Below are 57,503 nucleotides of genomic sequence, written 5' to 3'. Positions count from 1 at the left end.
ATTTTGATTTGCTGATGGACGAGGGTACGAAACGCTCCGACCGGTATCACGAACTGAAGGCCGAAGGCAAAACCGATGATGAGATAAAGGCTGACTTTGCTACGCCTGTAAAAATGAACATATTCACCTGGCATGGCAGTATAGATACTTTAATGAAACCGATCGACTCGGTTTTGTATTGCAAAATGCTGTTGCAAAACTCGCTGATGAGCATGGACCCCACAACGGGATACATTAAAGCATGGGTAGGCGGGATAGATTTTGAACATTTTAAATACGACCATGTTAAAATTGGAGCGAGGCAGGTGGGTTCAACAGCCAAGCCGTTTACCTATACCGTGGCTATTGATAATGGTTACTCGCCTTGTATGGAGGTTGACAATGTGCCCGTAACCATTTCAGGTTATGGTGAGGACTGGACACCCAAATCATCGCCGGAAGATGCTAAACCCGGCTTGGTAACCTTACGGGAAGCACTGGCGCACTCGTTAAACTATGTAATGGCCTATGTGATGCGCGAAGTAAAGCCCGAGCCGGTAGTGGCTCAAATAAAAAAAATGGGTATTACAACAAAAGTTGACCCCTATCCTTCGATATGTCTTGGTGTATTCAGCGCATCGGTTTTTGACATGACAGGTGCGTACAGTGTGTTTGCCAACCACGGTTTTTGGAACGAACCCTCGTATTTGTTGCGCATTGAAGATAAGAACGGCAACGTGCTTTATGAGCATAAACCCAAAGGTGTACAAGCCATGAACGAGCAGACGGCTTATGTAATGACATATATGTTAAAGGGTGTTATTGAAGATGGTACAGGTAGCCGGGTGCGATATAAATATGGTTTGACAAACCCGATAGCCGGCAAAACCGGTACAACACAAAACAACAGCGATGGTTGGTTTATTGGCGTTACCCCGCAATTAGTTACCGGTATTTGGACAGGTTGCGAAGACCCGGATATACATTTCAGGTCGACATATTTAGGTGAGGGCGCCAATACCGCAGCGCCTATATTTGCGCTGTATATGAAAAAGGTATACGCCAATGCCGACCTGGGCATAAAAAAGGATGTGGATTTTGATGCGCCTAAAGCGCCCTTGACCATCACTTTAGATTGCAATGCTTATAAGCAACAACAGCCGGGCAATACCCAAACAGAAAAGAAATTGAATTTTTAAGGATGTAATTTCTTCCGTGCGTCATCCCGAACTTGTTTCGGGATCTCACATGCAGAGTTTCGAACTGCGCGTGAGCCGACCTATCCTGTGAGATGCTGAAATAAATTCAGCATGACTTGGGCTTTTTTTATATTGTAATTCCCAACTGTTGTGTGAGATATAAAAATAAATTCAATATGAACTTTTCTATTTTAATCTGAAGTAATCTCAGTTTTAAGGTCAATCATATCCGGGTTTTTTGTTTTGATAAGGTTGACCTTCCAGTCCCGATGCCAGTTTTTTAATTGTTTTTCACGGTCTATCGCATCCGCCACGCTCATAAAATGTTCGTAATAAACCAAGTCGAAACATTGATATTTTTTAACAAAAGATGAACCACCTTCGTTAAGATGCTGCCAGACCCTAACGCGCAAGTCGTTAGTAATGCCTATATAAAATGTGGTGCGGAATTTATTAGACATAATATAAACATGGCCTTGTTTATCCATTGCTGTGTTAATTGCACATATCCTGCGGTATAGCCTTCGTTATCTTATCTACCTTTTTTACCACCAGTATGCTGTCGTATTGCGGGTCGAGACCATCGGCCTTGGTGGCTTTTACTTTGTTGCCCTCTAACTCAACATAAACGGGTTCGTAGGGTTTCTCAAAATTCATCTGTGAATACTGGAGCTCCAATGTCGCCGAGCTATCGGCGGCCCAAAACTCGCGGCCCGTTTCGCAATCTTTAAACGATTTTACCTCGGGGCCAAAACTATACAAGCCTTTGTAAATTACCGGGGGTACCTTTTTTGCCTCGTGTTTACAGCTGTAAACACAAAAGATCAATATTGCGGGTATCAGATACTTTAATCTCATAGGAACACAAATTTACAGATCCTGTTTGATATCGGCTAATCCTTTTAAACTTAACCTCGCGCTTATGCCCGACGCGATACATCCAATCACTGTCACCGTTAAAAATACCAATAAAAAATCATTGATTTTAATTTCTACAGGATAAGCATTAAGCATTCCACCCATCTTGATCATTTGGAAATATTGTTGGGCCAATGAAAATATAAGGCCGACAAACATCCCTGTAATACAGCCAATCATGGTGATGAGCATCCCTTCGAAAAAGAAAATCCCTTGTATGGTGCGTGCAGTGGCGCCCAAACCGGTTAATATGGCGATATCTTTCTGCTTGTCCATCACCAGCATAGTGAGCGAGCCCACAATATTGAATATAGCGATCATCAAAATAAACGTTAATATCAAATAGGTAGATGCTTTTTCGAGGTGTAGTATTTTGTACAACTCCGTATTTTGCTCATAGCGGTTTTTAACGGTAAACCGGGTATCCAGCTTGCTTTTGATATCGTTTTGCACGGCATCAACATTGGTGCCCGGCTTAAAATTCAGCTCTATCGACGATACATTGACTGGTTGATCGAGCAAATCCCGCGCGAAGCTGAGCGGCGTTATCACCATATCGTCAAAATCCTGCTGAATGGAAAATACGCCCGAAGGATAGATATATCTTGTTTTAAATTCATCCAATGGAATAAGGTCGTTTGATGAGCCGCGCGTTGGCGAGTAGATTTGCAGGGCGGTCAGGCCATCCTGCACATTAACCCCCAAGTTGCCCTCAACTATCGCACCTACAACCGCGTAAGGTTGGTTGTTCTTTCTAAGTGTAAATGAGCCTTTTTGTATGGTACTATCGAGCGTGGCGTTATTTAAAAACTCATCACTAACGCCTTTTATGGTGCTGATCATCTGTTTGCCGCCGTATTTTACTAAAGCGTGTTCTTCCAATACTTCGGTGTACGAGGATAGCGCCTTGTTTTTATGCAGGCTATTAAAATATGCAGTATTGGGGTTAAATGTTTTACCCTGCTTGGGTTCAATTTTAAGCTGTGGGGTAAAGTTGTTGTACATGGTTACGATAACGCTTTCGAAACCATTAAATACCGAAAGGATAATAACCAATGCCGCGCTGCCCACAAAAACCCCAAGCATGGATATACCCGAAATAATATTGATGGCATGCGTGCTTTTGCGCGAAAACAGGTACCGCTTGGCTATATAAAAGGAGGTATTCAATTGTTTTAGGTTAAAAAAGGGTTATGCAGCTTTTCATATCCTATGGTAGTTTCAGGGCCGTGGCCGGGATAAACAACGCAATTATCGGGCAGGGCGAACAGTTTTTGTTCGATGTTATCGATTAATAGTTGATAGTTGGCGCCGGGTAAATCGGTACGGCCAATGCTGTTGCGGAAGAGTACATCGCCGCCAACTAAAAAATTCTCCTCAGGAGCATAAAAACACAAATGCGCAGGCGAGTGCCCCGGCGCGAATATCAGCTCCAATGTGCCACTCCCAACTTTTATGCTCCCGGTTTCCGGTAAAAAAGTATCCGGCAAGGGCGAAACCTCGTAACGCATGCCCATTTGCGGCGCATAGGAAGGTATCATGGTGAGCACATCAAGTTCGCCTTTGTGGAACTGTGGTTTCAATCCATATTGCTCAAAAACAAAAAGGTTGCCCAGCACATGGTCTATATGGCAATGGGTGTTAAGCAGCAATACAGGTTTTAGTTTGTTTGCTTTTATAAAACCCGTTACAGCGTTTTGCTCACTGGCGGTGTACATGCCCGGGTCTATGATGGCACAGTCGCCGGTACTATCGTAAACGATATAGGTGTTTTCCTGATAGGGGTTGTTGGTAAATGCCTGTAATTGTAACATGCTTCAAAAATAAGATAATAAGTCTGAAGTATTGAGTCCAAAGTCTATAGTCAAAGAACAAAGAAAGACTCAGGACTAACGACTTGAGACTCCGGACTCAATTTTTCCACTTAAATGTTTTGATCATTACATCCATGTCTTTTTTTATAAAGTTGAGCACGGGTTGGATGGAATCGATTTGTGGTTTGTTTTTGAAATACAGCGATGCCCGGATAAAATGTTTGGTGCTATCCGTTAAAAAGAATTGTGCCGATGAGGCCGTATTGCCATCGATGATATAGTAGATGCCGTAAACCTTCTTTTCGGGGTATTGCAGTTTTTGCTCCTCGATAGAGGTGGCCTTTACGGTATGTTTAAAAGCGAACTCGTGCGAATGTTCTATCAATGAGTCGAAAATGGCTTTTGATGGGATATCCTCATAGCTCAGGTGCAAAGTGCCCTTAAATTGCGGAAACTCCATATTTACCCAACATGGCTTGCTGATACGGTAGTCATCGGGAACAATTTCGGCGTATGTTGGGTATTTAAAAGTAAACGGGCAACCACCGGTATAGTCCTGATAAGCCTTTTCAGGGAAATCGATACGGAAGTACCCCCGCGGTTTGGGTGAGTAATCGTGGTTGCCGCAACCTGCCAATATACAGGCTATTACTAAACAGTATACTAATCGATTCATATAGTAGGTGCGTTCCATATTTCCCATGATCGTTCGGCCTGTAAAACAAGCATTTCATAACCGTTTTTTATGGCCGCGCCTTTTGCAAGGCCTTTACTCAAAAATATGGTTTGTTCGGGGTTATAAATCAAATCGTACAATAAATGTTTATTGTTGATTGCATCATAAGGAATTGGCGGGCATTCATCGGTTTTTGGTGCGGTGCCAACGGGCGTAGTATTGATAATGAGCGGATGCTCGGCTATCATTGTATCGGTCAAATCGCTAAAAAGGATGCTATCAGCTTCCTGCCTGCGGGTTATAATTCGATAGCTGATGCCGAGCTTATTGAGCACAAACTTTACCGCGTTTGCCGCCCCCCCATTGCCCAATACCAAAGCTTTTTGATGGTTTGTTTTAAGCAGCGGCTTTAACGACTCTTCAAAACCATAAATATCAGTGTTATAGCCTTCCAGTTTTGTTGTATTTTCTGTAGATGTGATTTTGATGCAGTTTACCGCACCGATCTTCCCGGCTTCACCATCGATTCGGTCTAAAAACTGCATCACTTCTTTTTTGTAAGGAACGGTAACGTTCAATCCGCAAAGACCCGGGTGTTGGGCCAGCAATGCAGGAAGTTCTGTTATTTGCGGTATCGGGAACAATTCATAAACATGACCAGGTACGTTTTCGACCTCGAATTTGTTGGTGAAATACTTTTTAGAAAACGAATGCGAAAGCGGGTAGCCTATCAGTCCGTATATTTTTGTTTGTCGTGATTCCACTGATTTTTAAGGATTACACCGATTTTCGGTTGATTACACAGATTTATTTTGTGATGGCACCGATTGTTTATAAACGGTGCCTTGCAAGCTTTGTTGCGCAAAGATAATCTAAACCGATAACCCTCACAATCTGCCAAGCCCCTACCCAATCGGTGAAATCATTCCCCTAATCGGTGCAATCAAAGTAATCAAAGAAAATAATCGAAAGTATCGCTCCTTAAGCCCAACCTTAAAGTTTCCAATGGTATTACTTCGGCAGGGGCAATATTACCTAAGTTCACATTGCTGCCCAGCAGTTTGATGAACCAGGTTTGCTGTGCTTTTTGGGGTGCCTCGAATATGATGGTCTCTTGCGGTATTTGGGTCAGTATTTCATCAATCAAACCTTGGCGCACTTCGCCCGAGTCGCGGTAGATGCCTACATTGCCGCTTTCGCGTGCCTCGGCAATAACCTTCCAGGCGCCGGCTTCAATTTCGGCATTCATCAGTTTTATCCATTTGTATGGCGCGAATATTTTTTGAACGTCTTTTGAGCCTACTTCTGATATTACGGTGATTTGTTTGCTTAATTTGCGGATATACTCGCATTTTTCATCGTGCTCGATGGTGATGGAGCCATCGGATACCTCGGCATATTCCATTTTGTATTTATCAAGCAAGCGGCAATAATCGTCAAACTGGTTGCGCACAATAAAGGCTTCGAACAAAGTGCCGCCAAAATACACCGGCAGCTTCGCCGACTTATAAATATCCAGTTTCTCCTGCAATTTTGGCGTAACAAAGGATGTTGCCCAACCTAATTTTATAATATCCGAATGTGGACCTGCCACGTCAATAAAGTCTTCAACCTGACGGCAGCTCAGGCCTTTGTCCATTACCATGGTCAGTCCGTTTGTGCGGGGTTTCACAGTACGATCGGGAATGTTACTTAACTCGTAATTCATGTGTGTTTGATATATCGTATTGTTATAGTCTATAACCATAAGTTTTAATGTATTCAAATTTCATAAAAAATCCAAAACTTTAAAAGTTTTGGATCAATCATTTTGCTATTTAGAACAATTATTTTGTGTAACGGTTTATAATATCGATAATAACTTTGTTTTCCTGTAGCTGTGGCAGATAGTCAAACAAGATAAAGTGTTTCTCAGGGTCGGTACCCAGGGCTTGCTCTAAGCAAGCTAAAGATTCGTTGTATTCACCCTTTGCAAACAAGTACGCCACCATACGATAATATAACTCCGCAGCATCGGGATTGTTTTTTATCGCAACAGCCATAATTTCGATGGCCTCAACCAGTTTTTTCTGTTCGTATAAAATGGACGAATAGTCTAACCATGCATCGGTATCGAGCGGGTTAAGTTCAACCACTTTTTCGTAAGCCAATTCAGCTTCGGGCAAGTGGCCCAGCTTGTATTCGGCATCGGCTATGGCAAACCAGTAATCGGCATTGGCAATATCCAGATCGAGCGCTTTTTTGTAAAAGTGCAAGGCTTCAAAATAACGTTCTTCAAAATCGAGGGTTACACCAACACCAAACCAGGCATCGGCCAGCTTAGGGTCCATTTTAACCGATTTTTTGTAGAACGCGCGTGCATCGTCCATTTGCTCCAGCTTTTCGTAACATTCGCCTATGGCGCAATAGGTATCGGCATTAGGCTGCTCGTACTCAAAAGTCTGGCGGTACACTTCAATAGCCTCGGCAAATTTTTCGAGGTTAACCAGCGCGTTGCCTTTGTTAAAGTAAGCCGATGCAAAGCTGTCTTTTATCAAAATGGCGTAATCGTAAGCGTCAATCGCTTTTTCAAACAGGCTCATTTTGGTAAATGCGTTGCCCAGGTTGTACCATGCGGCATAGCTATACGGCTCATTATCGATATATTGCTGATAAAACTGAATGCTTTCCTGCTGATTATCCATTACATCGTAACAAAACGCCAGTTCGTACAATGCGTCCTGGTTTTCCATATTTTGCTCCAGGCAAAGCTTGAGGTAATGGATGGCGGTTTCGTAATCGCCCATGTTTTGATTCACGTAGGCAATGTGCAGCAAAATATCATCGGTCTCTTCGGCCATACCGAGCGCCCGGTTGTAATTTTCCAGAGCTTCGGGGTAACGCTCAATGCTCTCATACAAATTACCACGGATGATGTAGATGTCGGCATCGCTGGCTTCCAATGTTTCTGCACGCTCAAGCGCGGAAAAGGCATCGCCAATACGGTTGGTAACCACGTATAGCTGTGCTTGCTTGATAAGGAAAACAGATGCGAAAGGGTGTTGGGCGCGAGCGTATTCTACAACCTGGAGGGCCTTTACCGGGTCGTTCTTTTCGATGTAGTAATCGATGATGTTTTCAAAAGCCTGCGCATCAAAAAAGTACTGATCGTGGTTGCGGATCATCTCTTCGTATCGTTCTACTGAAAACTGCTGGTCTTCTGTAGAATCAAATTCAAATTCTTCTTCCATTCAAATGTTTTTGCAGAACTTCTGCTTAGCCTGTTATCAAATATAATATAAACGCGAAGACTTTTACTGATGTTAAATTAGCCATAAATACTTTTGGGGGGTAAACTAAGTTTTCAACATATCCCCACTGTCTAACAAAAACCTGCCTAACTACCTGATTGTAAATTGATAAAGAAAATTGTTTTTTTTAAATGGCATCAGGCTGTTTTAAACGGTCACTCCTTTGAAATTATCTTAATTGTTACATCAATTTAAAAGCCGGCGGTTTAGCACAGGCGACAAATTCTTTAATTAAACGATATAGGTTACGCGTTTGGTATACCACCAAACCGTAACGGTACAAAGGTACACATTATTGATAAGATGGTTTTTTCTCGGCAAATAGTCGTTAAAAGGTAAAATAGGACAATTTGTAATTTGTTTGGCTACCAAAAATTTTATGTGAGGCTGAATTGTAATATATTGTGCCAAATTTTTGTTGATGATCAATTTATTTAAGAAAATAGGCGGCCTCGCGTTGTGCGGAGCTTTGCTATTCAGCCTGACCGCATCGGCACAGGCACCCCAAACAGTTGAGCCCGTATTGCCCAAAAACTGGCACCAGCTCGACCTGAAAACCGACGGTTATTACGGCATCAGCCTAAAACAGGCATACCAACTATTAAAGGGTAAAAAAAGCAAAACCGTTGTGGTAGCAACCATCGATAGCGGTATTGATACCGCCCAGGTTGACCTGCAAGGCATCCTATGGACCAACCCGAAAGAGATTCCCGGAAACGGTATTGACGATGACCACGACGGTTATGTTGACGATGTGCACGGCTGGAATTTTTTGGGCGGCCCGAATGGCAAATGCGATTTTAACGAAACCACCGAGGAGATACGCGAATATTTTAAATTAAAAGACAAATACCTGAATACCACCGAAGCCACTGCAACCAATAAAAAGGAGTATGCTTATTGGCTCACCGTAAAAGCGGTGCACGATTCGACCATTGCCAAATCGAGCGATGAACTGAAACAACTTTCGCCAATAATGAATGCTTTGGAAGTTACCAGCGGTGTAATAAAGAAAACCCTGCAATTGACGGCAGATGCGGCATTTACACAGAAAGACCTGGATAAAATAACATCGACAAACGATACCACTACACAAAGCAAAAATATCTGGAGCATGATATTTCAGCAAGAGGGTGACGGCAGCAACAGTACTAAGGTATTGGCCGACCTAAGCGAGGAATTGACCAAGGACAATAACGATATAAATCCCGACCTTGATTCGCGTAAGCACATTGTGGGCGATAACCCCGATGATAACAGCAACCCGCATTACGGCAATAATATATTAAAGTATGAAGATTGTTCGCATGGTACCGGTGTTGCCGGGTTGATAGGAGCCAAGCGCGGCAACGGCTATGGAATTGACGGAGTGGCCGATAACGTGCGCATTATGGCCATCAAAGCGGTGCCCAACGGCGATGAATATGATAAGGATATAAGCAATGTCATCCGTTTTGCGGTTGACCATGGCGCGCAGGTAATCAATATGAGTTTCGGCAAAAAGCTGTCGCCACATAAAGATTGGGTAGATGCCGCCTTTAAATATGCCGCCGCCAAAAATGTACTGTTGGTAATGGCAGCGGGCAACGATAATCAGGACGTTGACAAAACGCCTACCTATCCTAATGATACCTTTGCTGATGGTTCCGGTACCGATGCAGGCAATGTGATTTGTGTTGGTGCTTCATCCGCAAAATTGGACGAGAAGCTGCCGGCAAGCTTTAGCAACTATGGTAAAAAGAATGTGGACGTATTTGCACCCGGTGTAAAAGTAACATCGATTGACAAGGATGCCGAGTTTAACACAGCCGACGGCACCAGCTTTGCTTCGCCTATAACCGCAGGAATTGCGGCTTTGGTTTTAGAGTACTACCCGCACCTAAGTGCGCGCCAATTAAAACAGGTGATATTAGCCTCGGCAAAGCCCCTAATTGGGCGCAAAGTGATATTGCCCGGTACTGCCGATAAAATGGTGGATTTTACTTCGCTGTCAAAAACAGGCGGTATTGTAAATGCTTATAAAGCGTTGATGATCGCTTCGACGATGAAGGGGGAGTTAAAATAAATCAGCCCCACCCAAACCCTCCCCAGTTAGGGAGAGCTTTAAAAAGCAGAAAGCGCAATCAAAACTGTTGCGCTTTCTGCTTTTTTCTATTCTAAGTCTCCCCTTCAGGGGGAGATTTAGAGGGGCTGGCGGATTAAAAAACCACCTTCCCCATACTCGTTACCAACGACGCGATGCGCACAGCATCAAAAATGCGTTCTTCGGTGGTACCCATTTGGATGAGGGAGTTTTCGTGCGCGTTTACACACATTTCGCAACCGTTAATGGCCGATACCGCTAAACTCATCAGCTCAAAAAATTCTTTGCCGGTAACAGGCTTCATCATGATTTGCATGCGGATGCGGGCCGGTATCTGTGTGTATTTTTCCTTCTGTGTAAAGTGGCGGAAACGGTAAAATATATTGTTTGATGCCAGCAGCGAGGCGCAGCCTACAGCATCGGCAATTTCTTCGGCCGTAGCTTCCTGTGCTTCGGCGTGTTTGGTAAAAAACGCGGTTAAGGGTTTGTTGTTATTGTTTATAGCTGTGGCTAAACCTAACAACGCGCATTCTTTAGCATTTAAATGCTCACTTGTTAACGTACTGGTAAAGTTCAGCTTCAAATCGCGCACATAGCGCGATTCGCCTTTTTCTAATAGTGTTAAACTCTCGGTTCGGTAATCGCCTTCTAAGCCAACACCTTGTAATAATTCCGTTATGATATCTGTTGTTTCGCTCATTATTTTAAGTTAGCGGGATATTTTCTATAAAAAAGCCCGATACAACTAAGCATCGGGACTTTTTAAGTAATTTATTCCAAAGATTAAACGTTCAGTGTTTCTTGTCCTTTTTCCCAGTTGCAAGGGCAAAGTTCGTCGGTTTGTAAGCCATCAAGTACACGTAAAACTTCTTTCACATTACGGCCAACGCTCAGGTCGTTAACACATACCCAGCGGATGATGCCTTGTGGGTCGACAATAAAAGTAGCTCGGTAAGCGATTTTTTCGGTTGGCTCCAAAATACCCAAATCTTCAGCTAATGATTTTGAAGTATCGGCCAGCATCGGGAATTTCAGGTCGCGCAGATCGGCGTGGTCCCTTCTCCAGGCGGCGTGTACAAATTCAGAGTCTGTTGACGCGCCAATCAAACGGGCATCGCGGTCGCGGAACTCGCCAAAGGCTTTGTTGAACTCAGCAATTTCGGTTGGGCATACAAAGGTAAAATCCTTTGGCCACCAGAACATTACGGTCCAAACGTTATCGTCATTGGTCAGATAATCTGAAGTCAATGTTTCAAACTCTTTACCTTTTTCGATGCTGACAACAGCTGTTTTGCTAAATGCAGGAAATTTTTGTCCTATGGTTAACATATTTGTAAGTTTTTTTATGATTTGTTACAAATATAGACAATCCCGGTAGCTTTTGTTATTGAAAGTATTGATACGATATAGAGGAACTTGATAGCATTTTTTGGCCCAAAATTGTGTTCCCGTCTAATCCGCGTAATAGCAGATATAGGCTACATCTTCCTCGCACGAAACAAAAAAAGTTTCGCCCGATGGTACAATGAAACTTTCCTGAGCATGATATAGTTTCCAGTCAGTTTCATGCAGTTTTACGTTCAATACACCCGAAACAACTACCATGGTTTCCTGGGTGTTAGTGCCAAACTTGTAATTGCCCAGCAATATTACGCCTACGGTAGCGCGGCCGAGAGAGGTATTTAAAGCCAGACTTTGTACATGGCCATCAAAATAGCTGCTGTGTTTTATGGTTTGTTCGGTATTGCTCATGTTATGTTAATTGGTTTGATGCTATTGCTCCAGTTTTGCGACGCGCGTTGGGGTATCTGTGCCATTTACAATACTGCGCGAACTTAAAGCGATGGCGCGAATGGTGGAGGTGATATTGCCCACGTCCAATGTGCTTAACTCATCGCCAACGGTATGGTATAGTTTGTCGATGTCTATCTGGTCGGTTGATATGGTATGCGCCGGTACGCCTACTTTGGCTAAGGATGCGTTATCGCTTCGGTAAAAAAGATTTTGAGAAGGATATGGGTCCGGGTAAAACTTGAATTTTGTACCTGCCAGGTTACGCTGCAATATCTTCCCGAAGTCAGAACGCTCATAACCTGTGATAAAGGCCGAGTTTTCCCCAAATTTGGATGGTTTGCCTATCATCTCGATATTGAACATGGCCACGGTTTTATCGGCATCCATGTGTTTGGCGAAATAGGTTGAGCCATACTCGCCTATTTCTTCCGCCGTAAATGCGACAAAAATAAGGGTACGTGCCGGTTTTGGGCCGTGCATGTAGTATTTGGCCAGCGATATCATAGCAGTAGTACCCGAGGCATCATCATCCGCGCCGTTGGCTATACTGTCGCCCTTCACAGGTTTAATAATACCCAGATGGTCATAATGACCAGAAAATACCACGAATTCATCTTTTTTCGAAGTGCCCGGTATCATCCCGGCGATATTGAACAGAGGAAGTTCTTTAGAAATACCTTCATACTTCACAGCAAAGGAGCTTACTTCGCCAAAATGTCCCAAAGCAAATACCGTAGCCTGCGTGCTGCTGGTAACAAAGCTGGTAGTTCCCCTGCCGGCACGCGCGATGATGCGTCGAAGGCTGGCGCTGAATTTAGAGTCGACCAACACCAGCATTTTTTTGCCGCTGGTGGTATAATTGACGTACAGTTTTGTAAAATCCATATCGGGAGTGATCGTTACCACCTGTACATCGCTGTTATTTGCCCAATCTAACGATTGCATAGGCGTTACCGCAAGCAAACTATCGGGCGATACGGTTTGACCATTGATACTGGCCGAGATTTTGACAGACCTTGAACGTACCATGGTAAAATTCTGGCGGAAGCCGTCATTTCCGGGTAATGGCTTCAAACCGATATCGGTAAACTCGCTTTCAATAAACTTTGCAGCTTTTTCAATACCCGGCGTAAATGTGGCGCGGCCTTGCATATCATCAGCGCTCAAGGTTTTTATAATACGTTCCACATCATTTTGTTTGATGCTTTTATCTACATTTTGGGTAGCGCAACCTATGGCAAAAACCGCGGGAAATAATATCAGGAGGTACTTTTTCATGCGTTCGTTATTTTACTTTTGATGATAACCAGTTGTTACGGAAGGTTGTTTGCTCCGGCGTTAAAGTTTTACCATCGCTTTCGGCCAATACAATTTCAAGTGTGGGGTTTTCTTCGAGTGTAACCGTGGTTTGATGTTCGCCGCTGCGGTTTTTGTAGGTAACAGCTATTTTATCGCCAATGTTTTTGCTGGTAACCAAATCGGCAAAGGCCTGTGCATCCGCTACGTCTTTGCCATCGGCTTTTAGCACAACATCGCCCACATCTAAACCTGCTTTGTACATAGGGGTACCTATGATGGTGTTTGCCGATATGACAAAACCTGCGGTAGCATTTGCCCGCGCCTGCCCGTTGCGGCCACGGCCTTGCTGACTAAATTGCGAACCTGCCCATGCTTTGCCCGGTTGTGCTTTGCGCAGAATAAGTCCGGCTTTGGCCAACAGGTCTTTGTAGTTGTTTTTCTCAAAACCATAGATATAGCGTTTAAAGAAATCGGCGGCAAACACTTTGTTTTTGGTAACCTTTGCCAGCGATTTTTCCAGGTCGGGGATGGTGTAAGGGATATATGGTTTGCCATAATCGAGCCATACCTGTCGCATATAGTCATCAAGCGTGAGGTTAAACTCGCTGCGCAAACGCAGGTCGAGCGCCAAAGCTGTTGCCCCGCCATAAAAGTAATACGAGGTAAATATATTGGCCTGGTTGGTTGGGTCGATAGATACACCGGCATCGGCAAAAACAGCATAGTTACTGGCCTGTACAGGTGAGTAATGCGCCGCACCCGGACTATTAAGTACGCTGTTAACGAGGCCACCCAAAGTGCGGGTATACTCGCCAACGGTATGAAAGCCTGCCCTTACCAGCAGCATTTCGCCGTAGTATTGGGTAAAGCCTTCGGCAAACCAAAGTTCGCTGCTCATATCGGCATGCTCAAAGTTGAAGGGCTCCAATGATTTCGGACGGATTCGTTTCACATTCCAGCTATGGAAATATTCGTGCGCGAAGGTGCTTAACAACCTTACTTCATTACCGCCCACTTTATCACCGGTGGTAACAATACAGGTAGAGTTGCGGTGCTCCATACCATCACCCGAGTTGGTGGGATAAACATCTTGCAAAAAGGTGTATTCGTCATAATCATATGCGGGTAGCTCACCATAAACAGCTTTTTCTTCCAGCACCATCTTTTGTACCATTTTGGCATAACCGTCAATAACCGACTGGTCATCATCCGAGTGGGTGGTCAGGCGTATCTTTTCGGTCTTGCCATCAGTATTCAGCACTGTCCAGTCGCTTTCTTTAAAAGCCGAAAGTTCGGTAGGGCTGTCCATCATATATTGCAGATCGCGGGCACTGTAAACAGTGGCGCCATCGTGTACCAGTTGAGTGGCCACTTTCCAGCCGTATTTATCCAAGTCGTTAAATTCAAATTTTACCGCACGTTTTTCCAGGCCGGGTACCCATATAAATGCAGCAGGCATATTGAGGTGGGCATGGCTCAGGTCGATACCGGCATAAGTGCCGTCGGTCCAGTTGGCGTATAGCGTATAGCTTACCTTTATTACCGGTCCGTGGTCCCTTATTTCCCAAACATCGCCTTCAACCTGTTTCATTTCGATGGCCGAACTGTCAACATTGAATGCCTTTACATTGTACACGTTTTTGCCAAACTCGTGGGTAGCGTACCTTCCGGCGGATGAACGGCTCATACGAACTTTGATGGGCCCGGCCGGCGCATCAGGTATGGTCATCACAATCTGCGCTTCGTGGTGCGCGGCGTTCGGGAAAGAAACTTCGTAAAAAATGGGTTTTTGTGCGAAAGCCCCTGCCGAAACAAGCAGGAAAAGCACAAGCGAGGTCAATTTGTTCATGTCGGTAATGTTATAAGGGCTGAATTTAGTAAAATAGGGCCAAATGTCAAAAAAGCAAGGCATTGTTTACACAATGGTTTCGCTGATAAATATAAATGGCTGATCGAATTGCGGCGTAAAGAAACCATCATGCGTGGTCATATATTGTTCCGCCGCTATGTTTTGCAGGCCGCTGATATGCAGGGATACAGGGTGGTTAATCAAACTGATACGTTCGCCTGCAGGCTTCCATTTGCTGAAACCGCTGGCTATAGGGTATATTTTCTGGTCGCCATTGTAAATCACGATATTAATTTTATCAACAAAAAGCAAATAGTCTTTGAGTAGGAATTCATCGGTGATGATATTAACGGCGGGATAATTGTGTGCAACCAGATATTTTAAAGCGGTTTCGGTAGGGTTGTCATCGCCGGTAGGTATGGTTTTGATGTCCGATTGCAGGTCTTCGGTATTCGCGTTTGGGTCGATAACGATATCGAGTTTAATGCCCATGGCATCTACCTTTTCGGCAGTTGCTGCGGTAACCAATACAGTAGGGCTCCACTCCAATAATTGGCCCAACAATTCATCGGTAAAGGTATCGAGGCCCAATACCAACAGTGCAGGTTCCTGCTTTTCGCGAACGATGTGGTGGGAGGACATTATTTAGTCATTAGGTCATTAGTCATTAAGTCATTGTCTATTTCGAAGACCCTTTCAACTGCAATATGTTTGAAGCTATTAACTCCGTAATTAATGCGACAATATCAGTTTCTTCTGGTTCCGGTTCCGTTGGCGGGGATAATTCCTCGTTGATCCTAACCACCGTCTCTCCAAATCTGAAAGTATCGGGGTCAAGGCCAAGCTCTTCTATCCTGTCATCATCAATATCAATAATAACGGCCTTTTCGTATTTGTCTTTACCACTAAATTCAATGTCGATACCTACTTCGGCAAAGCACATGCGGGTGATATCGCGATGGGTATGGCCGCCACATTCGGCAGATAAGTTACGTAGGTACACACAACTTTCCTTACCCAAAGCTACTTGTGCAACAGCGGCGGTTATGTATCGCAGCATGGCCACTTTTATTTTTTACCTTTTTTAAGCAGTTTCAACAAATACTGCCCATAACCGCTTTTAACCAACGGCGCGGCAACGGCCTCCAATTGCGCTGCGTCGATAAAGCCCATGCGGTAAGCTATCTCTTCGATACAGCCGATTTTAAGGCCCTGGCGTTCTTCAATCACCTGCACAAACTGGCCGGCCTGCATTAAGGATGTGAAAGTGCCTGTATCCAACCACGCCGTTCCACGGCTTAGTATACCTACTTTCAGTTTGCCACGGCGCAGGTATTCTTTGTTTACGTCGGTTATTTCGTATTCGCCTCGTGGCGATGGTTTGATGTTCTTGGCAATCTCGACCACCGAGTTATCGTAAAAATAAAGTCCGGGTACGGCATAATCAGACTTTGGCTCAGTTGGTTTTTCTTCGATGGATATGGCATGGTTATCACTATCAAACTCAACTACGCCATAACGTTCCGGATCGGATACCTGATAGGCGAATACCATACCGCCATCAGGGTCGTTGCTGTGTTGCAGCAGGTGCGAGAGCCCATCGCCATGAAAAATATTATCACCTAAAATCAGTGCCACCTTGTCTGTGCCGATAAAATCGGCACCGATAACAAAGGCCTGAGCCAAGCCATTTGGCAATGGTTGTTCAGCATATTGAAAATTACAGCCCAAATCAGCGCCATCGCCCAACAGTTTTTTAAAGTTGGGCAAATCGTGCGGGGTAGAGATGATCAAAACCTCCTTTATGCCCGCCAGCATCAACACCGAAAGCGGGTAATAGATCATGGGTTTATCGTAAACGGGCATCAACTGTTTACTTACAGCTAAGGTGAGCGGATGCAACCTGGTGCCCGAACCGCCGGCGAGTATAATTCCTTTCAAAACGTATTTGGTTTAGTGCAATACAATATTATCAATAAATAATTTGTAGTTGTACGATGGGTGGAAAAAATAGTTGGGTTTGCGCAAACGGATATAGGATTGATTTTTTCAATCGATAGCTTAGAACCAAGTACGCAAAGGGATTACTCTGCAGGCGGACTAGCAACCTGATCTTCCAACTCCGCATACCAATCAGCACCGTATTTGCGGATAAGCGGCGTTTTTAAAAACTCGTGTACGCGCACTTTTAGTTCATCGCCGAAGCTGCAGGCGGGGCTGCAAATGCTCCAGCGGTCATAGTTCAGTACATCGAACTCAGGGTATTTGGTTATCCTGATGGGGTATAAGTGGCACGATATGGGTTTTTGCCATGATATGGCACCTTGTTCATAAGCTTTTTCGATCGCGCATTTGGTGATACCGTTTTCCCATATCACATAGGCACATTCTTTGTTCACATCTACACAGGGCGTAGTGTAGTCGCCTTCAAAATCTTTTACGTAGGTGCCAACCTGTTCGATGGTTTCTATACCTTTGGCCGTCATAAACGGCTTTACTTTGGGGTATATTTCGTTCAAAATATCCAGTTCTGCGGCCTCGAGTGGCGCGCCCGAATCGCCTTCGAGGCAGCAGGCGCCTTTACATTTGTTTAAGTTGCAAACAAAATTCTCTTTTACCACATCTTCGTGCACCAGCGTTTGCTGAACTTCAATCATCGGTTGTTTATTGCTTATTGTTTAATGGGTATTTTAATCCCTTGGCTTCCGTAAGGTCCATAGTGAGGCTGCCTACAATTACTTCCACTTGGGCCTTTACGGGGATGCGGTTTTTATCGTCGGTTATCCAAAGATAAAACTTACTGTCTTTCCTGAAAATATTGCCCGGTATAATTGATGGGCTGAATTTAAGGCATTCGAATGTGCCCAGACTGCACTCGGCCGATTCACGGCCTTCAAAGGTGATGGTGAGCGATTCGATCTTGTCTTCCAAAAAATAATGGAATACCAGTTTATCGCCAACCTTTATTTTTGTCATATCCAAACAGCGCGCAAAATAATAGGCTGAAGGGAAATCGAACACCATCCCCGTAAAAGGAAATACACCCTTTGTTGCTGTTATTTTATTGGTTTCACGATCGAACGTAATGTCGTCGGTATGCCTGTATTTACCTTCGCGGCGGTTCTCTTTGTATTCGTATGGCAGCAGTGTGGTACAGTCCATAAAACTTTCGTAGCGGTTGCGTACTTTAAAAAAGAAATCGAAGGTGCCATTGGTTTTGCCATCGGCTATGATGTGGTATGCGGGTTTGCCATCGTACTTTACAGGGCTTTCTTCCAGGCGCAAATCAGCCTCGGCGGCGGTAAACAGGCCATAGTTTAATTTATAATGCAGGTGTTCGCCTGGTTGAAAGGGGGCTTGCAGTTCTTTTGCAAGTTCCTGCGCAGATACGCTAAGACTTGTAAGTGCCAGTAAGAAGGATAGATATATAATTTTCATACAGCACTTTTACAGCAAGCAAACCAATAATTTAATCTTTCTTTTTATAAATGGGTACAGTTGAACAAGGCTCACCAAACATCAGGCTTTTTACCACCGGTGTCAGTTTTTTTGTCAGTTCAACATACGCAGAAGCGGGGACTTCCACATCGCCACATCCTTTTATAACGATACGCTGATTGCGGTATTGTTCAATATCCATCCCGGCAAGCGCTTTTTCGAACAATACGGTTTCCAATACTTCTTTATCCCCGAACACTACGTCGCGCGCATAGGGAGCCAGCCGGTTAGCCAGCAGCATATATGCCCAGGTTGGTACAATGGCATCGGCAGTGCAGGTTAAGGCTACGTTTTTGCCTTGGTATTGGGTCCAATCGTGTTCTTTAACAAATTCTCTGAAATCTTTTTCGCGCAAAATCAAGCCTTGAAAAAGGTTGTCTTTTATATCATAAAGCACGCGGTCGCCGGGCGGATAAAAGCTTGCCGGATCGAGGCTTACCAAACCGCTGAGCGCAACTTTATTAACTATTTCTTCCTGGATATCCATTACTCTTTAAACAAAAAAATCCGGAAAAGGTTTATTGGCCCTTCCCGGATGTAAATTTACTTAATAAATTCCTTAAAGCACCTTGGCCCTGTAATCTTTTACATTAGCCTTATCTTTCAGCGCTTCGAGCACGCCGCTTTCACTGCGTTGCAGCAATGCCTGGCCTATTTGCTCGCGCTGACGCAATGCATTGTTTAATGGAGCGGGGTTGATAAAGCTATCTACCACAAATACATAAACACCTTTTTCGCCTGCTATTGGTTTCGACAATTTATTGGGCTGTGAGCCGAATATAGCACCAATCACTTTATTCTCTTGCGATGAACCCGGGATGATTGGGTTTGCAAACACAATGTTTTGAGCCGACATTACTTTGGCCCCCAATTTTTGTGCAACCGCGTCGATAGAACCTGCTCCGTTAAGAGCACCGTTCATTTTATCGGTGAGTTGTTTTGCCTTAACAATATTTAAAACGGCCGGTTGTATCTGCTTTTTAACAACTTCCAAAGGCAATATGCCAACCGGCTTGATTTCGGTTAAAACCGCTACAATGCCCGAGTAGCCCGACTCGTAAACCTCGTCGGTAAAATCGCCCACGCTGGCTTTGTTAAATGCCCAGCGGGTAAGGTCGCGGGTATTATCTAATCCCGGTAAGGTAGCGTCAACGCCTTTAACGTCAGTCGCTGTTTTTTTAATCAATCCTTCTTTTTTTACTTCGGCGTCAAAATTGCCCGGCGTTAACGAAGCGAGGAACGCCTGTGCTTTTGAATGCGCCGCTGTTTCTGTTTTGTTGCTTGGTAATAATGGTTTGTCTACAATGGCTACCTTAACAACTTTCGACGATCCTTTTTGGTCTTCGATTTCGATCAAGTGCACGCCGTATTGCGACTGTACGATTTTGATATCGCCTTTTTTGCCGTTAAACACTGCGTCTTCAAACACAGGTATCATGGCGCCGCGGCCAAATGTGCCCAAATCGCCACCTTTTACAGCCGAGCTTTTATCCATGGAGAATTGAGTCGCCATATCGGCAAAGCTTTTTGCGCCACTTTGGATAACTTTCTTTATCGAGTCGGCTTTAGCCATGGCTCCGGGGCCACCCACCAATAAAATGTGGCGAGCTTTAACCGAATCGGGGCTAACACGCGAATCTACCAGTTTGGCAATTTTGTAAGAGCCGTTCGAAAAGTAAGGCCCGTAAATAAAGCCTGGTGCCGCATTGAACATTACTGTATCGAGTTTTGGCTCAAGCTGGCCTTTTTTGGCAAATGCTACAGGCATTTTTGTATCGGCGTTAACGGCCACAAAAAGCGAATCGTTTGTTGATGCCTTAAAATCCGGAAGCAGTTTTGTCAGCTGGTCTTTAACCGCAGCAGAGTCTTCTTTGCTTGGCGAGGCATCGAACACTACATAATCAAAGCTTCGTAACTCTTCTTTGTTTTTGTATTCGTTTTTATGCTCGTCATAATAGTTTTTGTAATCATCATCGCTAATTGTAACCTTATTATCGGGTATCGAGGCGTAATCAAGGCTTACATATTTAAAGCTCGCCAATTTGTTTTTTGCGTTATAATCGTCCTTGGCATCAAGGCTGTTAACATACAAGCCGTTGTTGATGAGCGAAAGGTATTTTTCGCTTTTTTTACCTTCTTCCATTTGGTCGAGAAAGGCTTTCCATTTCAACCTTATAGGATCGTCGGCTTTTGAGCTATTGAAATTTGTTAAAAAGGTATTCAGCTGGTTGCGGTCGAACTGGCCCGTTTGCTGATTGGTAAAGGCCTGCACAATTTGCTGACTTGGATTTGGCCCGCTTACCATTGATTTGGCTTCGTCGACACCTACAGCAAGACCCAGTTTGTCGATTTCCTTATCAAGGATGATCTGGTTTACAGCCTGGTTCCAGGTTGTTGATTGTATAATGCTTGCAACCTGCGGGCTTATGGTACTTTGCCTGTACTGTTGTTTGTAATTTTGATTGTTTGCTTCTATTTTGCTGTTAAAATCGGCGGTTGATATTTTATCGCCATCAACCTCGCCTACATACTGACCATTGTCCCTGAAAAAAGAACTTCCTGAATGAAGCGCTTCGCCAAGGATGAACGCGAAAAGGGAAACTCCAATCGTGATCGCTACTATCCTGCCACCTTTTCCACGCAAAAAACCTATTGCTGCCATACTATATCTATATTTTATTTATCTCAAAAAGAGGCGCAAGATACAACTTTTGATAAAAATTTATAACAAAATTTTAATGCGCCGAAAATGGGGTTTAAACGCCCCTAAAATCAATTGCCAATACCTTGTTTTGTTACGATCACACCGTTGCCATTGTCGCCATGGTAATGGCTAAAACTTTCATCGCTGGTAAAGTGTATGCCGTTCAGCACGGTGCCATCGGTTTTGGTCATGGTCCAGGGTTGGTTTGAGTATAATTGTTTTTTCAACTGGTCCCATATCAACTCGTCGGACTTAAAAACATCGCCCGTATTGCTGCTTACTACTACATTGCGGTGCAGTTCAATTATTTTGTCATTGTTTTTGGTGATAGCCGAATCAGCCACCACGGTACTGGTATTCACCAGATTTTTATCATAAAAATATATTTTGACGCCTTTGGGCATCAGGTAAAAAGGCACCGTAATGTTGTACTTGAGCAGCAGCGGTGTTAATACCCTGGCCTTCACTCTGGCCGAATCGCTAAAGATAATCTCGACAACCTTTGAGCTATCGACTTTGTTGTTGGCTTCCTGTGCCGATAGCCTTTGTACTTTATTTAAATCGTTTTCGCAGCCCTGCAATAGCAACGCCAGGAGCATTGCCGGCAAAAAGAAAGCGGTAAACCATTTTGCCTGCAGCTGCATATGAAAGACTTAATCGAACTTATATTTCTGGAACCATTTTTCGTTGATGGTAAACCCTAAGTGCAGGTTGATATAATTTTCTTGTACCAAACTGTTGTTAAGAGAGCCCCGGCGACCAAGCTCGGCCGAAAAATTGACCTTGTAATAGTTGGTGCGCGAGGTGTTGGGTATAGGCAAGCCCAAGCCAAATGTTAAGGCATATTGCTTAATGTTGGTGTTGTTTACGTTGATATAGGTATTGTCGTAATTAAAACCAAGGCGATAATCAACCACCGCCCAGTAGCTTGAAAGGGAGTTGATGTTAGGGGTTATCTGCCCGCCAATGGCAAAACTTTGATTGTTTTGCAAACCGGCGTTAACACCATTGATGTTTAAGTTTGACCATTGACCTATTTTAAAATCGGCCCCAATCAGGTATTTCAAATCCTTTTCGTAAGTAATACCAAAACGATGTATTTGCGGTAAAGTTAACGTACCTTGTGTATTGGTATAGGTGGTGCTATCGGTTACCAGGTTTTGGGTACCATCGGCATTCAGGGTATAGTGGCTAACGATAAAGCTGTTGGCCGAGTTGATTTTTGAACCGGCTGAGCCCGAGTAACCAAAGGTAAACCTGCTGGTTTCGCTTAATTTAAGGTTGTATTGTACACCATAATCGTAATTTACGCCGCCAACGCTTATGCTGTTTTGCACATTGGTGTTTAATGCGCTCGGGAGGTCGGGGTATTGCACTTGCCTGTTTTGGTTTTCTTTACCAAAAATGTAAGCAACGTTACCGCCAAAACTAAAATTACCAACGCTAAAGCCATATCCGGCATAAGCTTTCGACAAGCCGCCATCACCCGAGTACACGCTTTCTTGAGTGGCACTGGTATCAACACCAATAGGCGAATGGTTTAAAGCCACTGTGTTGGTTTGTTTATAGTTATAGCCCAGATCGGCGTAAGGCAATATGCCAAAAGTAACGGCAGAATGCCTGGAAACCGGTATACCAAAAGCTACATGGCTTAATCTGAAGTTGCTGCTGGTTTGCGAGGTAAACCCTGTGCGGCTCAAGCTCACGATATTGGCGAAGGCACCGATATCGATCGTGGTTAATGTTATACTGCTGTAAGATGCAGGGTTAATGATATTGATAAAACTTAAACCATCGGGTGTTTTGCTCAAGCCTGTGCCGATACCGCCCATACCGCGTGCCAAAGGCAAAAGGGGCTCATCGTACAGCCCCAAACCGTATTGAGAATAGGGCGAACTGGTAGTAGCCGAGTTTTGCGCAAAAGCACTAAAAGCTGTAGCGGACAATAAAAATATAATAAATACCCTGATGTAATTAATCATTATGGTGAAGTGTAACTGCGTTTAATCCTTTAAGAACCAAATGAGGTTCGTTTTTTATATGAGGGGCAAAGATGCTATTTTTCAATAGAGTATCAAAAAAAATCGAGTCTCCCCCGGTTAGTATAATGTTTGTATCGGTATTTATTGAAAAGCTATCCTGTATAAAACCCAAAACCTCGAATCTGATACCGTTTTGTACGCCCGAACGGATGGCAGTTGTAGTATCGTATCCTTTGTCTTCGTTAAAACCGGCATTTGGGTTTACCAATGGCAAACTCGCTGTATAATAGTTCAACGCCTGGTAGCGCATGTTTAAACCCGGCGAAATGCTGCCGCCATAATAATTTGCGCCCTGGTCAACAGCGTCGTAAGTGATACAGGTACCTGCATCGATAACTAAATTTGCCTGATCAGGGTACATGGCATGCGCACCAATCACAGCCGCCAGCCTGTCGAGCCCTAAAGTTTGTGGTGTGCGGTAATGATTTTTGATGGATGTTGCCATGCTGCTATCGAACTTTACGAGCGGGATGTGTTTACTGATGCTTGTTTCCCAGCTTTCGTTATTTGTTTTTACTGTCGAAAAAATCGCTTTCTCCGGTTTATATTGCTTTGCAATTTGTTCTATCAGTTTTTCATCAATAGTAACCGAACTTTGCACCCAAACCAATTCATCAACGTTAAAAACTGCTGTTTTGATGTATGAGTTGCCAATATCAATTACCAGAGTAGCCATCAGGCCTTTACAAACGATAAGATAGATTCAAAGATGGCCAATCCATCCTCATTAGCTAAAATGGCATCGGCGGCGCGTTCCGGGTGTGGCATCATACCAAAAACATTACGGTTTTTGTTACATACACCGGCTATGTTATCCAACGACCCATTTGGGTTTGCTGTTGGAGAAATATTGCCCTCGATATCGCAATAGCGGAACAGCACCTGATCGTTTGCGTTCATGTCATACAGCGTGTCCGGATCGGTAAAAAAATTGCCTTCGCCATGCGCAATTGGTATTTTTAACGGCCGTTCGAGCTCGATTTGACAGGTGAGCAGCGAATTTGACGTTTGCGATTTTAAATAGATATTGTTGCAAATAAACTTACGGCTCTTGTTGTGCAGCAAAGCACCGGGTACCAAGCCTGCTTCGGCAAGTATCTGGAAGCCATTGCAAATGCCCCAAACATAACCGCCTTTGGCCGCAAACTGTATCACCTCCTGCATAATGGGCGAAAAGCGAGCTATAGCGCCCGAGCGAAGGTAATCGCCAAAGGAGAAGCCTCCCGGCAATATCACAAAATCAACATTTTGCAAATCATGGTCTTTGTGCCACAGGCGCACCACCTGTTGGCCCATAATGTGCTCCAATACATAAATGATGTCTTCATCGCAATTGGAACCCGGAAAAATAACTACGCCAAATTTCATCCTACAAAACTAATACAAGATGCCACATTTAGACGAAACTAAAAGTTAAAAAGTGTTAAACTGGAAGTAAATGATGCCGGAAACCAGTAAAAGGTATAACAATTCATAAAACCACCGCTTGGTAGCGTATAAAAAGTAATAAGCAAAAACGATGGCGGAAGGTACGGCGCAAAGCAAAAAATGGCTCACCCTGAAGTTTTCTTTTACATAAAACGACAGCGCAGCGATAAAAAAAACAATGGTGAGCATTTGAAACGATTTGCGCACTTGTATATAGCTTTTAAAATAATTTTTGCGGACCCGCAAAAATCCCAATATAAAAATGGCGATAACGGGTATCAATATCAGGTAATTATAGTAATTAAACTGGATTTGGTTTGGGAAACTGCGACCCAGCGGTGTCCATATGTGGTAAAACTGTTCGAGGCGGTTGTTCCAATAGTAAAAGACGGCCAAAAAGAAAAAGATGGTAACAAAGCCTATTAGTACACCCACCCACTCGCGCCAGTTAAATGCCCTAAATATCACCATACCTATCCATACGGCCAAAAACATGTAGATATATGGAAAATAGATCAGGGTGCCTATGCCAACGATCATGCCTAAATCGAACGCTGTTGTTTTAGCGTTTTCATTTTTGTAAAAGCTCAGTATTTTGTCAATCATCCATAATATCAAAAAGTTGCAGATGAGCGGCGGGCTTAGTATGAGGAAAGGGACCAGCAAGGCCGACACGGTTACATACATTAATGCAGGCAAGAAAGTAGGCCTGCCTAACAGATTGTATTTGTTGACCAATTGGTTGAGCCACACCGCCTGCACGAAAATCATAACGGCTGCAATCAAAAGATTACTGATAGGGGTTAAAGCGTTTTCGAACGAGATAGGTATGATAGACCGCGTGAACGACTCGACAAATACAATTTCGATTTGGGACGGCAACTGCACCATATACCCGATACGCAATGCTATACAAAATACAGCGAGCCACAGTATGTTAAACGGATTTAATACCCTGAAGGCATTGATCATGGGTGTTTTTTATTTGAAGCAATATTAAGGGAAAAACCGCGAAGCTGAAAATGGATGTTGCCGTATGGTGCGGAAAATATCAGAATACGGCAGGTTGGGGCTTGGCGTACCGGCGCACCATATCATCGATGATGGCCGCGGTTTCGTTGGGGAAATCGACGATTACTTTGTGGTCGCTCTCCACCCAGCTTTTTATTTTTGATACAAACTCTTCGTCTATTTCGCTGATTACGGGCACTCCTAACCGCGATGCTGCAAGTGCATTGCACTGTTGTTCGTACTGGTTTTTCATTGGGATCATCAGTACTTTTTTTTGCAGGAACAAGGCTTCAGCAGGGCCTTCAAAGCCACCTCCGGTCAATAGTCCTTCGCAATTGGCCACACTTAGGTTAAACGATTCGTTATTTACAGGGCTTACCAACACGTTGCCATCCTGATACACATTTTTTTGGCGTTTGGAAAACACCTGCCATGGTACATCTACCTGTTTAAGGTATTTCACCAAAAAGCGGTCATCATACGCAGGCAGGTATACGGTATAGTGGCCATGGTTTTCGGGGTTGAGGTTGCGTATCTCGCTGCGGATGACAGGGGTATGGATAAAATCGTCGTATTTATCGAAATGGAAACCGATATGATGGTCGGTTGGCGAGTAATATTTGAAAAAAAGTTCCGCAAAGTTCCAGCGGGAAGGCCGGGGTGTTTTTTTGGATACAAAGGAACACTGGTGGCTCAGCGCCACTGATTCTACTTTTTGGATACGACATGCCCATGCGGTTACCGGCTCAAAATCGTTGATGATCAAGTCGTATTGTTTAAGCGGGATATCGTGCATATCGCGCCAAAGCTGCGGCAGGTCCATTAGCTTTATAGTTGCCCAAACGTCTATGCCCCCTTTATTGCCAAATACAAAACTTGCACCGTGTAACCGGTATTTTAAGGGTTGTGATAAAGACATTTCGGCTTCGGTACCGCTTACCAGCAAATCGAGTTCGCCGTATTGCTGCAACAAGGGAACAACCTCGCGCGCCCGGCTTATATGGCCATTGCCGGTGCCCTGTATAGCATATAATATCTTCATTTAGTAGCGTTAGCCAAATATACCACCTTTGGCCAATAAATCAGTGGGTTTCTTGCTTAAAACGTTCCAAAAGATCCATCACGTTCATTTTAGCGTCCAGGTCTTCTGCATCGGTCTTATCATCGTCTTCGGCTTCGGTATTAAAGTTTCCGGCATCGTATTTATAAATTTTCCATTCGCCATTCAAATACTCAAGCGCTGTTAAACTTTCCACCCAGTCGCCTGAGTTAAGGTACAGAACGGATCCGGCCCTGTCGGTGCCTTGTATTTGTCTTATTTCGGCATGGTGTATGTGGCCGCACAACACATAATCATAGCCTTTGTCGATGGCCAGATCGGCGGCGGTTTGTTCAAAATGGTTGATGAATTTTACGGCCTCTTTTACCCTGCCCTTTACTTTTTGCGAAAAACTCATTTTTTGCCTGCCTATGGCAGTGAGGCAAACATTCACTACGTGGTTGATCATGATGAGCGTATCGTACCCAACAGCGCCGAGCTTGGCCAGCCATTTGGAGTGCTGCATGGTAACATCAAACACATCGCCATGAAATACCCACGCTTTTTTGCCATCAACAGTCAACAATACTTTGTTCAACAGCTGAAAGCTGCCCAGGTTAAAATCGGCAAATTTGCGCAGCATTTCGTCGTGGTTGCCGGTAAGGTAATATACCGGGATACCGTCGGTAACAAATTTTAATATGCGACGCACTACTTTCATGTGGCTTTCGGGCCAGTACGATTTGCTGAACTGCCATATATCAATAATATCGCCGTTTAAAATAAGAATTTTGGGCTTGATACTTTTGAGATATTTTAAAAGCTCTTTTGCCTGACAGCCGTACGTGCCTAAATGCACATCGCTGATGACAACAATATCTACTTCGCGCTTTACCATTGGCTTGAGGGGTTACAAGAAGTTTGGAGGGTAGAAATCACGTTCCGGCTTTTTGAGCCGGTTAAAGATTGTTGGCTGCTCTGTTTGCGATGTTTATTCGTCGTCCTCGTCCTCATTAACATTTAATTCGAAAGGGCTGAGGTAAAAAATACCAAGTGCAAATAACAACAGGGCAACTTCAAACACATGTATAAGTAGTTCCTGATTCATTCTGTGTTAAGTGCAAATGTCCGCTTTTAACATTATGTTAATGTTAAGAAACGGTTAAATAACAGCCATTTAACCTTTAGCGAATTTTTTGCTGATGCGGTTTAATTGTTTGATATGATGCCCCAGATGGATACCAATAAACCTGAGCCATTGCCTGGCGTTGAGCATGCCAAAGCGGGGATGTTTTATTTTGCAATATTGCGACGAGGCGGCCACCGGCGGCACTATTTCATCTAATCGCTTTTTGACTTTGATGATGAGGTTACGGGCTTCTTCTTTGCTGATGTTTGTCGTCATGCCGGCAATGGATGCCGGGGCTTTGAACCTGATGCCTGGAAAAACTCCCAAAAACAAAATGAACCGGGCCAACCAGCCTGCCGGTTTGGTAATTGTTTTACCCGTGCCGTTGCTACACTTGTCGACCGCCATAAAGGATGCCAATGTGGCCTGCATAATGTGCGAATAAACCTCGCCATAACTCCAGCCACCGCCGGGAGGGGTGGTGTTGAACAGGTCGTCGGGTATTTCGTCCAGCTTTTGCCGATAAACTAACAAGGTGTTTTCAATGGTCTTTTTATCGGCTTGTATGTTCATAACAACAAAGTTAACTCATTTAAGTTGCTTATTTGTAAGGGTACATCGGCCGGCTTTTCCAAGCCGTTGGGGTTAAAATAAATGGCATCCATACCAAAAGTCAAAGCGCCGCGAATATCGGCTTCAATGCTGTCGCCTATCATTATACTGGTTTCTTTTTGGGCACCGGCCAGAGTTAGGGCATGTTCAAAGATGGCTTTATCGGGTTTGTTTACGCCCACTACTTCGGAGATGATGATGTTTTGAAAATACTTTTTAAGGTCGGTTTTACCGATCTTCATTTCGGTAGATTCCTGAAACCCGTTCGAAATCAGGTGTAAGGGGTATTTGCTGTACAAATATTCCAATGTCTCGTGCGCATTGGGGAAAAGGTTGGTTTTGGTGGGACAAAGCGCTACGTAATCATCTTCAAACTGAAGGGGAATAACATCAGGACTAAGGCCCAAATCGAGAAATGTTGTTTTGAAGCGAGTTTCGCGCAGGGTTTGTTTGCTGATGTTGCCGAGGTGGTAATCGGCCCAAAGGCGGTGGTTGTTGCGGGTATAGGTTTCGATAAACTCATCGGCCGAGTTGAGGCCCAATTCTTTTAGCTTATAGGTTATAAACAGCTCGTGCAAGGTTTCTTCGGCATTTTTGTCAAAATCCCAAATAGTATGGTCGAGGTCGAAAAAGAGGTGTTGGTACAATTTCATTGCCCAAATATGAGGGTAAATAAAGGTAAAAAGATAACCGTTCTGTAAATTGTTGCTATCTTTAGTTCAATGAAGAAATACCTGTACCAAATCTGGCTGTTTTTTGTTGTGGCCATTGCAATTTCGGCCTGTGCACCAAAACCTTATGCCCTAACCGATAAAGCCTATCGGCAACAAGTCAAAACATTGGCGAAAACCATCCGGTTGACGGACTCTGTGGCACTGACCGACTCATCTGGCCGGAGCATACCCTCCGAATGGGTAGGCACAACCAATTTTAATCTGCGCAAGCCCAATTATGTGGTGATCCACTATACCAATCAAAAAACGTCAGACGAGACGCTGAAAACCTTTACCCTGCCCAAAACGGAGGTGAGCGCGCACTATGTGATTGACAAGAATGGCAAAATATACCATATGCTGAACGATTACCTGCGCGCATGGCATGCCGGCGTGGGCAAATGGGGCAACAATACGGATGTAAACAGTTCGTCGATAGGGATAGAGCTTGACAATTATGGCGACGGGCCTTATGCGCCCGCGCAAATCAACAGCCTGCTGGCATTGCTGACCAAGCTAAAAAAAGCTTATAATATACCAACGGCCAATTTTGTGGGCCATTCGGACATAGCGCCGCCGCGCAAACAAGACCCGGGCGTATTTTTTCCATGGAAAACGCTGGCCAAAAAGGGCTTTGGTTTATGGTATGATGACACGCTGCAGCCCTGCCCCGACGATATGGACTATATTTTAGCACTCCACATCATCGGTTATGATACCAAAGACCTCAAATCTGCTATTATCGCGTTTAAGCGGCATTTTATTCAGACTAATATCGACCCACAATTTTCGGGTGCCGAAATGGATATTTTGTACAACTTGTACCAGAAATACTGAGCGCTTATTTCCGTTTACCCCGGTTAATGATTATCCAGCAAAGCAATATAAAGAGCAGCAAAATGGAGTAGACCCCCATTTTGAAACCCAACTGGATGGCAGACCCTAAAACAGAAGCAAAACAACCCGTGAGGGTAACTGTAGTTAAGGCAAGCAGCAGGTAGGGTAGTTTTTTCATCGAAGCGGCGAAATTAAAAAATTAGGATGATATAAATACCGTTTTTTGCTGCCTTACGTTTGTAGAGGCGTAAAATAGCATCAATATGCAACAATGGCATTAATATTTGCGTACTTGCGTAACCAATTGGCTTTTGCTTTGTATTTTTATGTTTAACCCCTTAGGTGCTTTTAATATATGCGTTTAGTTACCGCATTGCTGTTGTTATTGTTTTGGTGCCATAAACCGGCGCTGGCGCAAGAGCATATAGTAGAAGGTGTTGTTACCGACGTAAAGGGCAAACCCATCCCCTTTGTGCCCATATATGTTAAGGGCACCAGCAACAGCACCATAGCCAACGAACAAGGCTTTTATCGGCTTAAACTGCCAAATGGTAGTTACACCATCGTGTTCAGGTTTATAGGTTACCAGCAGCAAACGGGGCAGGTAGAGGTTTTGAACAAGGACACCCAATTAAACATTGAGCTTTCGGCGGACAATTATACCCTCGAAACTTTTTTGCCGCAGGATACTGAACTGGACAGCGCGACCATTATTATGCGCAAAGTGATAGAAAAACGGTCGTTTTACTATCATCAGGTAAATGAATACTCGTGCCGAATATACCTTAAAGCCGTGCAAAAGCTTCTCAACGCCCCGCATACTTTTTTACGGTCGGACGTGGCCAAAGTTCTAAATCTTTCGCCCGAGAGGCGGGGCATCATTAGTTTGTTCGAATCGATTTCGGATTTTAATACAAAACAACCCGGCAAAGTAAAAGAGGTGATGTTGGGCATGAAGCGTGCCGGCGGCGACAACCCATTTGGCTTTAACCGGGCGACTGATATGCAGATAAATCTGTATGCCAACCTGTTATCGTGGGATGGGCTGAGCGACAGACAGTATGTATCGCCCGTTGCCGATAACGCGCTTGCCTTTTATAAATACACGCTTTTGGAACGTTTTACCGACGACGACAAAACAATAGATGTAATACAGGTTGACCCGCGGCACGAGGGTGACCATGTTTTTCATGGGGTAATCTATGTGATGGAAAAAGACTGGCGACTTTATGGTGCCGACCTGCACTTGTACAAGCGTGCAGAAATTGATTTTGTGGATACCCTGAACATCCAGGAGCAATACCTTCCTGTAAACGATACCACCTGGATGCCGCTTTCGATAAACTTCAATTTTACGGGAAATATAATGGGCTTTAAATATGTTGGTTACTTTATCGGTGTAGCTAATAATTATAACATAGCCCCGCATTTTAAAAAGGACTTTTTTAACGGTGAAGTATTTGATGTTGGACGGGAGACCGAAAGACGCGACTCTGTTTTTTGGAACGCTAACCGTGCCATACCCTTGTTGGAAGATGAAAAGCGATATTACCACCTCTTTGAAGTTGCTGAAAAAGACAAAAGCAATAGGGAGATAAAAGATTCGGTGAACAGCACAAACAACAAGTTCAGGATAATACCTTATATATTCAGGGGTTATCGGTACTACGATCCGTTTAAAAAGATATCGGTCAAGGTGGCCGATCCAACACAATTGCTTTTTTATAACACAGTTGAAGGCTGGAGTGTTGACCTAAAGCCCGAATTCTCGAAAGAGTTTGAGCGTAATAAGATGCTAACCATTACCCCCGAGTACCGTTACGGTAACTCGGACAAGATAACCACCTTTAATACTACCATTAACTATAAGTACAACCCGCTGAGACAGGCTGCGGTGTACGGTACCTTTGGCTCCGATTTTTTGGACTTGAACAACTCGGGCACCATCAGTTTGTTCCTTAACTCGTTAAGTACCTTGTTCGGTGGCAACAACTATATCAAGTTGTACCGGTCCACCTTCGCCATGGCAGGCACACAAGGCGAAATACATAACGGCATATTACTGAACGGGCAGATAGAGTACGCCTACAGGCAGTCGGTTATCAACACCAGCCGTTTTGCGATAGGTAAAGACAGTACACAACTTACATCGAACAACCCTTTAGACCCCACCAGCGATGTGCCGCTCTTCCCGAACCACCAAGCGTTGACCATTCGCACATCGGCAACATTCACGTTTAACCAGCAATATACCATTAATCCCGAGGGTAAGTTTATCGAACCAACACGTTATCCCCGTTTGCGCATCAATTACCGAAAGGGATTGCCTTATTTTGGTTCGGATATTAATTATGATTTCGCTTCGGTCGACTTTTTTCAGGACCAGGTGAAGACCGGCATATTCGGTTTCGGTTCATATTTTATTTCGTTCGGTAAATTTTTCAACAACAAAAGTCTCTTTTATCCGGATTATAAGCAGTTTAGCGGGGGCCAGAGTTTTTTCTTCAATGCGGATCTGGGCAGCTTCCACTTCCTCAATTTTTATACCTACAGTACCGATAAGCAGTATTTTGAGGCGCATTACGAGCATAATTTTGCCGGGTATTTTTTAGGCAAAGTACCGCTGCTACGCAGGCTGCGTTTAGAAGAAATTATAGGGGGCTCATACCTGAGGCAAGAAATATTGCCTGGCTACAAAGAGTATTACATTGGTTTAAAACGCAGTGTGGTGCGTCTTGACTATGGGTTTGCCTACGGAGAAAACATCCCGGTGGTACAGGGGCTTAGGTTTACTTATAATTTTTAGGCGGGTTTAAAAAAACCGCTCATATAATCTTTCATAAACTGTTTATAATCTTTTTTAACCTGTTTGGCATAGGTTTCGGCATAAGTCAACAAGGCTTCATGCCATTGGGTATCGGCACCGAAGGCAATTAGTTCATCGGCTATGGCCGAGCCTTGCCTGCCCGAGCTTCGCAATTGTGCAGAAGCCACCAAAACCGCCATGTCATTGATAACCTGTTGAATATCCTTATACCGGTCTTTTATCACGCTAAAGTCTATTTTATCTTCGGTGGGCTGCATTTCGGCAATAACATAGGGCTCATCTTCAAAAACAGAGGCGCTCAGCAAAGCGGGCGATAAGTTTTGCATACGTTGTTGTATGGCTAAAACCCTTTCAGCCTCAGTGGCCCATTTTGGTTGGGTTACTTTAGTATAGGGGGCTACTGACGAGCTACGCGCCTGCTTCATATCCACCAAAAGGTATTTCTTTTTATCATCGGCGGCCCGTAGCAAAAAAACATAACGTTTTATACCGATGCTGCCCGTACCGGCCAATCGGAAAGCAGCATCGGTAACTTTATAGTCGTGAGGGCCGTGCTTAACGCTTTTTATCCACTCGGCCATATGTTTGATCAGCTTTTTCTTGAGGCCTTTTTCAATTGCGAAATGGTGTATGTGTTCCAATGATAATAAGCGTTCCCCTTTTTTTATTTCGGTACGCTGGTTCAACAAGGCCTTCATCTTGCGGTTAGCCTGGGTTTCCAAAAATGTGCAGACAATCCCTTTTGCTGTACGTGGGTCGATGCTGATGGCTTTGCCGTTTTTTAACGTATCGCAATAGGCCTTTAAAAAAAGCCGCGCCATTTTTAAGGCCTCGGCCCGGCTGATGTGGAAGGAATCGAATCCAACAAAAATGCTGGTAATAATCCTCGATATTTCCCAACAGGCCGGCAATAACAAGCTTTCATCAAAATCGTTCATGTCGAAATAAACCATGCGGTTGTTCCCTTTGAAGCTGCCATAGTTTTCGAGATGCAGGTCGCCGCAGGCCCAAATCAATGGCGATGGCGGCATAGTGCTGGTTGGCTGCAGGTCCTGATAGTAAATATGGCACGTGCCCCTGAAAAAAGTAAAAGCGTTTACAGCCATGGCCTGATATTTTAACTGTACCATATCAGGCAGTAAACCTTTGTTGAACGCGATAAGCCTATCGGAAATTTGTGACATGTTATTGTAGTGTTTATTAATTGTTAAATCAAATATGGGCAAATTAATTGTAGAATAAATAAACAGGAGATGTGAAAACAAAAAAGCCGATAAATTTTATCGGCTTTTTTGTTTTATGCGAAGAAAAAAGGTAAATTATTTCTTTTCGGGGTCTTTCGGGGTGGTTTTGTCATCGGTTTTGCCTTCGGAAGCATCTTTAAAATGACGGATGCCTTCGCCTAAGCCTTTCGCAAACTCCGGTATTTTTTTACCGCCGAACAGCAATAACGCAAGGGCGCAAATGATGATAAGGTCTTGCCCGCTTAAAAATAAAAGAGTTGCGTGTATCATGGTGCTTAAATTTGAATAATGATGTCGAAGATTAATTGGGCTAAGGTACAAAATATAATTAAAACAAGACGTTATATGGTTGGTAAAAAAACCGACCGCCTGATGATCTCTCAGGGCGGTCGTTTTTTTAATATTTAGTGGATATTACTGCGGATTTTGGGCCGGGGCCTGGTTGGTTTGCAGTTGTCCGTCTTTACCGGCAATTTGATAACCAATACTGCCATCGGCATTGGTAACGGGTTGATAGTACACACCGTTCAACTCGTAGTATTGTACGCCATCTATCACGATGCTTTGAGCACCTGCCGGCAATTGTGTTACTACGGCACCAATTGGCGGCTCAACAACCTGGTAGCCGCCATCTTCATAAGGTTGATAGAAAAAGCCATCGTTATAATAGTAAGGATAGCCGCCAAAATAAAAAGGATAGTATCCATAAGGCAGTATATTGATACGAAAACCTAAACGGGGTGCATAATACCTATTATAGTAAGCGCCGTAAAAAACCGGGTGTACATGGTTATAGTACCCCCTGCCAAACTCTTCGCGGCCGTAACCGCCCCTACCTGCATAGTAAGCGTTGTTGTGGTCTCCTCTGTAAATTGGGGCCTGTACTGGCCTGTTTACCGGGCTTTGCACCGGCGCCGAACCAACCCTTGCTGGCGGAGCATTACGCGGAGCCTGGTTGAAACTTTGACCCGAAGCCCTTGGCGCAGAAACCTGACGTGCGCCACCATTACTACCGCCGTGGTATGAATTGCCGCCACCACCACCGTGGTAACCACCACCACCGCCGCTGCTATGGCCGCCGCCACCGCCACCACTATGGCCACGTTGGGCATAAGTTATCGAAAAAGTAAAGACCGATATCACTACTACCAAAAAGGAAGCGAGTGAATATTTATGTGAATTTTTCATGATTCCTGATGAATTATATAGTTAATAGACAATGTAAAAACCAATAGGTTTATCCGTTTTTAATCAAATGATTAATGTTACGCAATTGTTACAATCATTATATCCTTTGGTTTAAGCTATATAACGTTTGCAAGCATTGATTAATATAGGGGTACTTAAATATAGCCAAATATCGAGCCAAAAAATGGGCAATAAAAAAGCCCCGCCTGATTTGAAGACGGGGCTTTGGTAAATAAGGTTGCAGTGAACTTAAAATTTATGCTGCTATTAATTCATCTTCGGATATTGGGGTGAATTTGGGCACTAAAATTTTCATGATAGACCAAGCCACAATGTATGCCAATGCACAAGTGCAGAACATATATAGATAAGCAGTTTGCGGTGCGGCTTTAAAATGGTCGTTTAGATGACCTGCCAGCTGCTGAACCACTACGCCACCCAAACCTCCGGCCGCGCCACCTATACCGGTAACTGAGCCTACGGCCACTTTAGGGAACATATCGCTCACGGTAGTGAACAGGTTGGCCGACCATGCCTGGTGGGCCGCAGCACCGATGCAGATAACACCGATGGCCAACATCAAGGCATTAGTGCCGAATATAGCTTTATCTCCAAAAAACTGGGTAGATAACAACACTAATGGAAACATGGCCAAAATAAGCATCGTGGTCATGCGGGCTTTATAGGTTGCCCAACCTTTGTTCATAAACAACATAGGGATGCGGCCGCCGAAAATACTGCCCACAATGGCAACGCCATATACTATAAATGTTGGCCAGCCTACATGGTGAGTATCGATACCGAATTGTTTTTTCAGATAATCGGGCAACCAAAAGAGCAGGAACCACCAGATACCATCCGTCATAAATTTGCCAACGAAGAAAGCCCAGGTTTGGCGATAAGTTAATAACCTAAACCATGACACTTTTGCTTTATCCTTATCGGCCACTACAACGGAAGCCCCGTGCACGGCCTGATTATCGGCATCGCTATGGATATAGTCAAACTCTTGCTTGGTTAAAAATTTATGCTTTGCAGGTGAATTGTACAGGATGAACCAGAATATCAACCAAACGAAGCCAATGCCACCTGTGAGGATGAAAGCCATGCGCCAACCCAACTCGGGGCCAAAAAATACAAGGCACCAGGGCACAAACAACGAGGCCACCATAGCGCCTATATTTGAGCCGCTGTTAAATATTCCGGTAGCCAGCGCGCGTTCCCGTCGGGGGAACCATTCGGCCACCGTTTTGATAGATGCAGGGAAGTTGCCGCCTTCGCCAATACCGAATAAGCTACGCACAGCAATATTGAGTGCCAAAGTACGGCCAACAAAAGCATTGGCAATACCAAAGGTTGACCAGGTAATTAACGACAGTGCCAGGCCCAGTTTGGTGCCTATTTTATCGATTACCCAACCGCTAAAAATAGTTACGCCTGCATAAAATGCCGTGAACCACGATATGAGGTTGCCATAGTCGACATTGGTCCAGCCGAAGCCGCCTTGTGCCACGGGGGTACAAAAATATTCTTTGAGGTAGCTCACTACCTGGCGGTCCATGTAATTGATAGTTGTCGAAAAGAGAAGCAGTGTGGCAATTGTCCACCTGTATCTTCCCAGTCTTGTCTCGCTCATATTGGTTGTATAAAATTAGGTTTTATTTAGTTTAATGGTTTAATTATCTGCAACATTTAGGGCCGGTTTAAAAAATTGTTTGTTTACCATGGTTATATAAACAATGGCCCCCAATAAAATAATGCCGATGGCGCCAGCTATAAATTTGAAATCGCTGGTAAACATAATGAAAAGCCAGATAACGATACCCAGAATGGCGGGTATTGGAAACAATTTCATTTTATAAGGGCGCTCTTCTTTGGGCTTTATATAGTGCCAATACAGCACACCCGCAGATTGGCCGACAAATTGCACCAAAATTCGCATAGTAATAATGGCTTTGATCACATCCTGCAATTTAAATAGCAAACTAAAGGCGAAAGAAATGCCCCCTATCACTAATAAAGACACGTGCGGGAATTTTTTTGTTGGGTGCGTTTTTGCAAACACCGGGAAAAAGTTGCCATCCAGTGCAGCAGCGTAAGGTATGCGCGAATATCCGAGCGTGCCCGCGAATAGAGATGCCGCTGCGATGATGAGGATCAAAGCCGTTGCAAAATTGGCAACGGGTACGTTATATATCTGCTCGAAGTAAGAGCTGATGACAAACTCGGACCCGGCAATTTTTTGCCAGGGCATAGCGCCCAAAACAACCAGCTGCATACCTAAATATAAAACGGCTATACCGGCAATGGAGATAAATATGGCGCGCGGAATGTTACGTTCAGGGTTTTCAATTTCGCCGCCAAGGTTGCACACGTTATAATAGCCCAGGTACGAATAAACGGTTTGTAATGATGCCTGCCCCAAGCCAACAAAAAAGATGGGGCTAAGGTCGAAAGCATCCTTAGAAAAGGTGAAGGCTTTTTTCGCATCGAAGCCCATAAAGCCCGAGCCGATGAGCCAAAGGAAAGTGAGGCCCGTAACTATCCACAAAAACACGGATATTTTGCCAATGCTGGTTACTTCGCGGTAAAGCATAATAACTACCAGCACAACCAACGCGCCGCTAACGCCTTTTTTCTCGAGGTCGGTCAGTGGGATAAGGTAGGTGAGATATTTGGCAAAGCCGATAGCGCCGCTGGCAATAACCAAGGGGGCTTGTATGCAGGTTTGCCAGATGAGCAGGAAAGACATGAGCCTGCCCCATTTGTTGTTATAGAGTTTTTGAAGGAATACATAGCTGCCGCCGGCTTCGGGCCATTTGGCACCCAGTTCGGCCCAAACGGAGCCATCCATAAAGGCGAGCAGCGCGCCCAGCAGCCAGGCCAGCATACATTGCGGGCCTTTCATAGCACCTACCACAAAGGGAATGGTAATAAAGGGGCCAATGCCAACCATGTAGATCATGTTGACTGACGTGGCTTGTGTAAGCGACAGCCCCCTTATTAACTTTCCCGGGGTGATCACTACCTGCAGGCGTTAACTATGGCGATAGCTTCTTTGGTATCTGCCGTAAGTTTGGCATATTCCTGGTTAGCCATTACCTCTTTGGTGATGAGCTTGCTGCCCATGCCCACCGCGCAAACGCCGGCTTTGAACCAGCCGCCAATGCTTTCTTTGGTCATATCCACACCGCCGGTAGGCATAAACAACAGGTTAGGGAACAATTCTTTTATCCCCGAAAGGAACGACGGGCCCAGCATATTACCGGGGAACAATTTGATACATTTTGCGCCCAGTTTTTCGGCTTTGATGATCTCGGTTGGGGTCATGCAGCCGGGGAACCAAAGCATGTTGGATTTATCGGCAACGGGAACCACATCTTCCACCAATCCGGGGCTGATGATATAATCGCAACCGGCATCAATAAATTTTTGTGCGGTTTCGCCATCTTTTATGGTGCCGATGCCTAAGTACATATCTTTTAGCTCCGTATCGCAAACGTGACGCAGTTTGGTAAAGTTTTTGAAGGCCGCTTCGCCGCGGTTAGTGTACTCGACGGTGCGGATGCCTGCTTCGTACAAAGCATGTAAAATTTTCACACTTACCTCTTCATCTTTATTAAAGTATAGGGGTAAAATACCTTGTTCGGGTATCAGCTTTAACAGTGTAGCTTTCTTATCCATGATGTTTTCTTGGTGTAATTTTAGATTCGCGACTAAAGTAGAAAGAATTAAGAGAAACATTAAAAAGTATATGGTTTTAGCCTTAAAAAAATTACGCAATCGTTCCCGTTAATTTTTTGGTTAAAAACTTAGTAATTAGTTTGGTTTAGTTTAATTTTGGCCTGCTTTATATAAACCTGAAGCACCACAATTATCAATTTTTCAATTAAATCGTAAATATCCATGTCTAAAAAAGTTGTAACCCTGGGAGAGATCATGTTAAGGCTGTCTACTCCTGATTTTAAGAGGTTTGTGCAAGCCGATACCTTTGATGTAACCTATGGCGGCGGCGAAGCGAACGTTGCAGCAGCATTATGTAACTACGGATTGAATGGTACCTTCGTGTCGAAAGTACCGGCTAACCCGATAGGCCAGGCGGCAATTAACCACTTACGCCGTTATGGTGTTGATACACAATTTGTTGCCCGTGGTGGTAAACGCTTAGGTATCTACTTTTTAGAAACAGGTGCTTCCATGCGTGCTTCGCAGGTGGTGTACGACCGTGCCGATGCTTCGATAGCCGAAGTTGAAGCCAGTGAGTTTGATTTTGATAAGATTTTGGATGGCGCATCGTGGTTCCACACCACCGGTATTACCCCTGCTTTGAGCGATAAGGCTGCCGCTTTAACTTTAGCCGCTTTAAAGGCTGCCAAAGCAAAAGGCATTACTACCAGCATCGACCTGAACTACCGTAAAAAACTATGGAGCAAAGAAAAAGCCCGCGAGGTAATGACTGAGCTTTGTAAATATGTTGACGTTTGTATTGGCAACGAAGAAGATGCCGATACCACTTTAGGCTTTAAAAGCGCCGGTACCGATGTTACCAAAGGCGAACTGAACCTGGATGGTTACAAAGACGTGTTTAAACAAATGAAAGATAAATTTGGCTTTAAATATATCGCATCAACCCTTCGCGAAAGCCACAGTGCCAGCGATAATGGCTGGAGCGCTTTGGTTTATGATGGTACCGAGTTTTACCATACCAAGCAATACGAAGTGCGTATTGTTGACCGTGTAGGTTCGGGCGACTCGTTTGCCAGCGGTTTTATCTACGGTTTGGTTACCGATATGAAAATGAGCGATGCTGCTGAATTTGGTGTTGCTGCTTCGGCCATTAAACATACCATCCCCGGCGATTTGAACCATGCTACTTTGAGCGAAGTTCAGGAGTTGGTGAAAGGTGATGGATCGGGCAGGGTGCAGAGATAGGCCCCCTAACCCCCTAAAGGGGGAACAAAAACGTATATAGTTCATGGATCATAGTTCATGGTTCATGGTATTTTTTAAATAAATGATGGTTCATGGTCAGGGAGTTTTACCATGATCTATGAACCATCAACTATGAACCCAAAACAAAATGATAATAGATAGTTTAGCGAATGCAGAGAAATATTACGGTCTGCATAAAAATTTTAAAGTGGCTTTTGAGTATTTGAAAGCTCAGGATTTGTTGAACATGGAATTGGGTACCGTTGAGGTTGCCGATGGCGTGAAGGTGATTACTACCGATAAGGAAGCCAATACTGCTGAAACCGCTGCCGGTAAATTTGAGTGCCATAATGCCAATATCGATATACAATTGTGCATCCGTGGCAACGAAACCATTGGCTGGAAGCCCCGCAACGATTGCAAAAGCCCCAAAGGCGAGTTCAATACCGAGAAAGATGTTATTTTTTATGCCGACGCGCCGGATATGCATTTCAAACTAAAAGGCGGACAGTTTGCCATATTTTACCCGGAAGACGTACACGCGCCGATGATAGGCGAAGGCCCGATCAAGAAACTGGTGGTGAAGGTGAGGATTGCGTAAGCTGAAGACAGAGGTCGGAAGACAGAAGTCAGACGTTAGAAATTGGAAAAGCCCGTATATCTTTTGATGCACGGGCTTTTCTATTGGTCCAGTTTGTCTGGTTAAGCTTTTTCATGGGCCATCATTTCCTTTTGCTGTTCCATTTCATCGGCGCTGGGACCGTAGCTACCGGGGATAGGTATGTTTAGCAACCTTAGGAAGACGCCCAGTTGTGCTCGGTGGTGTATGGTTTGGCTGATGGACATGCGGATCACTTCGGCCTTGGTGTATTCGAGGATGATGTGGTCGCCATTGCACATGGTCCATTTATCGCCCAGGATGGCTTCGTTTTCGGGCACCAATACCGACAGGCCACTGATTAGGTTTTTTTCGAGCAGGTCCAGTGCGTCGGCATTGTTTTGCACGAGTTGGGGTTCGTAATGGTTTTTTGCAAAATCGAGCACATCGGTGGTCAGGCCAATATTCACCCAATGCGGCAATTCGCAAATGTGGGTTACCAATTGGCTAATGCTCATACTTTTGGTATGTGGCCGCCAATCGTACTTATCTTCGGGTACGCAGGCCAGCATTTTACGGGTGATCTGGGCTTCCTGCCCAATTTCGGTTTTAAAAATTTCAATCATTGACATAGCTTTTATTTTTGGTTTGTGCTGTAAAGGTGGGGAGGGGTAATGACAGCCCTATGTCAGTAGCGTGTAGGCCTTTGAATTAATTTTTTAAGCTGGATATCTTTATGGTGTTTGGGCCCACCTACCGCTGCGCTTTTAGCGCCCGCAGCATTTGGTTGAAACCCATGCGGTTGGCGAGGGCGTTTACTGTCTGCACTATCCGTTTAACGCGGGTGGCTTCCGTTTTGGCTTCGTTTATCCATTTGATGAAGTAGTCGCGGTGGCTTTTGGGGAGGCTGTTATAAAAATCGAGGGCCTGGGGTTCGGCGTCGAAGCATTCCTGCAGGTCGGCGGGGATGTCAACTTTGTAATCGGGGTCGTGTTCGAGCGATACATTGAGCATGGCGCCTTCGCCTTTGCGTATGCCTTTACGGATATCCGCCTTGAGCGCCAAAATAAAATTGCCATCGCCCATGGGCATGGTGGCCAGTCCGCTAACGGGTAAGGCATCTAACATACCGCGCACACGGAACGACTTTTTATTGCCGGGCAATAGCTGGTCGGCAATATCGAAAGGGATATCGATATAGGTCCAACCGGTTTTTTCGCCCTGGTCAGCAAATTTTAATATGATAGTGGTAAACCTGACCATGGGTTAAATATAGGCAATACATCATAAAGTATCTTTTTTTAAGGTGCTTAAAGCCCAAAGCTATAGCCGGTAAGACTCGTTTTGGTCGTGCAAAATAGGCGTTTGGTCGAGAAGTTGGCGCTGTTGGAAGAATGCGTGTAACCTTATTTAAATGGCATCGTCATATAAGCACAAATAACAAAAAGCAATTTTACAAAAACATAAAACATTAAAAATGAAAACTTTAAAAATTACAATTATTGGATTATTATTATTGGTAACATTTGGCGCAGCCAAAGCAAACACCGTTAAAGATGGCGGCAACGAAATGGTTTCGGTAAACTACAGCATCAATACCTATGTAAGCGCCATCAGCCGCGGCAGGGTTAAAGACGTAACCGACCTGCTGAGCGACAACCTGAAATACAGCATCCAACGCGGCAACAAAATATTGGTATTTAACAAGAGCCAATATATCGAGTCGGCAAAAAACGACCAGAACGTACAACAAGATTGCCTGGTTACCACAAGCGTGGCCGAGAGCACTTCGGACGTGATGATTGTAAAGGTTGACATGAAATATGCCGACGTTACCCGCACCAACTATGTAACCCTGGTAAATCAGGACAATGGCTGGAAAATTACCAACATTTACTCGGTATTTAAATAAGCATCGAAAAAAACATGACCCGATAAAATGGCGGCCGGCACCAAGCTGCCGCCATTTTTGTTACAACAAGATTACGGTATTGTTCAATCAGCAACAGCAAAAACGGCAAATGTTAAATGTTTGTTAAAAGTGCAAAATACCGGCCTTTAGCTGTAACGTAATCTTTTTACTATCGTCATATAGGCATAACTGACACAACAATTATCAAATCGAAAAAATAAGAAAACATCAAAAAAACAACAACCATGAAAACTTTGAAAACAACAATCCTTGGATTACTGATGCTGGTAGCTTTTGGCGCAGCAAAAGCCAACGTTGTAAAACTCGACGACAGCAAACTTACCGTAAACTATGCTGTAAACACTTATGTGGATGCCGTTAGCTTAGGCAACTACAAAGAGCTAAGCTCCTTGCTTGACGATAACCTGAAATACAGCATTGAGCGCGGCAACAAAACACTGGTATTTAATAAAGCCCAGTTGCTGGAATCGTTTAAACAAGAGCAAGGCGTTAAACAAGATTGCGAAGTGAGCACCAGCGTTAACGACAGCACACCCGATGTTACCATTGTAAAGGTGGAAATGAAATATGCCGACTTTACCCGTACCAACTATGTAACCCTGGTGAACTCGGCCAAAGGCTGGAAGATCACCAATATTTATTCGAGCTTTAAGTAAGAAAAAGCGTTTTATCACGGGGCTAAAAATAGCGATGGGTTTGAAACCCATCGCTATTTTTTATTTTAGCCTGTCCTCAAAAAACAAGAAGGGCAAAAAATTATGCACGCCGGTGGTTTTCCAGATGGGCCCTTTTTGGCAATAGAGGATGATATCAATGGGGCTGTCCTGGTTTTTTTCGTACTCGGCAATTACCTGCAGGCATGAGCCGCATGGGGCGGTAGGGTGCAACAGTTCAAACTCGTCGGTATGGGCGGTAATAGCCATGCTTACAATGGTATCATCCGGGTGGTTGGCGCCCCAATGGAACAACGCCACTCGCTCGGCGCAAAGTCCCGACGGATAGGCCACGTTCTCCTGGTTGCTGCCGTATATGATCTTGCCGCTTTTTAAGCGCATGGCCACCCCCACCCTAAACTTTGAATAGGGCGAATGCGAATTTCCCAAAGCTTTTACCGCTTCGAGGCATAAATATTTTTCTGTGGCAGCCAATTCATCAATACCTGCAAATTCTTCGTACGCTACTTTTATTTCTTTCTTCATAAAAAATGCCCCTGAAAAAAACAGGGGCATACAATATAGGGATATTTTACTAAAACAAAAGTATTTTTAACTACACAGCAACCGGCAATACTTCCGTCGCCATCTCCAATATGGTCGGGTTCACGCTTTCATCATCTTTTTCAATGCGCAAGTTGTTAACGATGTGTTGCTGCCTGTCGGGCGTGTTTTTACCCATAAAGTATTCCAGCAGGCCCTTGATGTTGGCATCTTTCAGGATAACCGGGTCGAGGCGGATATCTTTGCCAATAAACAGCCCAAACTCATCGGGCGATATTTCGCCCAGGCCTTTAAAACGGGTTATTTCGGGTTTGTTGCCTAATTTTTCGATGGCGTTGCGGCGCTCTTCGTCGCTGTAGCAGTAAATAGTTTCTTTTTTATTGCGCACACGGAACAGCGGCGTTTGCAGGATGGACACATGCCCGGCTTTTACCAGATCGGGGAAGAACTGCAAAAAGAAGGTCATCAACAGCAGGCGTATGTGCATACCGTCCACATCGGCATCGGTAGCTATTACGATGTTGTTGTAACGGATGCCGTCCAAACCGTCTTCTATATTCAGCGCGTGTTGCAGCAGGTTAAACTCCTCGTTCTCGTACACTACTTTTTTGGTAAGGCCGAAACAGTTAAGCGGCTTGCCTTTTAAACTAAAGACCGCCTGTGTCATCACATCGCGCGATTTGGTGATGGAACCCGAGGCCGAATCACCCTCGGTAATAAACAGCGTGGTATCCTGGCGACGTTCGTGCGTATCGTCGAAATGTATTTTGCAGTCGCGCAGTTTTTTATTGTGCAGCGATGCTTTTTTGGCGCGCTCGTTGGCGAGTTTTTTAATGCCGGCTATGTCCTTGCGCTCGCGTTCCGATTGCAGGATGCGTTTCAGCAAAGCATCGGCCGTGGCCGGGTTTTTATGCAGGTAGTTATCGAGTTCTTTCTTTAAAAAATCGTTGATAAAGGTACGTACGCTCGGCCCTTCGGGACCGATATTTTGCGAACCCAATTTGGTTTTGGTTTGCGATTCGAAAACCGGTTCCTGCACCTTGATGGCGATGGCTGATACGATGGAGGAGCGGATATCCGAGGCATCGAACTCCTTTTTATAAAACTCGCGGATAGTTTTTACTACCGCTTCGCGAAAGGCTGCCTGGTGTGTCCCGCCCTGCGTGGTATGCTGCCCGTTTACAAAAGAGTAGTATTCTTCGCCGTAGTGCTGCCCGTGTGTCATGGCCACCTCTATATCTTCACCCTTGAGGTGTATGATGGGGTAACGGATATTCTCGGTATCGGAGTTGCGCACCAGCAGGTCGTACAGGCCGCGCTCCGAAAAGTATTTTGTATTGTTGAAGTTGATGGTGAGCCCCGAGTTCAGGAACACATAGTTCCATATCATGCTCTCCACAAATTCGGGGATGAAATGGTAATGGCGGAAAATGGTATCGTCCGGAAAGAAATTGATGGCGGTACCATTGCGTTGTGTGGTTTCTTTTTCAGGCTCGTCGCGTACCAGTTCGCCTTTGGCAAATTCGGCCAGTTTGGTGCGGCCATCGCGATAGGATTGTACGGTGAATTGGTTCGACAAAGCGTTTACAGCCTTGGTACCCACCCCGTTTAAGCCCACCGATTTTTGGAAGGCTTTGCTATCGTATTTACCACCGGTATTGATTTTGGATACGCAGTCTATCACTTTGCCCAAGGGGATACCACGCCCATAATCGCGCACGGATACCTTTTGGTCGCTCATCGTGATATCGATGCTACGTCCGGCACCCATCACAAACTCATCTATGGAATTGTCGACAATTTCCTTTAACAGCACGTATATCCCGTCATCGTAAGCAGAGCCGTCGCCCAGTTTACCAATGTACATACCGGGGCGCAGGCGTATATGTTCTTTCCAGTCTAACGAGCGTATACTATCGTTATCGTAATTAATAATCTCAGCCATTTTACAAAGATAATCGGGATAGGCGGGCGTCAAGTATTATTACTCAACATTCTGTTGATAAAGAGGGGCGGCAAAACTATGCAGTACCGTCAGCCGTTGAATTTAAGGCAGTTACGCAGTTTGTTGATTTTCTTGAAAAATTCGGGGCCTTTCTCGTTGCTCAAACAAACCACCGATATAGTACCGTAATGATTTTTTTGTATCACCACCAACAGCGCGTATTGATAATGCTTAGTCAAATCGTTGTTGGCAAGGCTAAAAAAGTAAGAGTGCCCGATATCTACATTATAAAACTGCATAATGCGTGCCGGGAACGGGCGGTTAAAACTCGGCCCCTGGTCCGACAGGCTGTTTACCTGATCCATGGCTATCTTACTGTACAAAGAATCGGGATTTATTGTATTTGCACCTGATTTACCTCTTTGAAACTTTTTCCATTCGCGTTTCAGGTCGTTCACCTGAAAGCGGATTTCAAAATCGTCATTCGGCATCGTCAGAGCGTATTCGTAAGCAGTTTTATCGCTATTTTCCGGCTTTACCTCGGTAAAGCCTTCGGGCAAAACAAAACTCGCGTCGATGCTGGCCAAATGCTCCTTGAATTTCTTGAGCTGTTGGCTATCGTTTTGGCTGTTTTGTGCAGATACATGTAATGTAAAAGCAGGCAGGCAAGCAATAACGAGTATAAGTTTTTTAAACTTTTTTAAATCCATAACAACGCGTAATGGGTTTTATATTTTATGAAGTTAACTTTTCTACTTTACATTTACGTAAACAAGTGCGCTTCAATTTTTATTTCGGTCAGTAAAATATTTTCTATCAGTTATTTGGACAAAAGGCATGCCGAATGGTTTTAGCTATAAACTAAATTTATTATTTTACTTATCTTAAGCCCTTCGAAATAAAAGCATGAGCATAAAACCACAATTGAGCCGATTTGACCTGACCATGATCGTGATCAGTTTAGTAATCGGTATGGGTATTTTCCGTACACCAAGTGTAGTGGCGCAAACGGCGGGCAGCACCTGGATATTTTTTTCGGTATGGATATTTGGCGGACTGGTTACCCTTTGCGGCGCGCTTACCTTTGCGGAGATAGGTGCACGTTACCCAACTGCCGGGGGCTTTTATAAAGTTTTTTCATACTGTTACCACCCGGCCTTCGCTTTTATGGTGAATTGGGTATTGGTGATATCGAACGCGGCATCCGTAGCGGCGGTGGCATTGGTTGGTGCCGAATACATCAACCCTATACTGATGCCCGCGAATTTACAGAATGATCTGGGCATCAAAATAACCACCATCAGTTCGGTATTGGTGTTGTATGTGATCAATTATTTAGGCATAAAAATGAGCGCACGCACGCAAAACCTGCTCACCATTTTTAAAGTGGGGGTGATATTATTGCTCTGCACCGCCATATTTAAACACGATGTGCCGGTAAATGCGGCTGTCGCCACATCGTATAAAGGGAGTATTGTGGCTGCCTTCGGGATGAGTTTGGTGGCTGTGTTTTTTACCTATGGCGGTTACCAGCAAACGGTAAATTTTGGCGGCGATATTGTGAATGCCAAAACCAACACACCCAAGGCCATATTTTGGGGCATTGGCGCAGTGATATTTTTATACCTGGCCATCAATTTTGCCTATTTTAAGATATTGGGACTTGGCGGCCTGCAGCAAACCCCGGCTTTGGCCGCTAAAATGGCGGAAGTGATATTCGGCCCTACTGGTTATAAAATTACATCGATATTGATGTTTGTGTCGGTGCTGGCTTTTGTGAATGTGAACATCCTGTCGAACCCGCGCATTTATTACGCCATGGCCGAAGACGGGATATTGCCCGGCATCTTTAAAAGGGTAAACCCTAAAACCCAGGTGCAGGAGTTTGGCATGAGCTTTTTTGTACTGGCGATATTGATTATCCTGTTCTTCCTTGAATCGTTTGCGAAGCTGTTGGACTATGTAATGTTTTTTGATACCATCGGTCTATCCACGGCGGCATTGGCTATATTCATCCTACGCAAAAAAACAAAAGAGCTTAACGGCACAGGTATTTACACCATCAAATGGTTCCCGGTAGTGCCTTTGATCTTTATCATATCGTATTGGTTTGTAACCCTGAGCATATTTGTGAACAACCCTTTTGCGGCATTGATCTGTTCGGGCGTATTTGCTTTGGGATTGCTGATTTATTACGCCAGTACGTATAACAAGAAAAAGGCATTACCCGAATGAAAGACATGGACATCAGCTATATCATTAACGAGCTTGGCGAAGAACGCGAGAACTATTTTAACGCGGTATCACCGCCCATTATACAGACCAGCAACTTTACTTTCAACACGGTAAGCGATTTTCGCGCGGCGATGGCCGATGAGTTTGAAACTACCATTTACTCGCGCGGCAATAACCCCACTTTAAACATACTGCGGCAAAAACTGGCCGCTTTGGATGGCGCCGAAGACGCTTTGGTATTTGCCAGCGGCGTAGCCGCCATTACCGTGCCTGTACTGGCGCTGTTAAAGCAAGGCGACCACGTAGTTTGTGTGGAGAATTGCTATAGTTGGACCATCAAACTCTTCCGCGATATGCTGCCGCGATTTGGGGTGAGCTGCACTTTTGTGGATGGCAGCCAAACCGAAAACTTTGAAACTGCGTTACAAACCAATACCAAACTCATCTATTTAGAAAGCCCGAACACCTTTAGCTATGAACTGCAAGACCTTTCGGCGTTAGCGAAGATCGCGAAAGCAAAGGGCATCATCACCATGATTGACAACAGCTATTGCAGCCCGCTATACCAACAGCCTATAGCGCATGGTATCGATTTGGTGATGCAAACGGCAACCAAATACATCGGCGGCCACTCGGATGTAGTAGCGGGTGTGTTAAGCGGGCCAAAGGCTTTATTGAAGCAGATATTTAACCACGAATTTATGACCGTTGGGGCAACGCTTTCGCCGAACTCTGCCTGGCTGCTCATCCGTGGTTTGCGCACTTTGCCTTTGCGCGTTAACCGAAGTTTTGAGAGTACCAAAGCCATAACAGCATGGCTGCAAAAACACCCTAAGGTTGACAAGGTGATATGGCCCTTTTTACCCGGGTTTAAACAAACTGAACTGGCCAAAAAACAAATGAAAGGCTGCGGCGGCTTGTTCAGCTTTACGCTGAAGGATTCATCGGTAGCAACCATCGAGGCCTTTTGCAACAAGCTGCAACACATATTGATGGCGGTATCATGGGGCGGGCACGAAAGCCTCATCATCCCATCGATTGTTGGCGTACCCACCGCTGATTTCGATGCCACTAACCCCCGCCACCATTTGATACGCATGTACGTGGGCTTGGAAGATGCGGATTATTTGATCAAGGATTTGGAGCGGGCTTTGGGGTAAACTTTTTATTTTGCAGTTATCAACTGCTTGAACTCATCCTCGGTAAAATTGACGCGTGTAACGATAATACTCAATTTCTTGTCATCAGCAACAAGCAACATATGTTCTGAGTATTTTGATATGTATTTATTGGGTTCAATTTGTTTCCAATCGGATCCTTTATTTAAGCGTATGACATTAAATGTTTTCTGATAATATGCTCTTACAGTATATGTCCAACTGCGAAGTTTACATTTTTTATCTTGGTCAAATACAAAATACAATTCTTTAGAGTGAGCCGCTGTATCTGCAAAAGTGTAAGTTAAACTCGTATCGGTTTTAGCAATCGTAGGATTATATTTTTTAATGATATAACCCATTTCATTTTCAATCTTACTCATTTTGTTGTTTATACCCGGTTGGCTAAAAGCAAAAAAACAGACTGAAAGTAGAAGGGTTGCCGTAAGCAGATGTTTTTTCATTACTGCAAGATAGAACAAAAAAAACGCATCCCAAACCGGGATGCGCCTCTATAAAATCTCTAATAAATCTCTTTTTATCGTACAGTTACCTTGTAAATAGTAGTGCTGTGCAATGTTTCGCCGGGTTTTAAAATAGTGTTCGGGAAAGCCGGTTCGTTTGGTGAATCGGGGAAATGCTGGGTCTCTAAACACAACGCGGTATGTTGATTGATGGGTTTGCCATTGTCTAATTTCAGGGTGCCATCTAAAAAGTTACCGGTATAAAACTGGATGCCCGGTTCGGTGGTTAGTACTTCCAACTGGCGGCCGCTTGTCGCATCATAAACTATCGCAGCCTGGTGCAATGTCGTGTCGGATACGCGGAGAACAAAGTTATGGTCGTAACCTACCGGTTTGCCCGGTACTTCGTTAATATGCGCGCCAATTTTTGTTGGTTTTGTAAAATCGAAAGGTGTGCCTTTTACGTCCTTCAATTCTCCTGTTGGGATCAACGCATCGTTTACCGGAGTAAATTTATCCGCGTTGATTTGAATTTCTTCATCTAAAATCGGCGTGGTCGGGTCGCCGCTTAGGTTAAAATAGCTATGGTTGGTGAGGTTTACCGGGGTAGCTTTATCGGTTGTGGCTTTGTATTCAATTTTCAACTCATCTGCATCTGTTAAAGTGTATTTAACGGTTACTTTCAGGTTACCGGGGTAGCCTTCTTCGCCGTCTTTGCTCAGGTAGTTGAGGGTCAAGCTTGATACCGAATCCACTATCGGGTCGGCGGTCCAAACTACTTTATCAAAACCAATATTGCCGCCATGCAGGTGGTTAACGCCATTATTAGTGGCCAGGGTATATTCTTTACCATCCACAGTAAATTTACCTTTGGCAATGCGGTTACCGTAGCGGCCTATCAGCGCGCCAAAATAAGGTACAGCCGGGGTGTATTTTTTAGCGCTATCAAAACCTAAAACAATGCTTGATGATTTTCCGCTTTTGTCTTTTGTTATCCAGGAGGTTACTTTACCGCCGTAGTTTGATATTTTGATTTCGACACCATTTTTATTTGTGAGGGTGTAGAGGTCGACAGCTTGTTTGCCTACACTATCCCAGGCTTGTTTGGTAATGCCGGGCTTTGAGGCATTGTTAGTGGTTTTGTTCATACACGATGTAAAAATGGAGCCTATGATGAACAGGCCCGTAAGGTTGGTAAAAATAAGTCTCTTTTTCATAATACTGAATTTTATTCTTTAGGATATTATTGGTTTTCTATTTTAATTCTAAAACTACGATGGAGTGCGGCGGCAAATCGGCAACAAGGTCGTTCCCGTCTTTTTTGGCACCGTTAAAGTTAACGATATGGATGTTATTTGGTTTATCAAAGGTATTAATATCGGTAACTTTTGCTGAGGTTAAAATTTGTCCGCTAACCGTGCTCCATTTTAAACCGCTCAATGCCGTACGGATGCTGATAGCTTTGCTGTTATCGATATTGACAATGGAGATATGGATAACCTTGTTCGAATCGATAGAGGCCGAGGCGTTTAATGCCGGTAATTTGCTATCACCAACCACATAATCGGGCGAAGTAAATTTGATGGGCAGGTATTTGGCATCCTGGTGCACTTTGTATAAATCGAACACATGGTAAGTTGGGGTGAGCAGCATTTTTTCCTTATCGGTTAAAATCAAAGCCTGCAAAACATTGATGCTTTGTGCCAGACAAGCCATGCGCACACGGTCGCAATGGTTGTTAAAGATATTGAGTGTAGTGCCCGCTACCAAAGCATCGCGCAAGCTGTTTTGCTGAAACAGAAAGCCGGGGTTGGTGCCGGGTTCAACATTGGTCCACACGCCCCATTCGTCAACCACTAAAGCTACTTTTTTTGTAGGGTCGTACTTATCCATAATAGCCGAGTGCTTGGCAACGATGTCGTCCATTTCCCAACAGTTTTTCATGGTGTTAAAATATTGCGCTTCGTCAAAATTGGTGGCCGAGCCTTTATCGCCCCAGTTGCCGGTTGGCAGGGTATACCAGTGCAGGGTAATGCCCCACATGTTGTTGGCGCCAATTTTCCGCATACAAACATCTGTCCAGTTATAATCTTTACCGTTAGAGCCGCTGGCTATTTTTTTAAGCGGTGTACCCGGATAGTTGCGGGCGTAAGTGGCGTAGCGTTTGTAATTATCACTGTAAAAGTCGGGCGTCATATTACCGCCGCAGCCCCAGCTTTCGTTGCCCACACCCCAAAAGGTAACCTTAAAGGGATCGGGGTGGCCGTTGGCTTTGCGCATATTGGTTACAGTGGTTTCGGCACCGCAATTGAGGTATTCCACCCATTTGGCCATTTCTTCTACAGTGCCGCTACCCATGTTACCGGCTATGTAGGGTTCGCAATGCAATAGCTTGCAAAGTTCCAAAAATTCGTGTGTACCAAAGCTGTTGTCTTCGCTTACGCCACCCCAGTTGGTATTCACCATTTTGGGCCTTTGGTCGCGCGGACCAATGCCGTCGCGCCAGTGGTACTCATCGGCAAAACAGCCGCCGGGCCAGCGCAGGTTAGGTATCTTTATTTTAACCAGGGCATCAACAATATCCATGCGGATACGGTCTGTTTTTGGCACATTGAGGCTCGGGTCGACCCAAAAGCCACCATAAATACAATGGCCTAAGTGTTCCGAAAAGTGCCCGTAAATATGCTTACTGATGGTGAGATTGGCATCGCCGGGGCTGATGGATAATGTAACCGGCGTTTGGCAATTTCCGGTGATGTACAAAAAACAGAGCACCAAAGAGAGTTTTACTGTTAATTTCATGGTTCGATAATTGGTTTGATAGGTTTTGCAGACATGGCCGTCCGTATAAAAAACTAAGGTATAAATATTTTGATAAATGTAGATTATACATTTATTTTTAATCAAAAAAGTTCAATCGGGTGCATAAAACATGGTTTTATTATAAAACATGACTTACCACATTATTAAATGTGCATTAATTTATTAATTTTAGCCCCTGAATACTTGAACCAATGGCCAAATACGCCCACCAAGCACCTATATTAATTGCAATCGACTGTATCATCTTTGGCTTTGACGGCGAGAGGTTGAAGCTGTTGCTGATACAACGTGGTATAGAGCCCGAGATGCACAAGTGGAGCCTGATGGGGGGATTTGTAAATACCAAAGAGAGTTTGGATGAAGCGGCCAATAACATCTTAAAAAAATTGACCGGACTTGAAGGGGTGTACATGGAACAGTTGCATGCCTTTGGCGCCGTTTACCGCGACCCGGGAGACAGGATAGTGAGCATTGCCTACTTCGCGCTGATTGACATCCATAAATATGAGCAGCAGTTGAGCCACGAGTACCATGCCGAATGGTTTGAGCTGGATAAGATACCTTCCCTGATTTTTGACCATAACGATATGGTGGATACCGCACGGAAAAAATTGCGCTACAAGGCTGCCCTCCACCCTATTTTGTTTGAGCTGTTGCCCGAAAAATTTACCATCCCGCAGCTGCAAAGTTTGTACGAGGGGATATACGATAGTGTATTCGACAAACGGAACTTTAGCCGGAAGCTGCTATCCACCGGCTTGCTCATCAAACAAAAAGACAAAGACAAGCTGAACTCTAAAAAAGGCGCGTTTTACTATGTGTTGGATAAGAATAAATACAAAGAGAATTTCCACGCATTCTTGAATTTGATACCCAACCCCGACCATTTGCAGTTGGTGTAGATATCTTCTTTACAGTTGTTACGTTTCTATTGCTCATCGATTATCCAAATAATTTGACATAAATTTTAGAATGTCAAAAAATAAGTGTTAATTAGACACATTAACCAATTATGAATAAAGACACTTTTGTTATAGGCGTAGATTACGGAAGTGATTCGGTACGCTCGGTATTAGTTGACGCCAAAAACGGGCATGAACTGGCTTCGTCGGTTTTTTATTACCCGCGCTGGCAGCAAGGCCTTTTTTGCGACGCCCCGCAAAACCAATTCAGGCAGCACCCTTTGGATTATATTGATGGCTTGGAGAAAACCATTAAAGATTGTTTGGCCAAAGCAGGCGGCAATTGCGCGGCATCGGTAAAAGCCATATCGGTGGATACTACCGGCTCGACGCCTGTAGCGGTTGATGAGAGCGGCACACCATTGGCGTTGTTACCCGGTTTTGAGAACAACCCGCACGCCATGTTTGTGTTGTGGAAGGACCATACCGGCATAAAAGAAGCGTCTGAAATTAACGAACACGCCACAAAATTTGATATCAATTACCTGCAATACGTGGGCGGCATATATTCATCCGAATGGTTTTGGGCCAAGTTGCTGCGCACTTTGCGTACCGACGAAGCCGTACGCAAAGCCATGTACAGTTGGGTGGAGCATTGCGACTGGATACCCTTTTTACTGACCGGCGGCAAACATGCCTCTGACATAAAACGCGGGCGCTGTTCCGCGGGGCACAAGGCTTTATGGTCGGCGGAATTTGGTGGCTTGCCGCCCGATGAGTTCTTCTCATCGCTCGACCCGCTGTTGAAAGGCATTACTTCGCGATTATTTAAAGATACTTATACTTCAGATGTTTCGGCCGGTAACCTGAGCAAGGAATGGGCGGAGCGTTTGGGCTTATCCACCGATGTAGTGGTTGGTGTTGGCGCTTTCGACGCGCACATGGGCGCCGTTGGCGGGCAGATAGAGCCCTATCACCTGAGTAAAGTGATGGGTACTTCCACCTGCGATATTTTGGTTGCTCCTGCTGTTGACCTTGAAGGCAAACTCATTAAAGGTATTTGCGGACAGGTAGATGGCTCGGTTATCCCGGGAATGCTGGGCATGGAGGCCGGGCAATCGGCTTTTGGCGATACTTATGCCTGGTTCCGTAAGTTATTGGAATGGCCATTGGGTGATATCTTATTAGAATCGAAAGTTATTGATGCCGCTACCGCGAAGTTGTTGAGAGACGAAGTATCAGGCAAGATTATCCCTGAACTGAGCCGCCAGGCAGCATTATTACCGATAGATGAAAATGAAGTGGCTGTTGACTGGTTTAATGGTCGCCGTACCCCCGACGCCAACCAGGAACTGAAAGGCGCCATTACCGGTTTGGGTTTGGGCAGCGATGCGCCGCGGGTATTTAAAGCATTGGTCGAGTCGACCTGCTTTGGCGCGAAGAAAATAGTTGACCGCTTTATCAGCGAAGGTGTGCCGGTGAAGGGTATCATCGGCGTGGGTGGTGTAGCGCGCAAATCGCCATACATTATGCAAATGATGGCCGATGTATTGAATATGCCTATCCGCATCCACAGCCAGGAGCAAACCTGCGCTATGGGCGCGACTATGTTCGCGGCAACGGCAGCGGGTATTTACCCTACGGTTGAAGATGCCATGGCAGCCATGGGCGGTGGTTTTGACGTGGAGTATTTTCCCGACAAGGCCACACAGGAAATTTATAACCGGCGCTATCAACAATACAATAGCCTGGGTAACTTTATTGAACAACAAACAGCAAAACACTAATGAGTAAATATCAGCATATACAAGAGGAAGCTTACGCGGCCAATATGGAATTACCGGAGTTAAAGCTGGTGATTTTTACCTTTGGGAACGTGAGTGCAGTCGATCGGTCGATGGGCGTGTTCGCGATAAAACCGAGCGGTGTGGCTTATGAAGATCTGTCGCCGGAAAAGATGGTCATTGTTGATTTTGATGGCAATACTGTTGAAGGTAAACTACGCCCATCATCAGATACCAAAACCCACGCGGTGCTGTACAAACACTGGGACAGCATTGGAGGTATTGTGCATACGCACTCCACCTACGCTACGGCATGGGCGCAATCGCAAAGGGACATCCCGATTTTTGGTACTACACATGCCGATTATAATACCGTGAACATCCCCTGCGCGCCGCCGATGAGCGACGAGATGATAAAAGGCGATTACGAGTTCCAAACCGGTTTCCAGATCATGAATTGCCTGCACGAAAAAGGCATGAGCTATAAAGAAGTGGAAATGATATTGGTAGGCAACCACGCACCCTTTACCTGGGGCAAGAATGCCCATAAAGCGGTGCATAACAGCGCTGTTTTGGAAGCAATAGCCCAAATGGCTTTGTTAACGGAGCAAATAAATCCGAAAGCGCCGCGTTTAAAAGACGCGCTCATCAATAAACATTACGAACGTAAGCACGGCGAGGGCAGTTATTACGGTCAATAAAAGCAGCAACAACATGAAACTATCCGGATTTTCGGCGGCGCTTTTGTTATCGGCAGGTATTGCCCTAACGGCGCATGCGCAGCAAAAAAAGGATTTTCACCAATGGGCGCCTACCCCTCCGATGGGTTGGAACAGCTGGGACTGCTATGGCCCTACCGTTACCGAAGATGAAGTAAAAGCCAATGCCGATTATATGGCCAAAAACCTAAAATCGGCGGGATGGGAATATATCATTGTGGATATACGCTGGTATGTGGGCAACGATAAAGCCCACGGTTATAACGAAACCAATCCCGATTATGTACTGGATGAATATGGCCGTTTTCAGCCATCGGTCAACAAATTCCCGTCGGCAAAGGATGGCAAGGGCTTTAAATCGCTGGCCAATTATGTGCATGGCAAAGGTTTAAAATTTGGGATACATATTATGCGTGGCGTTCCGGTGGAAGCGGTAAAGCGTAAACTCCCGATAGATGGCAGCATTTATACCGCTGCCGATGTTGCCAACAAACAAGACCAATGTACCTGGCTGCATGATATGTACGGCACACTTCCCGGTCGCGAAGGTTCGCAGGATTATTATAACTCGCTGTTCAAGATGTATGCCGAGTGGGGCATCGACTTTGTAAAGGTGGACGACCTGTCGCGCCCCTACCACGGCCCCGAAGTTGCCATGATACGCAAAGCTATTGACCTTTGCGGGAGAAAAATTGTGCTCAGTACATCACCTGGCGAAACACCGGTGTACGCCGCTGCTGACATTCAGAAGAATGCCAACATGTGGCGCACGGTGGATGACTTTTGGGATAACTGGAAAATGCTGAAAGACCATTTTGATGTGTTTGAGCGTTGGAACCAATACCGCATAGCCGGTGGCTGGCCCGATGGCGATATGCTGCCATTGGGTAAGATTGGCATCCGTGCTGAGCGTGGCAACCCGAGGATGACCGCCTTTACACACGATGAACAATATACTCTGATGACGCTGTGGACCATCTTCCGCTCGCCGATGATGTTTGGGGGCAATTTGCCGGATAATGATGAGTTTACCTTGTCGCTGCTCAACAATAAAGAGGTGATGAATGTATTGAAGACCAGCAGCAACAATAAAGAACTGCAGCGCAATGCGGATGGCATTGTATGGATAGCCGACGGCGAAAACCCGGGCGATAAATACGTGGCCATATTTAACCCCGGTGATGCCGCCGACCCGGTAAAGATATCGGTAAAACTAAGCGATTTGGATTTTGATGGCGCCTGCAAAGTGCGCGACCTGTGGGCCAAGAAAGATGTGGGCACGGTGAGCAATATATTTACCGCGACTGTGAATAAGCATGGGGCGGTGTTGTATAGGATTTCGGCGAAGTGAATTAGTCAGTTGTGAATAGTGAATGGTGAGTTGTGTAAAGACGCAATTCCCCTCTTGAGAGGGGTGCGATGGGAAGAGTAGTGGCAGGGGTGTGTTATTGAAGCAAAGCGCATTAAGGACACACCCCCTCCCCTCTCGAGAGTAATAGCCCATGAATAGACATTTAATTTTTGTATATTTATGCAAATGAATGTAAGTGAAGTATTTACGAGATTTTCAACTCAGGAAGCCTGTATTGGATATCTGGAAGGATTAAGGTGGCAACACGAG

The 57,503-nt window shown here is 44.7% G+C and carries 58 protein-coding genes (1 of these 58 running past the window's edge); 14 read left to right on the top strand and 44 right to left on the bottom strand.

Annotation, left to right across the window (positions count from 1 at the left end; all coding sequences use genetic code 11):
- Positions 1-1,178: the 3' portion of a transglycosylase domain-containing protein gene (locus tag QZX97_RS02875; protein ID WP_295653459.1), read on the top strand. The gene continues 1,078 nt to the left of window position 1, outside the view; 1,178 of the gene's 2,256 nt are visible here — the last part of the coding sequence; the start codon falls outside the window, past its left edge; it ends in the stop codon at positions 1,176-1,178.
- A gap of 191 nt (positions 1,179-1,369) precedes the next feature.
- On the opposite strand, the gene QZX97_RS02870 is transcribed toward QZX97_RS02875, so the two are convergent.
- From QZX97_RS02870 to QZX97_RS02835, 8 genes are all read right to left on the bottom strand, one after another.
- On the bottom strand, positions 1,370-1,666 hold the full coding sequence (locus tag QZX97_RS02870; RefSeq protein ID WP_295653456.1) for a GIY-YIG nuclease family protein: 297 nt from the start codon (positions 1,664-1,666) through the stop codon (positions 1,370-1,372).
- Between the two features lie 7 nt (positions 1,667-1,673).
- Positions 1,674-2,036, bottom strand: a complete 363-nt coding sequence (locus QZX97_RS02865) for a hypothetical protein (protein WP_295653455.1) — start codon at positions 2,034-2,036, stop codon at positions 1,674-1,676.
- A 12-nt stretch (positions 2,037-2,048) separates the two neighbouring features.
- Positions 2,049-3,266 (bottom strand): FtsX-like permease family protein, encoded by a 1,218-nt coding sequence (locus tag QZX97_RS02860; RefSeq protein WP_295653454.1) that lies wholly within the window; start codon positions 3,264-3,266, stop codon positions 2,049-2,051.
- 5 nt (positions 3,267-3,271) lie between these two features.
- Complete coding sequence (locus tag QZX97_RS02855; protein WP_295653453.1) at positions 3,272-3,910, bottom strand: MBL fold metallo-hydrolase; 639 nt, start codon at positions 3,908-3,910, stop codon at positions 3,272-3,274.
- Between the two features lie 97 nt (positions 3,911-4,007).
- The gene (gldD, locus tag QZX97_RS02850) at positions 4,008-4,586 is read right to left on the bottom strand and encodes a gliding motility lipoprotein GldD (RefSeq protein WP_295653451.1); all 579 of its coding nucleotides are present in this window, start codon (positions 4,584-4,586) and stop codon (positions 4,008-4,010) included.
- Positions 4,583-5,350, bottom strand: a complete 768-nt coding sequence (locus tag QZX97_RS02845) for a shikimate dehydrogenase (RefSeq protein WP_295653450.1) — start codon at positions 5,348-5,350, stop codon at positions 4,583-4,585. Before QZX97_RS02845 ends, gldD begins: the two co-directional genes overlap by 4 nt.
- A gap of 188 nt (positions 5,351-5,538) precedes the next feature.
- Positions 5,539-6,294: a phosphosulfolactate synthase gene (locus tag QZX97_RS02840; protein ID WP_295653449.1), complete on the bottom strand. Its 756-nt coding sequence runs from the start codon at positions 6,292-6,294 to the stop codon at positions 5,539-5,541.
- Positions 6,295-6,412: 118 nt separating this feature from the next.
- Positions 6,413-7,816 (bottom strand): tetratricopeptide repeat protein, encoded by a 1,404-nt coding sequence (locus QZX97_RS02835; protein WP_295653448.1) that lies wholly within the window; start codon positions 7,814-7,816, stop codon positions 6,413-6,415.
- Positions 7,817-8,297: 481 nt separating this feature from the next.
- On the opposite strand from QZX97_RS02835, the gene QZX97_RS02830 reads away from it, so the two are divergent.
- Complete coding sequence (locus QZX97_RS02830; RefSeq protein ID WP_295653447.1) at positions 8,298-9,941, top strand: S8 family serine peptidase; 1,644 nt, start codon at positions 8,298-8,300, stop codon at positions 9,939-9,941.
- A gap of 133 nt (positions 9,942-10,074) precedes the next feature.
- On the opposite strand, the gene QZX97_RS02825 is transcribed toward QZX97_RS02830, so the two are convergent.
- From QZX97_RS02825 to QZX97_RS02725, 21 genes are all read right to left on the bottom strand, one after another.
- Complete coding sequence (locus QZX97_RS02825; RefSeq protein WP_295653446.1) at positions 10,075-10,659, bottom strand: carboxymuconolactone decarboxylase family protein; 585 nt, start codon at positions 10,657-10,659, stop codon at positions 10,075-10,077.
- 83 nt (positions 10,660-10,742) lie between these two features.
- Positions 10,743-11,288 carry a peroxiredoxin gene (locus QZX97_RS02820; RefSeq protein WP_295653445.1) on the bottom strand — a complete coding sequence of 182 codons (546 nt, stop codon included), beginning with the start codon at positions 11,286-11,288 and terminating at the stop codon, positions 10,743-10,745.
- Positions 11,289-11,411: 123 nt separating this feature from the next.
- Positions 11,412-11,711: a pyrimidine/purine nucleoside phosphorylase gene (locus QZX97_RS02815; RefSeq protein ID WP_295653444.1), complete on the bottom strand. Its 300-nt coding sequence runs from the start codon at positions 11,709-11,711 to the stop codon at positions 11,412-11,414.
- A gap of 21 nt (positions 11,712-11,732) precedes the next feature.
- Positions 11,733-13,031 (bottom strand): M20/M25/M40 family metallo-hydrolase, encoded by a 1,299-nt coding sequence (locus tag QZX97_RS02810; protein WP_295653443.1) that lies wholly within the window; start codon positions 13,029-13,031, stop codon positions 11,733-11,735.
- 7 nt (positions 13,032-13,038) lie between these two features.
- Complete coding sequence (locus QZX97_RS02805; RefSeq protein WP_295653442.1) at positions 13,039-14,901, bottom strand: PDZ domain-containing protein; 1,863 nt, start codon at positions 14,899-14,901, stop codon at positions 13,039-13,041.
- 66 nt (positions 14,902-14,967) lie between these two features.
- Positions 14,968-15,543 (bottom strand): thiamine pyrophosphokinase, encoded by a 576-nt coding sequence (locus tag QZX97_RS02800; protein WP_295653441.1) that lies wholly within the window; start codon positions 15,541-15,543, stop codon positions 14,968-14,970.
- A gap of 37 nt (positions 15,544-15,580) precedes the next feature.
- A complete protein-coding gene (locus tag QZX97_RS02795) occupies positions 15,581-15,961 on the bottom strand; it encodes a hypothetical protein (RefSeq protein WP_295653440.1) in 381 nt (126 codons plus the stop codon).
- Positions 15,962-15,969: 8 nt separating this feature from the next.
- A complete protein-coding gene (gene rfbA, locus QZX97_RS02790; RefSeq protein WP_295653439.1) occupies positions 15,970-16,842 on the bottom strand; it encodes a glucose-1-phosphate thymidylyltransferase RfbA in 873 nt (290 codons plus the stop codon).
- Positions 16,843-16,985: 143 nt separating this feature from the next.
- Positions 16,986-17,558 (bottom strand): DUF3109 family protein, encoded by a 573-nt coding sequence (locus QZX97_RS02785; RefSeq protein ID WP_295653438.1) that lies wholly within the window; start codon positions 17,556-17,558, stop codon positions 16,986-16,988.
- A gap of 7 nt (positions 17,559-17,565) precedes the next feature.
- The gene (locus QZX97_RS02780) at positions 17,566-18,339 is read right to left on the bottom strand and encodes a DUF3108 domain-containing protein (RefSeq protein ID WP_295653437.1); all 774 of its coding nucleotides are present in this window, start codon (positions 18,337-18,339) and stop codon (positions 17,566-17,568) included.
- Between the two features lie 31 nt (positions 18,340-18,370).
- On the bottom strand, positions 18,371-18,886 hold the full coding sequence (locus tag QZX97_RS02775; RefSeq protein WP_295653435.1) for a DUF2480 family protein: 516 nt from the start codon (positions 18,884-18,886) through the stop codon (positions 18,371-18,373).
- 72 nt (positions 18,887-18,958) lie between these two features.
- On the bottom strand, positions 18,959-21,061 hold the full coding sequence (locus QZX97_RS02770; protein ID WP_295653434.1) for a peptidylprolyl isomerase: 2,103 nt from the start codon (positions 21,059-21,061) through the stop codon (positions 18,959-18,961).
- A gap of 110 nt (positions 21,062-21,171) precedes the next feature.
- A complete protein-coding gene (lptC, locus tag QZX97_RS02765; protein ID WP_295653432.1) occupies positions 21,172-21,747 on the bottom strand; it encodes an LPS export ABC transporter periplasmic protein LptC in 576 nt (191 codons plus the stop codon).
- Positions 21,748-21,756: 9 nt separating this feature from the next.
- Positions 21,757-23,085: a hypothetical protein gene (locus QZX97_RS02760; RefSeq protein ID WP_295653431.1), complete on the bottom strand. Its 1,329-nt coding sequence runs from the start codon at positions 23,083-23,085 to the stop codon at positions 21,757-21,759.
- Positions 23,078-23,821: a type III pantothenate kinase gene (locus QZX97_RS02755; protein WP_295653430.1), complete on the bottom strand. Its 744-nt coding sequence runs from the start codon at positions 23,819-23,821 to the stop codon at positions 23,078-23,080. The genes QZX97_RS02760 and QZX97_RS02755 overlap by 8 nt, the downstream gene beginning before the upstream one ends.
- Entirely contained in the window at positions 23,821-24,513 is a 693-nt protein-coding gene (gene purQ, locus QZX97_RS02750) for a phosphoribosylformylglycinamidine synthase subunit PurQ (RefSeq protein ID WP_295653428.1), read from the bottom strand. The genes QZX97_RS02755 and purQ overlap by 1 nt, the downstream gene beginning before the upstream one ends.
- A 45-nt stretch (positions 24,514-24,558) precedes the next feature.
- Entirely contained in the window at positions 24,559-25,545 is a 987-nt protein-coding gene (locus tag QZX97_RS02745) for a DUF6427 family protein (RefSeq protein ID WP_295653426.1), read from the bottom strand.
- A gap of 79 nt (positions 25,546-25,624) precedes the next feature.
- Positions 25,625-26,626: a glycosyltransferase family protein gene (locus QZX97_RS02740; protein WP_295653425.1), complete on the bottom strand. Its 1,002-nt coding sequence runs from the start codon at positions 26,624-26,626 to the stop codon at positions 25,625-25,627.
- A gap of 40 nt (positions 26,627-26,666) precedes the next feature.
- On the bottom strand, positions 26,667-27,521 hold the full coding sequence (locus QZX97_RS02735) for a UDP-2,3-diacylglucosamine diphosphatase (RefSeq protein ID WP_295653423.1): 855 nt from the start codon (positions 27,519-27,521) through the stop codon (positions 26,667-26,669).
- A gap of 279 nt (positions 27,522-27,800) precedes the next feature.
- A complete protein-coding gene (locus tag QZX97_RS02730; protein WP_295653421.1) occupies positions 27,801-28,325 on the bottom strand; it encodes a DinB family protein in 525 nt (174 codons plus the stop codon).
- A complete protein-coding gene (locus QZX97_RS02725; RefSeq protein ID WP_295653419.1) occupies positions 28,322-29,017 on the bottom strand; it encodes a YjjG family noncanonical pyrimidine nucleotidase in 696 nt (231 codons plus the stop codon). Before QZX97_RS02725 ends, QZX97_RS02730 begins: the two co-directional genes overlap by 4 nt.
- A 69-nt stretch (positions 29,018-29,086) precedes the next feature.
- Here QZX97_RS02725 and QZX97_RS02720 point away from each other — a divergent pair, with 69 nt between their 5' ends.
- A complete protein-coding gene (locus QZX97_RS02720; RefSeq protein ID WP_295653416.1) occupies positions 29,087-29,914 on the top strand; it encodes an N-acetylmuramoyl-L-alanine amidase in 828 nt (275 codons plus the stop codon).
- 4 nt (positions 29,915-29,918) lie between these two features.
- Here QZX97_RS02720 and QZX97_RS02715 read toward each other — a convergent pair whose 3' ends face one another.
- Entirely contained in the window at positions 29,919-30,092 is a 174-nt protein-coding gene (locus QZX97_RS02715) for a hypothetical protein (RefSeq protein WP_295653414.1), read from the bottom strand.
- A 177-nt stretch (positions 30,093-30,269) separates the two neighbouring features.
- On the opposite strand from QZX97_RS02715, the gene QZX97_RS02710 reads away from it, so the two are divergent.
- The gene (locus QZX97_RS02710) at positions 30,270-32,720 is read left to right on the top strand and encodes a DUF5686 and carboxypeptidase regulatory-like domain-containing protein (protein WP_295653412.1); all 2,451 of its coding nucleotides are present in this window, start codon (positions 30,270-30,272) and stop codon (positions 32,718-32,720) included.
- On the opposite strand, the gene QZX97_RS02705 is transcribed toward QZX97_RS02710, so the two are convergent.
- From QZX97_RS02705 to QZX97_RS02680, 6 genes are all read right to left on the bottom strand, one after another.
- Positions 32,717-33,925 carry a DUF2252 family protein gene (locus tag QZX97_RS02705; protein WP_295653410.1) on the bottom strand — a complete coding sequence of 403 codons (1,209 nt, stop codon included), beginning with the start codon at positions 33,923-33,925 and terminating at the stop codon, positions 32,717-32,719. The genes QZX97_RS02710 and QZX97_RS02705 overlap by 4 nt on opposite strands.
- Positions 33,926-34,060: 135 nt before the next feature.
- Positions 34,061-34,255, bottom strand: a complete 195-nt coding sequence (locus QZX97_RS02700) for a twin-arginine translocase TatA/TatE family subunit (RefSeq protein WP_295653409.1) — start codon at positions 34,253-34,255, stop codon at positions 34,061-34,063.
- Positions 34,256-34,399: 144 nt separating this feature from the next.
- Positions 34,400-35,173 (bottom strand): DUF6515 family protein, encoded by a 774-nt coding sequence (locus QZX97_RS02695; RefSeq protein ID WP_295653407.1) that lies wholly within the window; start codon positions 35,171-35,173, stop codon positions 34,400-34,402.
- Between the two features lie 256 nt (positions 35,174-35,429).
- On the bottom strand, positions 35,430-36,809 hold the full coding sequence (locus QZX97_RS02690) for an MFS transporter (RefSeq protein ID WP_295653404.1): 1,380 nt from the start codon (positions 36,807-36,809) through the stop codon (positions 35,430-35,432).
- 39 nt (positions 36,810-36,848) lie between these two features.
- Complete coding sequence (locus QZX97_RS02685; RefSeq protein WP_295653403.1) at positions 36,849-38,198, bottom strand: amino acid permease; 1,350 nt, start codon at positions 38,196-38,198, stop codon at positions 36,849-36,851.
- Positions 38,198-38,857, bottom strand: a complete 660-nt coding sequence (locus tag QZX97_RS02680) for a bifunctional 4-hydroxy-2-oxoglutarate aldolase/2-dehydro-3-deoxy-phosphogluconate aldolase (protein ID WP_295653401.1) — start codon at positions 38,855-38,857, stop codon at positions 38,198-38,200. Before QZX97_RS02680 ends, QZX97_RS02685 begins: the two co-directional genes overlap by 1 nt.
- A 222-nt stretch (positions 38,858-39,079) precedes the next feature.
- Here QZX97_RS02680 and QZX97_RS02675 point away from each other — a divergent pair, with 222 nt between their 5' ends.
- Both QZX97_RS02675 and QZX97_RS02670 read left to right on the top strand, forming a co-directional pair.
- Complete coding sequence (locus QZX97_RS02675; protein ID WP_295653399.1) at positions 39,080-40,105, top strand: sugar kinase; 1,026 nt, start codon at positions 39,080-39,082, stop codon at positions 40,103-40,105.
- Positions 40,106-40,253: 148 nt separating this feature from the next.
- Positions 40,254-40,706 (top strand): YhcH/YjgK/YiaL family protein, encoded by a 453-nt coding sequence (locus QZX97_RS02670; RefSeq protein ID WP_295653398.1) that lies wholly within the window; start codon positions 40,254-40,256, stop codon positions 40,704-40,706.
- Positions 40,707-40,807: 101 nt separating this feature from the next.
- On the opposite strand, the gene QZX97_RS02665 is transcribed toward QZX97_RS02670, so the two are convergent.
- Both QZX97_RS02665 and QZX97_RS02660 read right to left on the bottom strand, forming a co-directional pair.
- Positions 40,808-41,335: a DinB family protein gene (locus QZX97_RS02665; protein WP_295653396.1), complete on the bottom strand. Its 528-nt coding sequence runs from the start codon at positions 41,333-41,335 to the stop codon at positions 40,808-40,810.
- Between the two features lie 121 nt (positions 41,336-41,456).
- Complete coding sequence (locus QZX97_RS02660) at positions 41,457-41,966, bottom strand: YdeI/OmpD-associated family protein (protein WP_295653394.1); 510 nt, start codon at positions 41,964-41,966, stop codon at positions 41,457-41,459.
- A gap of 214 nt (positions 41,967-42,180) precedes the next feature.
- Between QZX97_RS02660 and QZX97_RS02655 the strand changes: the two genes are divergently transcribed.
- A complete protein-coding gene (locus tag QZX97_RS02655) occupies positions 42,181-42,615 on the top strand; it encodes a nuclear transport factor 2 family protein (protein ID WP_295653392.1) in 435 nt (144 codons plus the stop codon).
- A 245-nt stretch (positions 42,616-42,860) separates the two neighbouring features.
- Entirely contained in the window at positions 42,861-43,292 is a 432-nt protein-coding gene (locus QZX97_RS02650) for a nuclear transport factor 2 family protein (RefSeq protein ID WP_295653390.1), read from the top strand.
- 60 nt (positions 43,293-43,352) lie between these two features.
- Here QZX97_RS02650 and QZX97_RS02645 read toward each other — a convergent pair whose 3' ends face one another.
- The 3 genes from QZX97_RS02645 to QZX97_RS02635 form a co-directional block, all read right to left on the bottom strand.
- Positions 43,353-43,835 (bottom strand): cytidine deaminase, encoded by a 483-nt coding sequence (locus tag QZX97_RS02645; RefSeq protein ID WP_295653388.1) that lies wholly within the window; start codon positions 43,833-43,835, stop codon positions 43,353-43,355.
- Positions 43,836-43,905: 70 nt separating this feature from the next.
- Entirely contained in the window at positions 43,906-45,798 is a 1,893-nt protein-coding gene (locus QZX97_RS02640) for a DNA topoisomerase IV subunit B (protein ID WP_295653386.1), read from the bottom strand.
- 89 nt (positions 45,799-45,887) lie between these two features.
- Positions 45,888-46,508, bottom strand: a complete 621-nt coding sequence (locus QZX97_RS02635; RefSeq protein WP_295653384.1) for a hypothetical protein — start codon at positions 46,506-46,508, stop codon at positions 45,888-45,890.
- 196 nt (positions 46,509-46,704) lie between these two features.
- On the opposite strand from QZX97_RS02635, the gene QZX97_RS02630 reads away from it, so the two are divergent.
- A complete protein-coding gene (locus tag QZX97_RS02630; protein WP_295653383.1) occupies positions 46,705-48,033 on the top strand; it encodes an amino acid permease in 1,329 nt (442 codons plus the stop codon).
- On the top strand, positions 48,030-49,193 hold the full coding sequence (locus QZX97_RS02625) for an aminotransferase class I/II-fold pyridoxal phosphate-dependent enzyme (protein ID WP_295664142.1): 1,164 nt from the start codon (positions 48,030-48,032) through the stop codon (positions 49,191-49,193). Before QZX97_RS02630 ends, QZX97_RS02625 begins: the two co-directional genes overlap by 4 nt.
- A gap of 5 nt (positions 49,194-49,198) precedes the next feature.
- Here the strand turns inward: QZX97_RS02625 and QZX97_RS02620 are convergent, their stop codons facing one another.
- The 3 genes from QZX97_RS02620 to QZX97_RS02610 form a co-directional block, all read right to left on the bottom strand.
- Positions 49,199-49,654: a hypothetical protein gene (locus QZX97_RS02620; RefSeq protein ID WP_295653379.1), complete on the bottom strand. Its 456-nt coding sequence runs from the start codon at positions 49,652-49,654 to the stop codon at positions 49,199-49,201.
- 74 nt (positions 49,655-49,728) lie between these two features.
- The gene (locus QZX97_RS02615; RefSeq protein ID WP_295653378.1) at positions 49,729-50,871 is read right to left on the bottom strand and encodes an aldose epimerase family protein; all 1,143 of its coding nucleotides are present in this window, start codon (positions 50,869-50,871) and stop codon (positions 49,729-49,731) included.
- Between the two features lie 37 nt (positions 50,872-50,908).
- On the bottom strand, positions 50,909-52,456 hold the full coding sequence (locus tag QZX97_RS02610) for an alpha-L-arabinofuranosidase C-terminal domain-containing protein (RefSeq protein ID WP_295653376.1): 1,548 nt from the start codon (positions 52,454-52,456) through the stop codon (positions 50,909-50,911).
- Between the two features lie 212 nt (positions 52,457-52,668).
- On the opposite strand from QZX97_RS02610, the gene QZX97_RS02605 reads away from it, so the two are divergent.
- The 4 genes from QZX97_RS02605 to QZX97_RS02590 all read left to right on the top strand — a co-directional run bounded on the left by QZX97_RS02605 (position 52,669) and on the right by QZX97_RS02590 (position 57,233).
- The gene (locus QZX97_RS02605) at positions 52,669-53,379 is read left to right on the top strand and encodes an NUDIX domain-containing protein (RefSeq protein WP_295653375.1); all 711 of its coding nucleotides are present in this window, start codon (positions 52,669-52,671) and stop codon (positions 53,377-53,379) included.
- Between the two features lie 110 nt (positions 53,380-53,489).
- Positions 53,490-55,166, top strand: coding sequence for a ribulokinase (locus QZX97_RS02600; protein ID WP_295653373.1), 1,677 nt, complete (start codon positions 53,490-53,492; stop codon positions 55,164-55,166).
- Positions 55,166-55,864, top strand: a complete 699-nt coding sequence (locus QZX97_RS02595) for an L-ribulose-5-phosphate 4-epimerase (protein WP_295653371.1) — start codon at positions 55,166-55,168, stop codon at positions 55,862-55,864. Before QZX97_RS02600 ends, QZX97_RS02595 begins: the two co-directional genes overlap by 1 nt.
- A 13-nt stretch (positions 55,865-55,877) precedes the next feature.
- Positions 55,878-57,233, top strand: a complete 1,356-nt coding sequence (locus QZX97_RS02590) for a glycoside hydrolase family 27 protein (protein WP_295653369.1) — start codon at positions 55,878-55,880, stop codon at positions 57,231-57,233.
- Positions 57,234-57,503 lie beyond the last annotated feature (270 nt).

It is taken from the genome of uncultured Mucilaginibacter sp., assembly GCF_903893715.1.
Taxonomy (GTDB): domain Bacteria; phylum Bacteroidota; class Bacteroidia; order Sphingobacteriales; family Sphingobacteriaceae; genus Mucilaginibacter.
Note: the sequence above shows the minus strand (reverse complement) of the source record. Positions and strands in the feature narration are given on the sequence as shown.

Excerpts from the sequence above, each read along its gene's own strand:
- QZX97_RS02870 (WP_295653456.1), bottom strand. The coding sequence starts at position 1,666 with ATGGATAAACAAGGCCATGTTTATATTATGTCTAATAAATTCCGCACC.
- QZX97_RS02865 (WP_295653455.1), bottom strand. The coding sequence starts at position 2,036 with ATGAGATTAAAGTATCTGATACCCGCAATATTGATCTTTTGTGTTTAC.
- QZX97_RS02855 (WP_295653453.1), bottom strand. The coding sequence starts at position 3,910 with ATGTTACAATTACAGGCATTTACCAACAACCCCTATCAGGAAAACACC.
- gldD (WP_295653451.1), bottom strand. The coding sequence starts at position 4,586 with ATGAATCGATTAGTATACTGTTTAGTAATAGCCTGTATATTGGCAGGT.
- QZX97_RS02840 (WP_295653449.1), bottom strand. The coding sequence starts at position 6,294 with ATGAATTACGAGTTAAGTAACATTCCCGATCGTACTGTGAAACCCCGC.
- QZX97_RS02835 (WP_295653448.1), bottom strand. The coding sequence starts at position 7,816 with ATGGAAGAAGAATTTGAATTTGATTCTACAGAAGACCAGCAGTTTTCA.
- QZX97_RS02830 (WP_295653447.1), top strand. The coding sequence starts at position 8,298 with ATGATCAATTTATTTAAGAAAATAGGCGGCCTCGCGTTGTGCGGAGCT.
- QZX97_RS02825 (WP_295653446.1), bottom strand. The coding sequence starts at position 10,659 with ATGAGCGAAACAACAGATATCATAACGGAATTATTACAAGGTGTTGGC.
- QZX97_RS02820 (WP_295653445.1), bottom strand. The coding sequence starts at position 11,288 with ATGTTAACCATAGGACAAAAATTTCCTGCATTTAGCAAAACAGCTGTT.
- QZX97_RS02815 (WP_295653444.1), bottom strand. The coding sequence starts at position 11,711 with ATGAGCAATACCGAACAAACCATAAAACACAGCAGCTATTTTGATGGC.
- QZX97_RS02810 (WP_295653443.1), bottom strand. The coding sequence starts at position 13,031 with ATGAAAAAGTACCTCCTGATATTATTTCCCGCGGTTTTTGCCATAGGT.
- QZX97_RS02805 (WP_295653442.1), bottom strand. The coding sequence starts at position 14,901 with ATGAACAAATTGACCTCGCTTGTGCTTTTCCTGCTTGTTTCGGCAGGG.
- QZX97_RS02800 (WP_295653441.1), bottom strand. The coding sequence starts at position 15,543 with ATGTCCTCCCACCACATCGTTCGCGAAAAGCAGGAACCTGCACTGTTG.
- QZX97_RS02795 (WP_295653440.1), bottom strand. The coding sequence starts at position 15,961 with ATGCTGCGATACATAACCGCCGCTGTTGCACAAGTAGCTTTGGGTAAG.
- QZX97_RS02785 (WP_295653438.1), bottom strand. The coding sequence starts at position 17,558 with ATGATTGAAGTTCAGCAAACGCTGGTGCACGAAGATGTGGTAAAAGAG.
- QZX97_RS02780 (WP_295653437.1), bottom strand. The coding sequence starts at position 18,339 with ATGAAAATTATATATCTATCCTTCTTACTGGCACTTACAAGTCTTAGC.
- QZX97_RS02775 (WP_295653435.1), bottom strand. The coding sequence starts at position 18,886 with ATGGATATCCAGGAAGAAATAGTTAATAAAGTTGCGCTCAGCGGTTTG.
- QZX97_RS02770 (WP_295653434.1), bottom strand. The coding sequence starts at position 21,061 with ATGGCAGCAATAGGTTTTTTGCGTGGAAAAGGTGGCAGGATAGTAGCG.
- lptC (WP_295653432.1), bottom strand. The coding sequence starts at position 21,747 with ATGCAGCTGCAGGCAAAATGGTTTACCGCTTTCTTTTTGCCGGCAATG.
- QZX97_RS02760 (WP_295653431.1), bottom strand. The coding sequence starts at position 23,085 with ATGATTAATTACATCAGGGTATTTATTATATTTTTATTGTCCGCTACA.
- QZX97_RS02755 (WP_295653430.1), bottom strand. The coding sequence starts at position 23,821 with ATGGCTACTCTGGTAATTGATATTGGCAACTCATACATCAAAACAGCA.
- purQ (WP_295653428.1), bottom strand. The coding sequence starts at position 24,513 with ATGAAATTTGGCGTAGTTATTTTTCCGGGTTCCAATTGCGATGAAGAC.
- QZX97_RS02745 (WP_295653426.1), bottom strand. The coding sequence starts at position 25,545 with ATGATCAATGCCTTCAGGGTATTAAATCCGTTTAACATACTGTGGCTC.
- QZX97_RS02740 (WP_295653425.1), bottom strand. The coding sequence starts at position 26,626 with ATGAAGATATTATATGCTATACAGGGCACCGGCAATGGCCATATAAGC.
- QZX97_RS02735 (WP_295653423.1), bottom strand. The coding sequence starts at position 27,521 with ATGGTAAAGCGCGAAGTAGATATTGTTGTCATCAGCGATGTGCATTTA.
- QZX97_RS02730 (WP_295653421.1), bottom strand. The coding sequence starts at position 28,325 with ATGAACATACAAGCCGATAAAAAGACCATTGAAAACACCTTGTTAGTT.
- QZX97_RS02725 (WP_295653419.1), bottom strand. The coding sequence starts at position 29,017 with ATGAAATTGTACCAACACCTCTTTTTCGACCTCGACCATACTATTTGG.
- QZX97_RS02720 (WP_295653416.1), top strand. The coding sequence starts at position 29,087 with ATGAAGAAATACCTGTACCAAATCTGGCTGTTTTTTGTTGTGGCCATT.
- QZX97_RS02715 (WP_295653414.1), bottom strand. The coding sequence starts at position 30,092 with ATGAAAAAACTACCCTACCTGCTGCTTGCCTTAACTACAGTTACCCTC.
- QZX97_RS02710 (WP_295653412.1), top strand. The coding sequence starts at position 30,270 with ATGCGTTTAGTTACCGCATTGCTGTTGTTATTGTTTTGGTGCCATAAA.
- QZX97_RS02705 (WP_295653410.1), bottom strand. The coding sequence starts at position 33,925 with ATGTCACAAATTTCCGATAGGCTTATCGCGTTCAACAAAGGTTTACTG.
- QZX97_RS02700 (WP_295653409.1), bottom strand. The coding sequence starts at position 34,255 with ATGATACACGCAACTCTTTTATTTTTAAGCGGGCAAGACCTTATCATC.
- QZX97_RS02695 (WP_295653407.1), bottom strand. The coding sequence starts at position 35,173 with ATGAAAAATTCACATAAATATTCACTCGCTTCCTTTTTGGTAGTAGTG.
- QZX97_RS02690 (WP_295653404.1), bottom strand. The coding sequence starts at position 36,809 with ATGAGCGAGACAAGACTGGGAAGATACAGGTGGACAATTGCCACACTG.
- QZX97_RS02680 (WP_295653401.1), bottom strand. The coding sequence starts at position 38,857 with ATGGATAAGAAAGCTACACTGTTAAAGCTGATACCCGAACAAGGTATT.
- QZX97_RS02675 (WP_295653399.1), top strand. The coding sequence starts at position 39,080 with ATGTCTAAAAAAGTTGTAACCCTGGGAGAGATCATGTTAAGGCTGTCT.
- QZX97_RS02670 (WP_295653398.1), top strand. The coding sequence starts at position 40,254 with ATGATAATAGATAGTTTAGCGAATGCAGAGAAATATTACGGTCTGCAT.
- QZX97_RS02665 (WP_295653396.1), bottom strand. The coding sequence starts at position 41,335 with ATGTCAATGATTGAAATTTTTAAAACCGAAATTGGGCAGGAAGCCCAG.
- QZX97_RS02660 (WP_295653394.1), bottom strand. The coding sequence starts at position 41,966 with ATGGTCAGGTTTACCACTATCATATTAAAATTTGCTGACCAGGGCGAA.
- QZX97_RS02655 (WP_295653392.1), top strand. The coding sequence starts at position 42,181 with ATGAAAACTTTAAAAATTACAATTATTGGATTATTATTATTGGTAACA.
- QZX97_RS02650 (WP_295653390.1), top strand. The coding sequence starts at position 42,861 with ATGAAAACTTTGAAAACAACAATCCTTGGATTACTGATGCTGGTAGCT.
- QZX97_RS02645 (WP_295653388.1), bottom strand. The coding sequence starts at position 43,835 with ATGAAGAAAGAAATAAAAGTAGCGTACGAAGAATTTGCAGGTATTGAT.
- QZX97_RS02640 (WP_295653386.1), bottom strand. The coding sequence starts at position 45,798 with ATGGCTGAGATTATTAATTACGATAACGATAGTATACGCTCGTTAGAC.
- QZX97_RS02635 (WP_295653384.1), bottom strand. The coding sequence starts at position 46,508 with ATGGATTTAAAAAAGTTTAAAAAACTTATACTCGTTATTGCTTGCCTG.
- QZX97_RS02630 (WP_295653383.1), top strand. The coding sequence starts at position 46,705 with ATGAGCATAAAACCACAATTGAGCCGATTTGACCTGACCATGATCGTG.
- QZX97_RS02625 (WP_295664142.1), top strand. The coding sequence starts at position 48,030 with ATGAAAGACATGGACATCAGCTATATCATTAACGAGCTTGGCGAAGAA.
- QZX97_RS02620 (WP_295653379.1), bottom strand. The coding sequence starts at position 49,654 with ATGAAAAAACATCTGCTTACGGCAACCCTTCTACTTTCAGTCTGTTTT.
- QZX97_RS02615 (WP_295653378.1), bottom strand. The coding sequence starts at position 50,871 with ATGAAAAAGAGACTTATTTTTACCAACCTTACGGGCCTGTTCATCATA.
- QZX97_RS02610 (WP_295653376.1), bottom strand. The coding sequence starts at position 52,456 with ATGAAATTAACAGTAAAACTCTCTTTGGTGCTCTGTTTTTTGTACATC.
- QZX97_RS02605 (WP_295653375.1), top strand. The coding sequence starts at position 52,669 with ATGGCCAAATACGCCCACCAAGCACCTATATTAATTGCAATCGACTGT.
- QZX97_RS02600 (WP_295653373.1), top strand. The coding sequence starts at position 53,490 with ATGAATAAAGACACTTTTGTTATAGGCGTAGATTACGGAAGTGATTCG.
- QZX97_RS02595 (WP_295653371.1), top strand. The coding sequence starts at position 55,166 with ATGAGTAAATATCAGCATATACAAGAGGAAGCTTACGCGGCCAATATG.
- QZX97_RS02590 (WP_295653369.1), top strand. The coding sequence starts at position 55,878 with ATGAAACTATCCGGATTTTCGGCGGCGCTTTTGTTATCGGCAGGTATT.